This window comes from Nocardia sp. NPDC060255, assembly GCF_042727395.1.
Lineage (GTDB): Bacteria > Actinomycetota > Actinomycetes > Mycobacteriales > Mycobacteriaceae > Nocardia.
The window spans coordinates 137,964-193,890 of sequence record NZ_JBHXAU010000009.1 but is presented as its reverse complement, the minus strand read 5'-3'; the positions used below and the strand labels follow the sequence as shown (position 1 = coordinate 193,890).

Annotated in this window: 54 protein-coding genes and 1 pseudogene (2 of these 55 only partly in view); 21 read left to right on the top strand and 34 right to left on the bottom strand. The window is 67.1% G+C overall.

The features are described from left to right. The 6 genes from ACFWF1_RS19170 to mftA form a co-directional block, all read right to left on the bottom strand. Nucleotides 1–8,122, bottom strand: the 5' portion of a protein-coding gene (locus tag ACFWF1_RS19170) for a non-ribosomal peptide synthase/polyketide synthase (protein WP_379281190.1). Its footprint begins 9,632 nt before the window's first position; only the first 8,122 of its 17,754 coding nucleotides appear in the window; it begins with the start codon at nt 8,120–8,122; its stop codon lies off the left edge, out of view. Nucleotides 8,123–8,549: 427 nt separating this feature from the next. Continuing rightward, on the bottom strand, nt 8,550–9,911 hold the full coding sequence (locus ACFWF1_RS19165; protein ID WP_379281191.1) for a GAF domain-containing protein: 1,362 nt from the start codon (nt 9,909–9,911) through the stop codon (nt 8,550–8,552). Nucleotides 9,912–10,036: 125 nt separating this feature from the next. Then, nucleotides 10,037–11,491 carry a mycofactocin system GMC family oxidoreductase MftG gene (mftG, locus tag ACFWF1_RS19160; RefSeq protein WP_379281192.1) on the bottom strand — a complete coding sequence of 485 codons (1,455 nt, stop codon included), beginning with the start codon at nt 11,489–11,491 and terminating at the stop codon, nt 10,037–10,039. Nucleotides 11,492–11,524: 33 nt separating this feature from the next. Further along, nucleotides 11,525–12,925, bottom strand: a complete 1,401-nt coding sequence (mftF, locus tag ACFWF1_RS19155; protein ID WP_379281193.1) for a mycofactocin biosynthesis glycosyltransferase MftF — start codon at nt 12,923–12,925, stop codon at nt 11,525–11,527. A gap of 230 nt (nt 12,926–13,155) precedes the next feature. After that, entirely contained in the window at nt 13,156–14,709 is a 1,554-nt protein-coding gene (mftC, locus tag ACFWF1_RS19150; protein ID WP_379281194.1) for a mycofactocin radical SAM maturase, read from the bottom strand. 15 nt (nt 14,710–14,724) lie between these two features. Next, nucleotides 14,725–14,871, bottom strand: a complete 147-nt coding sequence (gene mftA, locus ACFWF1_RS19145; RefSeq protein ID WP_357385684.1) for a mycofactocin precursor MftA — start codon at nt 14,869–14,871, stop codon at nt 14,725–14,727. A 300-nt stretch (nt 14,872–15,171) separates the two neighbouring features. Between mftA and mftR2 the strand changes: the two genes are divergently transcribed. Further along, entirely contained in the window at nt 15,172–15,795 is a 624-nt protein-coding gene (mftR2, locus tag ACFWF1_RS19140; RefSeq protein WP_379281195.1) for a mycofactocin system transcriptional regulator MftR2, read from the top strand. Between the two features lie 61 nt (nt 15,796–15,856). Next, nucleotides 15,857–16,912 carry a 2Fe-2S iron-sulfur cluster-binding protein gene (locus ACFWF1_RS19135; protein WP_379281196.1) on the top strand — a complete coding sequence of 352 codons (1,056 nt, stop codon included), beginning with the start codon at nt 15,857–15,859 and terminating at the stop codon, nt 16,910–16,912. Nucleotides 16,913–16,974: 62 nt separating this feature from the next. Here the strand turns inward: ACFWF1_RS19135 and ACFWF1_RS19130 are convergent, their stop codons facing one another. The 3 genes from ACFWF1_RS19130 to ACFWF1_RS19120 form a co-directional block, all read right to left on the bottom strand. After that, on the bottom strand, nt 16,975–17,715 hold the full coding sequence (locus tag ACFWF1_RS19130; protein ID WP_379281197.1) for a DNA alkylation repair protein: 741 nt from the start codon (nt 17,713–17,715) through the stop codon (nt 16,975–16,977). Between the two features lie 28 nt (nt 17,716–17,743). Next, nucleotides 17,744–18,505 (bottom strand): glutamate racemase, encoded by a 762-nt coding sequence (locus tag ACFWF1_RS19125; protein WP_379322196.1) that lies wholly within the window; start codon nt 18,503–18,505, stop codon nt 17,744–17,746. A 107-nt stretch (nt 18,506–18,612) separates the two neighbouring features. Beyond that, nucleotides 18,613–19,824, bottom strand: a complete 1,212-nt coding sequence (locus tag ACFWF1_RS19120) for an NAD(P)/FAD-dependent oxidoreductase (RefSeq protein ID WP_379291855.1) — start codon at nt 19,822–19,824, stop codon at nt 18,613–18,615. Between the two features lie 154 nt (nt 19,825–19,978). Between ACFWF1_RS19120 and ACFWF1_RS19115 the strand changes: the two genes are divergently transcribed. The 3 genes from ACFWF1_RS19115 (at nt 19,979) to ACFWF1_RS19105 (ending at nt 22,035) form a co-directional block, all read left to right on the top strand. Next, complete coding sequence (locus ACFWF1_RS19115; protein WP_379291853.1) at nt 19,979–20,338, top strand: SPW repeat protein; 360 nt, start codon at nt 19,979–19,981, stop codon at nt 20,336–20,338. Next, nucleotides 20,338–21,003 (top strand): TetR/AcrR family transcriptional regulator, encoded by a 666-nt coding sequence (locus ACFWF1_RS19110; RefSeq protein WP_379291851.1) that lies wholly within the window; start codon nt 20,338–20,340, stop codon nt 21,001–21,003. Before ACFWF1_RS19115 ends, ACFWF1_RS19110 begins: the two co-directional genes overlap by 1 nt. An 87-nt stretch (nt 21,004–21,090) precedes the next feature. Then, the gene (locus tag ACFWF1_RS19105) at nt 21,091–22,035 is read left to right on the top strand and encodes a hypothetical protein (protein WP_379291850.1); all 945 of its coding nucleotides are present in this window, start codon (nt 21,091–21,093) and stop codon (nt 22,033–22,035) included. A 3-nt stretch (nt 22,036–22,038) separates the two neighbouring features. Here ACFWF1_RS19105 and ACFWF1_RS19100 read toward each other — a convergent pair whose 3' ends face one another. Next, nucleotides 22,039–22,869 carry an alpha/beta fold hydrolase gene (locus ACFWF1_RS19100; protein WP_379291849.1) on the bottom strand — a complete coding sequence of 277 codons (831 nt, stop codon included), beginning with the start codon at nt 22,867–22,869 and terminating at the stop codon, nt 22,039–22,041. A 147-nt stretch (nt 22,870–23,016) separates the two neighbouring features. On the opposite strand from ACFWF1_RS19100, the gene ACFWF1_RS19095 reads away from it, so the two are divergent. Beyond that, nucleotides 23,017–23,685: a hypothetical protein gene (locus ACFWF1_RS19095; protein ID WP_379291848.1), complete on the top strand. Its 669-nt coding sequence runs from the start codon at nt 23,017–23,019 to the stop codon at nt 23,683–23,685. 50 nt (nt 23,686–23,735) lie between these two features. Next, on the top strand, nt 23,736–24,338 hold the full coding sequence (locus ACFWF1_RS19090) for a DUF4232 domain-containing protein (protein WP_379291847.1): 603 nt from the start codon (nt 23,736–23,738) through the stop codon (nt 24,336–24,338). Here ACFWF1_RS19090 and tuf read toward each other — a convergent pair. The 8 genes from tuf to hppD form a co-directional block, all read right to left on the bottom strand. Next, nucleotides 24,316–25,518 (bottom strand): elongation factor Tu, encoded by a 1,203-nt coding sequence (gene tuf, locus ACFWF1_RS19085; RefSeq protein WP_379322195.1) that lies wholly within the window; start codon nt 25,516–25,518, stop codon nt 24,316–24,318. The genes ACFWF1_RS19090 and tuf overlap by 23 nt on opposite strands. A 116-nt stretch (nt 25,519–25,634) precedes the next feature. Beyond that, nucleotides 25,635–27,737, bottom strand: coding sequence for an elongation factor G (fusA, locus tag ACFWF1_RS19080; RefSeq protein WP_379291846.1), 2,103 nt, complete (start codon nt 27,735–27,737; stop codon nt 25,635–25,637). A gap of 136 nt (nt 27,738–27,873) precedes the next feature. Continuing rightward, a complete protein-coding gene (gene rpsG / locus ACFWF1_RS19075; protein WP_150399709.1) occupies nt 27,874–28,344 on the bottom strand; it encodes a 30S ribosomal protein S7 in 471 nt (156 codons plus the stop codon). Nucleotide 28,345: 1 nt separating this feature from the next. Next, entirely contained in the window at nt 28,346–28,720 is a 375-nt protein-coding gene (gene rpsL, locus ACFWF1_RS19070) for a 30S ribosomal protein S12 (RefSeq protein WP_019049359.1), read from the bottom strand. Nucleotides 28,721–28,989: 269 nt separating this feature from the next. After that, nucleotides 28,990–29,556 carry a DUF3558 domain-containing protein gene (locus ACFWF1_RS19065; protein ID WP_379291845.1) on the bottom strand — a complete coding sequence of 189 codons (567 nt, stop codon included), beginning with the start codon at nt 29,554–29,556 and terminating at the stop codon, nt 28,990–28,992. Nucleotides 29,557–29,567: 11 nt separating this feature from the next. Then, on the bottom strand, nt 29,568–30,095 hold the full coding sequence (locus tag ACFWF1_RS19060; protein ID WP_379291844.1) for a DUF3558 domain-containing protein: 528 nt from the start codon (nt 30,093–30,095) through the stop codon (nt 29,568–29,570). Between the two features lie 174 nt (nt 30,096–30,269). After that, nucleotides 30,270–30,476: a hypothetical protein gene (locus ACFWF1_RS19055; RefSeq protein WP_379291843.1), complete on the bottom strand. Its 207-nt coding sequence runs from the start codon at nt 30,474–30,476 to the stop codon at nt 30,270–30,272. Between the two features lie 69 nt (nt 30,477–30,545). Beyond that, nucleotides 30,546–31,745, bottom strand: a complete 1,200-nt coding sequence (hppD, locus tag ACFWF1_RS19050; protein ID WP_379291862.1) for a 4-hydroxyphenylpyruvate dioxygenase — start codon at nt 31,743–31,745, stop codon at nt 30,546–30,548. Nucleotides 31,746–31,932: 187 nt separating this feature from the next. Between hppD and ACFWF1_RS19045 the strand changes: the two genes are divergently transcribed. Next, nucleotides 31,933–32,457 (top strand): Lrp/AsnC ligand binding domain-containing protein, encoded by a 525-nt coding sequence (locus ACFWF1_RS19045; protein WP_357385651.1) that lies wholly within the window; start codon nt 31,933–31,935, stop codon nt 32,455–32,457. 69 nt (nt 32,458–32,526) lie between these two features. After that, entirely contained in the window at nt 32,527–33,687 is a 1,161-nt protein-coding gene (locus ACFWF1_RS19040; protein WP_379291842.1) for a low temperature requirement protein A, read from the top strand. 45 nt (nt 33,688–33,732) lie between these two features. On the opposite strand, the gene ACFWF1_RS19035 is transcribed toward ACFWF1_RS19040, so the two are convergent. The 8 genes from ACFWF1_RS19035 to ACFWF1_RS19000 all read right to left on the bottom strand — a co-directional run bounded on the left by ACFWF1_RS19035 (nt 33,733) and on the right by ACFWF1_RS19000 (nt 41,934). Continuing rightward, nucleotides 33,733–34,386 carry a GntR family transcriptional regulator gene (locus ACFWF1_RS19035; RefSeq protein ID WP_379291841.1) on the bottom strand — a complete coding sequence of 218 codons (654 nt, stop codon included), beginning with the start codon at nt 34,384–34,386 and terminating at the stop codon, nt 33,733–33,735. Nucleotides 34,387–34,417: 31 nt separating this feature from the next. Next, on the bottom strand, nt 34,418–35,407 hold the full coding sequence (locus tag ACFWF1_RS19030) for an isopenicillin N synthase family dioxygenase (protein ID WP_379291840.1): 990 nt from the start codon (nt 35,405–35,407) through the stop codon (nt 34,418–34,420). Nucleotides 35,408–35,435: 28 nt separating this feature from the next. Then, nucleotides 35,436–36,602: a nitrate ABC transporter substrate-binding protein gene (locus tag ACFWF1_RS19025; protein ID WP_379291839.1), complete on the bottom strand. Its 1,167-nt coding sequence runs from the start codon at nt 36,600–36,602 to the stop codon at nt 35,436–35,438. A gap of 21 nt (nt 36,603–36,623) precedes the next feature. Then, a complete protein-coding gene (locus tag ACFWF1_RS19020) occupies nt 36,624–37,475 on the bottom strand; it encodes an ABC transporter permease (protein ID WP_379291838.1) in 852 nt (283 codons plus the stop codon). Then, complete coding sequence (locus tag ACFWF1_RS19015) at nt 37,475–38,275, bottom strand: ABC transporter ATP-binding protein (protein ID WP_379291837.1); 801 nt, start codon at nt 38,273–38,275, stop codon at nt 37,475–37,477. Before ACFWF1_RS19015 ends, ACFWF1_RS19020 begins: the two co-directional genes overlap by 1 nt. Nucleotides 38,276–38,376: 101 nt before the next feature. Then, the gene (locus ACFWF1_RS19010; protein ID WP_379291836.1) at nt 38,377–39,708 is read right to left on the bottom strand and encodes an amidohydrolase family protein; all 1,332 of its coding nucleotides are present in this window, start codon (nt 39,706–39,708) and stop codon (nt 38,377–38,379) included. 130 nt (nt 39,709–39,838) lie between these two features. Further along, nucleotides 39,839–40,951, bottom strand: coding sequence for a winged helix DNA-binding domain-containing protein (locus ACFWF1_RS19005; RefSeq protein WP_379291835.1), 1,113 nt, complete (start codon nt 40,949–40,951; stop codon nt 39,839–39,841). A gap of 8 nt (nt 40,952–40,959) precedes the next feature. Further along, on the bottom strand, nt 40,960–41,934 hold the full coding sequence (locus ACFWF1_RS19000) for an NADPH:quinone oxidoreductase family protein (RefSeq protein ID WP_379291834.1): 975 nt from the start codon (nt 41,932–41,934) through the stop codon (nt 40,960–40,962). 192 nt (nt 41,935–42,126) lie between these two features. Here ACFWF1_RS19000 and ACFWF1_RS18995 point away from each other — a divergent pair, with 192 nt between their 5' ends. After that, nucleotides 42,127–42,453, top strand: coding sequence for a type VII secretion target (locus ACFWF1_RS18995; protein ID WP_379291833.1), 327 nt, complete (start codon nt 42,127–42,129; stop codon nt 42,451–42,453). Continuing rightward, nucleotides 42,450–43,577 carry a transglycosylase SLT domain-containing protein gene (locus ACFWF1_RS18990; protein WP_379291832.1) on the top strand — a complete coding sequence of 376 codons (1,128 nt, stop codon included), beginning with the start codon at nt 42,450–42,452 and terminating at the stop codon, nt 43,575–43,577. Before ACFWF1_RS18995 ends, ACFWF1_RS18990 begins: the two co-directional genes overlap by 4 nt. A gap of 3 nt (nt 43,578–43,580) precedes the next feature. Here the strand turns inward: ACFWF1_RS18990 and ACFWF1_RS18985 are convergent, their stop codons facing one another. The 3 genes from ACFWF1_RS18985 to ACFWF1_RS18975 all read right to left on the bottom strand — a co-directional run bounded on the left by ACFWF1_RS18985 (nt 43,581) and on the right by ACFWF1_RS18975 (nt 46,291). Further along, complete coding sequence (locus ACFWF1_RS18985) at nt 43,581–44,789, bottom strand: hypothetical protein (protein WP_379291830.1); 1,209 nt, start codon at nt 44,787–44,789, stop codon at nt 43,581–43,583. Further along, nucleotides 44,789–45,877 (bottom strand): hypothetical protein, encoded by a 1,089-nt coding sequence (locus ACFWF1_RS18980; protein ID WP_379291828.1) that lies wholly within the window; start codon nt 45,875–45,877, stop codon nt 44,789–44,791. Before ACFWF1_RS18980 ends, ACFWF1_RS18985 begins: the two co-directional genes overlap by 1 nt. Before the next feature lie 222 nt (nt 45,878–46,099). Continuing rightward, on the bottom strand, nt 46,100–46,291 hold the full coding sequence (locus ACFWF1_RS18975) for a hypothetical protein (protein WP_379291826.1): 192 nt from the start codon (nt 46,289–46,291) through the stop codon (nt 46,100–46,102). A gap of 152 nt (nt 46,292–46,443) precedes the next feature. On the opposite strand from ACFWF1_RS18975, the gene ACFWF1_RS18970 reads away from it, so the two are divergent. After that, on the top strand, nt 46,444–47,220 hold the full coding sequence (locus ACFWF1_RS18970) for an acyl-[acyl-carrier-protein] thioesterase (RefSeq protein WP_379291825.1): 777 nt from the start codon (nt 46,444–46,446) through the stop codon (nt 47,218–47,220). Between the two features lie 78 nt (nt 47,221–47,298). On the opposite strand, the gene ACFWF1_RS18965 is transcribed toward ACFWF1_RS18970, so the two are convergent. Then, nucleotides 47,299–48,969: an FAD-dependent oxidoreductase gene (locus ACFWF1_RS18965; protein ID WP_379291823.1), complete on the bottom strand. Its 1,671-nt coding sequence runs from the start codon at nt 48,967–48,969 to the stop codon at nt 47,299–47,301. Between the two features lie 158 nt (nt 48,970–49,127). Here ACFWF1_RS18965 and ACFWF1_RS18960 point away from each other — a divergent pair, with 158 nt between their 5' ends. After that, nucleotides 49,128–49,619: a SixA phosphatase family protein gene (locus ACFWF1_RS18960; RefSeq protein WP_379291822.1), complete on the top strand. Its 492-nt coding sequence runs from the start codon at nt 49,128–49,130 to the stop codon at nt 49,617–49,619. A gap of 8 nt (nt 49,620–49,627) precedes the next feature. Here the strand turns inward: ACFWF1_RS18960 and ACFWF1_RS18955 are convergent, their stop codons facing one another. Beyond that, on the bottom strand, nt 49,628–49,831 hold the full coding sequence (locus ACFWF1_RS18955; protein ID WP_150399729.1) for a hypothetical protein: 204 nt from the start codon (nt 49,829–49,831) through the stop codon (nt 49,628–49,630). A 58-nt stretch (nt 49,832–49,889) separates the two neighbouring features. Here ACFWF1_RS18955 and ACFWF1_RS18950 point away from each other — a divergent pair, with 58 nt between their 5' ends. Continuing rightward, complete coding sequence (locus ACFWF1_RS18950) at nt 49,890–50,258, top strand: glyoxalase superfamily protein (protein WP_379291821.1); 369 nt, start codon at nt 49,890–49,892, stop codon at nt 50,256–50,258. Between the two features lie 13 nt (nt 50,259–50,271). Here ACFWF1_RS18950 and ACFWF1_RS18945 read toward each other — a convergent pair whose 3' ends face one another. Then, entirely contained in the window at nt 50,272–50,913 is a 642-nt protein-coding gene (locus tag ACFWF1_RS18945; protein ID WP_379291819.1) for a Uma2 family endonuclease, read from the bottom strand. A 160-nt stretch (nt 50,914–51,073) separates the two neighbouring features. On the opposite strand from ACFWF1_RS18945, the gene ACFWF1_RS18940 reads away from it, so the two are divergent. Genes ACFWF1_RS18940 through ACFWF1_RS18930 form a run of 3 tightly spaced genes read left to right on the top strand, consistent with a single transcriptional unit; the run spans nt 51,074 to nt 52,853 of the window. Then, complete coding sequence (locus tag ACFWF1_RS18940; RefSeq protein ID WP_379291817.1) at nt 51,074–51,529, top strand: MerR family transcriptional regulator; 456 nt, start codon at nt 51,074–51,076, stop codon at nt 51,527–51,529. Continuing rightward, nucleotides 51,526–52,533, top strand: coding sequence for an aldo/keto reductase (locus tag ACFWF1_RS18935; RefSeq protein WP_379291815.1), 1,008 nt, complete (start codon nt 51,526–51,528; stop codon nt 52,531–52,533). Before ACFWF1_RS18940 ends, ACFWF1_RS18935 begins: the two co-directional genes overlap by 4 nt. 29 nt (nt 52,534–52,562) lie before the next feature. After that, nucleotides 52,563–52,853, top strand: a complete 291-nt coding sequence (locus tag ACFWF1_RS18930; protein ID WP_379291813.1) for a putative quinol monooxygenase — start codon at nt 52,563–52,565, stop codon at nt 52,851–52,853. A 90-nt stretch (nt 52,854–52,943) separates the two neighbouring features. Here the strand turns inward: ACFWF1_RS18930 and ACFWF1_RS18925 are convergent, their stop codons facing one another. Beyond that, nucleotides 52,944–53,114, bottom strand: coding sequence for a hypothetical protein (locus ACFWF1_RS18925; RefSeq protein ID WP_357385924.1), 171 nt, complete (start codon nt 53,112–53,114; stop codon nt 52,944–52,946). A 172-nt stretch (nt 53,115–53,286) separates the two neighbouring features. On the opposite strand from ACFWF1_RS18925, the pseudogene ACFWF1_RS18920 reads away from it, so the two are divergent. The 3 genes and pseudogenes from ACFWF1_RS18920 to ACFWF1_RS18910 form a co-directional block, all read left to right on the top strand. After that, nucleotides 53,287–53,748 (top strand): annotated as a pseudogene (locus ACFWF1_RS18920) (carboxymuconolactone decarboxylase family protein); the annotation flags it as partial. 21 nt (nt 53,749–53,769) lie between these two features. Continuing rightward, complete coding sequence (locus ACFWF1_RS18915; RefSeq protein WP_379291861.1) at nt 53,770–54,081, top strand: GNAT family N-acetyltransferase; 312 nt, start codon at nt 53,770–53,772, stop codon at nt 54,079–54,081. Then, a complete protein-coding gene (locus ACFWF1_RS18910; RefSeq protein ID WP_379291810.1) occupies nt 54,078–55,073 on the top strand; it encodes a pirin family protein in 996 nt (331 codons plus the stop codon). The genes ACFWF1_RS18915 and ACFWF1_RS18910 overlap by 4 nt, the downstream gene beginning before the upstream one ends. On the opposite strand, the gene ACFWF1_RS18905 is transcribed toward ACFWF1_RS18910, so the two are convergent. Then, a complete protein-coding gene (locus ACFWF1_RS18905) occupies nt 55,070–55,441 on the bottom strand; it encodes a VOC family protein (RefSeq protein WP_379291808.1) in 372 nt (123 codons plus the stop codon). The two genes, ACFWF1_RS18910 and ACFWF1_RS18905, sit on opposite strands and share 4 nt — an antisense overlap. Before the next feature lie 83 nt (nt 55,442–55,524). Between ACFWF1_RS18905 and ACFWF1_RS18900 the strand changes: the two genes are divergently transcribed. Beyond that, nucleotides 55,525–55,927, top strand: the 5' portion of a protein-coding gene (locus tag ACFWF1_RS18900; protein WP_379291807.1) for a MarR family winged helix-turn-helix transcriptional regulator. Its footprint extends 68 nt past the window's final position; only the first 403 of its 471 coding nucleotides appear in the window; its start codon is at nt 55,525–55,527; its stop codon lies off the right edge, out of view.

Below are 55,927 nucleotides of genomic sequence, written 5' to 3'. Positions count from 1 at the left end.
GCTCGGCCGGGTGATCAGGATCCAGCGGCACGTAAGCACCACCAGCCACGCTGACCGCGTACATCCCGGCAACCAGATCGACCGACCGGCGCATACCGAGCGCGACCATCGAGTCAGGGCCTACGCCCAGCGAGATCAGGTGCCGGGCAAGACGATTAACCCTCGCCGAGAACTCGGCGTAAGACAGACTCGTCCCTTCGAACGTCACCGCGATCGCGTCAGGCGTCCGAGCGGCTTGCGCCTCGAACATCGACACCAACGTCGCCGAACCATCCACCGCATGCGCAGTGTCATTCCAGGTGCGCAGCAAGTCCCGCTCATCACCGGTCATCAGCTCGATATCACCGACCACCACTGACGGGTCTTCGACGATCGCGGCCAGCACCAATTGCAGCCGGGTCGCGAACATCTCGATCGTCGCCGCGTCGAACAGATCGGTCGCGTATTCGAAGACCGCACTGAGACCGCCCGTACCAGTGGGCACTTCCGCCAAGGTCAACTGCAGGTCGAATTTCGCGGTGTTCGTGTTGATCTCGACTCGCGACGCCTCGAGTCCGGCCAGCTCGATGCTGGCCTGCGCGGTGTTCTGATAGTCGAGCATGACCTGGAACAGCGGAGGTCGCGCCGCGGATCGCTGCGGCCGCAATACCTCCACCAGCCGCTCGAACGGAACATCGGCATGAGCGAAGGCCGCGAGGTCGCCGTCGCGAACAGCCGCAAGTAGCGCGGTGAACGGCAGTTCCGGCGGCACCTGAGCACGCAGCACGAGAGTGTTGACGAACATGCCGACCAACTCGTCCAGTGCCCGCGCGCCACGACCGGCGACCGGTGTACCGATCGCAATGTCTTGCTGCCCAGAGAGTTTCGTCAACAGAGTGACGAAGGCCGCGTGCATCACCATGAACAACGAGGCGCCGGCGGTGTCGGCGATCTCCCGCAGTCTCCGGTGCGTGACGGCGTCGACGGTGCAGGCACAGCGGGCACCGCGCCCAGAGGCGACCGGCGGCCGTGGGCGGTCGGTGGGCAGAGTGAGCACGTCAGGCAAGCCGTCGAGCTCGTTCGACCAGTACCAGATCTGCGCGGCCAGCAACGACTCCGGATCATCCTCGGCACCCAATGTCTCGCGCTGCCACAGGGTGTAGTCGGCGTACTGGACCGGCAACGGTGCCCAGCCAGGTTCGATTCCGGCACGACGAGCTGCGTAGGCCCGCATGAGGTCCCTGGTCAATACCGCGATGGACCAACCGTCGGCACTGAGGTGATGCATCGCGACAACCAGCACATGATCGCCGGAATCCGTGCACAGCAACGTAAGCCGAACAGGTGGCTCCCGATCCACCTGGAACGGCTCGACCGCAGCGGCAACGAGCCGTTCATCGAGCCGGGTCTCGTCGATCCGCTCGGGCGCCAAGCCGACCCGCACCTGATCGATCGCCAGCACCTCTTGGCGCGGAATCCCCTCAGCCGCTGGATAACTGGTCCGCAGAGCTTCGTGCCTCGCGAACACATCCGTGACCGCAGCCGCCAGCACCGCGTAGTCGAGCCCGCCACGCAGTCGCACCGCGGCGACCAGGTTGTTCGCTACTGAGTCAGCGTCGAACTGATGCAGAAACCACATCCGTTGCTGGGCATACGACAGCGGAATCTGCTGCGGCCGCGCCGACGCCGTCAGCTCTCGCCGCACCCTCCCCGTGCTCGAAACAGCGAGGTGCTCCGCGAGCGGTCCGACGGACGGGTATTCGAACAGGATCCGCACCGGCACATCGACATTCAGCTTCGCCGAGATCCGCGCCGCGATCTGGGTGGCCACCAGCGAATTCCCGCCGAGAGCGAAGAAGTCGTCGTCCAGCCCGACCCGATCGACACCGAGCACCTGCCCGAAGGTCTCCGCGACCACCCACTCGGCAGCCGTGACCGGCGCGCGAAATGCCTTGGCGGCGATCACCGGATCCGGCAGCGCGTTGCGGTCCAATTTGCCGGAACCGCTCAGCGGCATCGCCGCGAGCGACACGTAGGTAGTCGGCACCATGTACGACGGCAATACCGCCCGCAACCGGGCTTCGAGCGTGTCGTCCTCGGGCCGCCGATCCGTCACCACGTAGGCAACGAGCAATTCGCCTGCCGGGTGGCCGAATACGCGAACCGCCGCGGCGCGCACCTCGGTCAAGGCGAGCAGCGCTGCCTCGACCTCACCGAGCTCGATCCGCTGCCCGCGCAGCTTCACCTGGAAATCACTGCGCCCCAGATACTCCAGCACTCCGGCCCGAGTGCGCCGGACAAGGTCCCCGGTGCGGTACATGCGCGCCCCGGATGGCCCGTACGGATTCGCCACGAACCGTTCAGCACTCAGGTCGGCCCGCCCGTGGTAGCCGCGCGCAACCTGAACACCGGACAGATACAGCTCACCGATCACGTTGTCCGGCACGGGGCGTAACCGGCCGTCGAGGACGAGTACATGACTGCCGAGCACCGGGCCACCGATCGGCACCGGTCCGCGCACGGCCGGATCCACGGGCGCGTGGGTGGCATGGACCGTGAACTCCGTCGGCCCGTACAGGTTGTACAGCTTTGCCCGGCTGACCGCAGCGAACGCCGCCGCAGCCTCACCCGTCATCGCTTCACCGGCAACGAACACAGTGCGCAGCGAGGAAAGGGCCGCCGCGGGGGCCGCATCGGCGAACACGGTCAGCATCGACGGCACGAAGGACGTCATCGTTACCCCGTGGGTGGCAATGATGTCCGCGAGATATGCGCTGTCCCGGTGCCCGTCATGCTCGGCAACCACCACGCGAGCGCCCCGCGCCAACGGCGCGAACAGCTCCCACACCGACACATCGAAAGTCGCCGGTGTCTTGAACAACACGACGTCGCGCGCTCCGATGCCGTACTCGCCCGCGATCCAGCTGATCTGGTTTACCGCCGAAGAGTGCTGAACCGCCACACCTTTCGGCCGCCCAGTCGACCCGGACGTGAATATGACGTAGACGGTGTTCGCCGACCGCAGCGGTGCCCGCCGATCTGTATCAGTAACCGGCGCGCTCGAGAACGCGGAATGTACGGGGGCATCGACTGCGATGACCGTGACATCGCTTCCGCTCGCCCACTCATCAGCGGCGCGGGTCAGCACACAGACTGGCCGGGCTGCGGCGACAACGTGTTCGAGCCGAGCGCTCGGCTGATCCGGGTCGACCGGCACATACCCGCCACCTGCGGTCAGCACCGCGTACGCGCCGATTACCAACTCGGCAGAGCGGCGCATACCGAGCACCACCAGCGTTTCCGGGCCGACGCCCGCGGCAATCAACGCCCGCGCAACCCGATTGACAGCTGCCGCCAACTCCGCGTACGTCAGCGCACGATCACCCTCGATGACGGCGATCGCATTCGGCGTCCGGCGCACCTGCGCCTCGAAATCCCTGAGCAACGTGCCGTCAGTTGTGCCCCGCGGATCGCGACCGCATTCGATGGCCCGGCGCGTGCCCGCAGCATCGAGCAGCGGCAGATCGCCCACTGTGGTGTCGGCGTCATCGATGATCGCCCGCAGCACACGAACGAAGAATCGCGCGTAATCGGCGATGGTGGATTCGTCGAATAGATCCGTGGCGTAGGTGAATTCCGCCCGGATCCCCGCCGGTGCCGAACCTTCCCTGAGTCCGGCACCGGCGAAGCCTTCCGTGACCGCCGAGCTAGCGGCAACCCCCGAGCGTTCGGTCACCGTTGCGCTCTCGGTCACCGTCAGCTGGAGGTCGAACTTGGTCACTCCGATGTCCAGGGTACTGGTCAGCACCGACATGTCGGGCAGTTCGAACGCGATTGGTTCGGCATTGTCGAAGGCGAGCATGACCTGAAACAGCGGATGCCGTGCTTGCGAGCGTGCCGGGTTGATGGCATCGACTAGCTGCTCGAACGGGAGTTCGGCGTGTCCGAGGGCGGCGAGGTCGACGTCGCGCACCCGGGCGAGCAGCGTTGTGAAGGGCGCATTCTCATCGATCCGGGTACGCAGCACCAGCGTGTTGACAAACATTCCGACGAGTTCGTCGAGCGCTCGGTCGCCCCGACCGGCGACCGGGGTGCCGATCACGATGTCGGTGCTGCCGGACAGCCGCGCCAGCAACGCCGCGAGGGCGGCATGCACCACCATGAACGGCGAAACGCCGTGGGCGCGTGCGAGGTCTGCGATGCCCGCGGGCAGCTCGAAGCCGAACGCGGCGCCACGCCCGGAGCTGGCCGGCGGCCGCGGCCGGTCGGTGGGCAGGTCGAGTTGCTCGGGCGCACCGGCCAGCGCCTCGGTCCAGAACGCCAGTTGTCCGGGGGTGGCCGATGATTCGAGCAGCTCGCGCTGCCAGAGGCTGTAGTCGGCGTACTGCACCGGCAGCGGTGCCCAGTCCGGCGCGGCACCGTGCCTGCGCGCCGTGTAGGCGCTCATCACGTCGCGGGCCAGCACCCGCAGCGAAAGACCATCGGCGGCAATGTGATGCAGCACCAGCGCGAGCGCGCAGCTGCCGTCGTCGAGCGCGAATATCCGGGCCCTGATCGGGATCTCGCGGACCAGGTCGAATCCGCGGGCCGCGAATTCGGCCAGCTCAGTGCCGAGTTCGTCCACGCCGAGCGATTCGGGCGCACCGCTCACCGCGGCGACCGACAGCACCACCTGCCTGGCCGCCGCGCCGATGCCGTCGCCGGGCAGCGGCGCGGGGAAGATCGTGCGCAGCACCTCGTGCCTGGCCACCACGTCGTCGAGCGCGCGCCGCAGCGCGGCGATATCGACCGCGCCGCGCAACCGGACCACGAACGGCATGTTGTACGCGCCCGTCTGCTCGAATCGGTTCAGGAACCAGATCCGCTGCTGTGCGGGCGAAAGCGGAACCAGCGGCGGCCGTGGCCGCGCCCGCAGCCGCGCGACCACGGGCGCGCCGCCGGATCCACCCGCCCGCTCGATGAGTTCGGCGAGTTCGGCCACCGTGGTTGCGGTGAACACCTCCCGAACCCCGAGCAGGCAGCCCAGGTCGGTGCCGAGCCGGGCGGCGACCTGCGTCGCCACCAGGCTGTTGCCACCGAGGGTGAAGAAGTCGTCGTCCCGGCCGACCCGCTCGCGACCGAGTACCTCGCCGAACACGCGGGCTACCGCCTGCTCGGTGGGCGTCGCCGGCGCGTGGTACTCCGTGTTCGGCCGCACGGGTGCGGGCAGCGCGGACCGGTCCAGCTTGCCGGAGGCATTGACCGGCAGCGCGTCGAGCACCACGTACGCCGCGGGCACCATGTAGCCGGGCAGCGCGCGCACCGCGGCGGCGCGTAGCTGTCCCGGAGGCACAGTCCCCGGTTCGGATTCGACCACGTAGGCAACGAGCTGCTCGCCGACCCCGGCGTCGTCGCGCACCGCGACCACGGCGCGGACCACCGAATCGACTGTGCCGAGCACGGATTCGATTTCGCCGAGTTCGATGCGCAACCCGCGCAGCTTCACCTGGAAGTCGGTGCGGCCCAGGTATTCGAGCTGCCCGCGGGTGGTCCAGCGGACCAGATCGCCGGTGCGGTACATGCGGTCGCCGGTCGCCGACGGACCGCCGGGCCCGCCGAACGGATCGGCCACGAATCGCGCCGCGGTGAGCCCCGGCTGCGCCACGTAACCCCGGGCGAGCTGTACCCCCGACAGATACAGCTCACCCGGCGTCCCGACCGGAACCGGCCGCAGCCGCGAATCGAGGACGAAGAGCCGGGTATTGAACACCGGCGCGCCGATCGGCACCGAGAGGGTATCGGTGTCGATCACTTCGTGAAAGGTGACATCGACCGCGGCCTCGGTCGGGCCGTACAGATTGTGCAGCCGGACGCCGGTCGACACCCGCAGCCGCTGGGCGAGCGAGGCGGGCAGCGCCTCACCGGAGGCGAACACCGAGCGCAGCGTTGTCCGGCGCGCGAAGTCGTGATTCGCCAGGAAGGCTTCGAGCATGGACGGCACGAAATGCGCTGTGGTGACGCCGTACTCGGCGATCGCCTCACGCAGATAGGCGGGGTCGCGATGCCCGTCGGGGTGGGCGAGCACCAGCGTCGCGCCGATCTGCAACGGCCAGAAGAACTCCCACACCGAGACGTCGAAGGTGGCCGGAGTCTTCTGCAGCACAACATCTTCGGTGCTGAGCCGGTAGGTGGTCTGCATCCATACGAGCCGGTTCACGATCGCCCGGTGGGTGATCGTGACGCCCTTGGGCAAGCCGGTGGAGCCCGAGGTGAAGATCACATACGCGGGATGCTCCGGTCGCAGTGCGGCGGTTCGCTCGCAATCCTGCACCGGGCCCGTGGCGTAGGTCTCGTCGATTCGATCGACGTAGCGAACCGGCGTCCGGAAATCCGCCGAGGCCCCGTCGTGTTCGGTGGTCAGCACACAGGCTGGGCGCGCGATATTCAGGATGTGCGCGGTCCGCTCGGCCGGATGGTCCGGGTCCAGCGGCACGTAGGCGGCACCCGCCGCGAGGATCGCGTATATCGCGACAACGAGGTCGGGCGAGCGCCGGATGTGTACCGCGACCAGCGACTCCGGTCCGACACCACGCGAGATCAGCTGCCGCGCCAGCCGATTGCTGCGCGCGGACAATTCGGCGTAGGTCAGATCCGCCGCGCCCGCGTACCGCACCGCCACCGCGTCCGGCGTGCGCGCCGCCTGTGCCTCGAACATCGCGACCAGCGTGGCCCGATCCGACAGCACCGCGCCCACGTCGAAGGCGGTGGCATTCCAGATCCGGGTACTGACCGCAAGCTCCAGCTCGGTCGCCACCGGCACCGCACTCATCGGCGTATCGACGCCCGTGGCGAGCAACCGGTCCAGGTACCGGAGGAAGCGCGCGTGATGCCTGGCGATGTCGTCGGCGGTGTAGAGATTCGGATTCGCCTCGAAATCCACGTGCACGCTGTCGCGTTCGCCGTAGTAGACGTTCAGGCTGAGATCTTCCACCGGCCCGGTCGACAGCACACGGTAGTAGCCGACCGTGTCGCCGAGGGCGAGATCGTTGCGGAACAGCATGATGTTGGCCAGCGGCCCGAACAGCGCCCGCCGCGCGGGCCGACCGTCCTGCTCGGCGTCGCGCCGGATGTCCTCGTGCCGGTACCGCTGATGCCGCAGCGCGCCCGTCACCTCGACCCTGGCCGCCCGCAGCAGCGCACCCCAGGTGCTCGCGCCGACCGGCAACCGCAGCGGCACGATGTTCGACAGCATGCCCGCCGACCGGCGCAGCGCGGCCGTGGTGCGCGCGGTAACCGGGAGGCTGAGCACCGCTTCGTCGCGGTCGGTCAGCCGGGCGAGATATCCGGCGAACGCGGCGAGCAGCACCACCGCCGGCGTCGAATCCTGGCTGGTCGCAAGCATATTCAGCCGCGCGACGACGGCGGCGGACAGCGGCCGCCCGACGATGAGGTTGCTCGCCGCCCGCGCCGCGGTGCGTCCGTCGAGACTGGTGGCGCCGTCCAGCCCGGCCACTCGTTCGGCCCAGTGCGCCCGATCGGTGGTGTGGCGGGCGCTGTTTCGGTAGCCGAGTTCGTCGTCCACCAGGGCCGCCGGCGTGCTCGGCCGCACCGCTTCGGGTTCGGTGCCGTGTAGCCGCGCGGTGTAGCGCTCGGCGATCCGCATCATGTTGGTGAGCGCCCCGTAGCCATCGAGCACGATGTGATGGACCCGCAAATACCAGAAGTACCGGTGCTCGGCGATGCGCAGCACCGCGCCCGCGAACAGGCGATCGGTGAGCAGGTCGATCGGTGCGCTCGCGTCGGTGCGCATCCATTCGTGCGCCGCGGCCACCGGGTCGGGCTGAGTGCGCAGGTCGATCAGCGGGGTGTCGATCGTCAGCGCCGGATCGACGCATTGGTAAGGCACGCCGCCGGATTCGCCGAGCCGCACCAGCACCGATTCGTACTCGCGGCCCGCCTCGACCGAGACCTGTTGCAGCAGATCGGGATCCAGCTCGCCCCGGACATCGACGTACTGCGCGATCGTGATCGGCACGTCCGGATCGAGCAGCTGCGCGTACCAGATGCCGAGCTGCGCGGGGGTCAGCGGAAACGATTCGGGGGCCGCGGCCGCGGCGGCATTCGGCGGCGGCGCGCTGAATCCACCCAACTCCGTACCGTGCACCAGAGCCTCCTAGATTGGCGAAACAACAGCTGGCCGATGGGTTTTGGGCAGCGCGAATAAGCCGCTGCGTCAGCGGGACGATCCGGACGCATGGCGTCGACCACCACAGGCGATTCGGTGAAAGCGCGTAACGCGAAGGCGTCACCGCGCGCGATCCGACAGCTGCCCGCCGTCGGCTTGACTCTCGCTCGTTCCTCCAACTTCACTGCCGCTCGGCGGGCGTCGCGGCTATGTCAGTTACGTCACACGGGAGTGATCCGTGCATTGCGAACACTAGGCGCTCGGTTAATAAAAAGGAACTTTTTCCCTTAAAAACTTCTGGACGCTTGACCAGGGCGACTACCAGGGCCGGAGCCGCTAGGCAGAAGTGTGCGCGCGACCACAGAGACGTCGCGTTTGTGAGCTACCACACGTTCGGAAGTGCAGACTATGAGCGGGAACGTTGCATCCACGTTGCATCGGCGCCGAGCCGCCGATCGAGCACCCGGATCTTGGCCTCGATCTGCGCATACAGGGGCGAATCACGATCGACTGTCGCCCGGTAGGCGGCCCACGCGGCGGCGTCGTCGCGCCCCTCCGCGCCCGCGGTCCAGCGGCGCAGCACGGCGGAATCCGCCGAACTCAGGACCGCGGTGCGCAGTCGCACCCGCAGTTCGTCGCGAATATCGATAATCCCCGGCGCGGTCGAGCGCGGCAGCACCGGTCCGGCGTAGAGCCGCAATGCCGCATCGACATCACCGGAGTCGAGCGCGGCGCGCAACGCCTCCACATCGGTTGCGACATGGACGCGCAAACGGTAAGGGCGCGAACCGAATACGGTCGGGCCGACCACGGTTCGCAGGCGGGACACGGCGGCCCGGATGGTGCCGTTGTCCAGATCCGTGTCGTCGAGCAGCAGCGCGAGATGATCGGCGCCGAGCCCCTCCGGATGTTCGGTGAGCAGCAGCAGGATCTCGGCATGCCGCTGCGACAACGAAACCCGATCGCCCGCGACGCTCAATTGCGGCTGCCCGAGGCCGAGCACCTCCAGACCCAACCGGCCCGACGACGGCGCGTCCAGCGCGTGCCCGCCCGACGGGCCGTGCCTGGTCGAGCGCAGCGCGGCCAGCAGCAGATCCATCTCGGCGGCGGTCGCGGTGGCCTTGACCAAGGCGAGAATCTCGGGTTGGGCGACCCGGACGCCACCGGCGATCATCAGCACGCCGACCAGCCTGCCGTCCGGATCATGCACCGGCGCAGCGGCTCCGGTGAGCCGATGCATCCGGTGCAGGAAGTGTTCGGGGCCGTGGATCCAGGCGGCCCGGCCGGTGCGCACCACCAAGCCGACCGCGTTCGTGCCGATCCGGCGCTCGCTCAGATCGTCGCCGGCCCGCAGCCCGATCTCGGCGGCGGCGCCGACCTGGTCCGGATTGCCGTGCACGGAGAGCACGCGGCCGAACTGATCGGCCACCACGACGATCAAACCTGTTCTGGCGGTGTCCTGTACGAGGAGTTTGTCGATCAGCGGCATCAGCGTGGCGATCGGATGCGCCTCGCGGTAGCGCTGCAGATCGGCGCCGCGCAGACCGCGCCCGTCCAGCGGATCCAGCGGATCGACGCCGCCGCGCACGCTGCGCAGCCAGGATTCGAGCACGGCAGGGCGCAACAAACCGGCAAGCCGGGTGAGCCGATCGCCGCCCGCGCTAAGGTACCCGTGGGCCTGCGCGGCATAGGCCTCGAGCGCGCCGAGTTGCGTGCCGGGCTCGACGCCGTGCTGTGGGGGCCGCCCACCTGCAATGTTGCTGACCATTTGCCTTTCTTTCCGAACCAAACTGTACCGGCGGCTACACCTCGGTACCGGCGGATGTCTGGGTTTGTCCGCCAGGTCACACCGGGTTTGTACCCCTTACAAATGTGACCTACCCGTCTTCCACTTCACCGCCCCAGATGGTCCGCGACGTTTTCCGCGATCATCACCGTGGTCGCCTGCGGACCGCGGCTCAACGGCACCGGGACGACGGAGAGATCTATCACCGACAAACCGGTCAGGCCGTGCACTCGGCACAACTCGTCCACCACCGCCCGATCGTCGTCCGCCCAGCCCATCCGGCAGGTTCCGGAGAGATGTTGCGAGGTAGCCAGATTCGCGTGCAGCCAGGCATCGGCGGTTTTCGACGGCTGCGGCATCGGGTCGGTGCGCAGCTGTGCGGACATCCGGTGCAGCACCTCCGCTGCCGTCGCGACCACGCCGCGCAGCCGGGTCCGATCGTGCTCTGCCGAGAGATACCGGTGCTCGATCACCGGTGGCGTCGCCGGGTCGGCCGAGCGCAGCCGCAACACGCCCGCGGACTGGGGCCGCATCAGGGCGATGCCGAGGCGCTGCACGCCGGGTGTGAAAGCGACCGTGTACGGCCGGATTTCGATGTCGTCCAGTTCCAGCACGTATTCCAGTGGGACGGTTGCCCGTTCGGGTGCATCGAGCCAGTATTCGAGACCGATCTCGGGGTGGTCGGTGAACCAGGCCCCGACCGGTGCGGGCCGCACGACCGGGATATCGAGTGCCCGAAGATGTTCGGCGTTGCCGACGCCGGAACGCAGCAGCAGCGCGGCGGATTCGATCGCGCCCGCACTGAGCACGATGTGGTCTGCCCAGATGGTTTCGGTCCGGTCGTCGTGGATGACATCGACACCGACCGCGTGGGTACCGCGAAAACGGATGCGTACCACCGTCGTTGCCTCCTGAACCGTGAGGTTCGGCCTGGACAACGCGGGCAACAGGTAGCCGGCTGCGGTGCTGACCCGTCGACCGTCCTCGATGTTGCAAGGCACCACGCCGACACCGTCGGCGTCCGAACTCGCGTTCAGATCGGATATGGCCGGAAAGCCAACTGCCGCACAGGCAGTGGCGAACTGCTCGCTCAGCGGTACAGGATTCGTGCTGCGGCGCACTGGAATCGGGCCGGACCGTCCGTGCCAGGGATGGTCGCCGAAGTCGACGTCGCGTTCCGAACGGCAATACGCCGGTAGCACCGAATCGAACGACCACGTCTTCGACGAATCCAGCTCACGGCTCCACGCTTCGAAGTCCGCAGCGGTGGCCCGCACGAAGTAGCTGCCGTTGACCGCGCTGGACCCGCCGATCACCTTGCCGCGCACTATGTTTCCCGCAACCCCGGGGTGAGCGAGGGTGACCGGATAGCGCCACAGCCATGACGCGTCCGCGCCGACCGGCAGGCTGGTGGCGTCGAGCAGCTCGGCGGGAAATCCGTCCAGCGCGCGCCACAGCCTTCCGGCTTCCAGCAATCGGACAGTGTGGTCCGGATTCTCACTCAGCCGCGCCGCGAGCACACAGCCCGCGGTACCGCCCCCGACGATGAGCGTGTCGGTCATCCGAACCCTGTCCGATCAGTGTGACCGCGCCGATCAGTGTGACGGCGCAGTAGGTTTCAGCGATTCCGGGCTGCGCGCGCGGAACGCGCCGACCCAGAGACCGGTGCCGTAGGCGATGTCGTCGAGCCGCTTGTACGCCACATAGCGCACCGGATCGAGACCACCGGCATCGCGATGGGTGAACCAGTCGGCCAAGCCGTCCGCGACCGCCATGGTGATCGCGATGCGCCGAATCCGCCGCGATACCAGCATCGCCAGCAGCGTCACCGGCCAGTAGTGCCTGCACATCGCCGAGGCCAGCCGCCACAGCCCGGCGAAGAAACCGCGGGACAGGTAGATCGCCGCGATCCGCGTCGGGTTGTCCAGCTCCGCGAAGACCCGGCGTAGTCGGACCAGCGCGGTGACCAAGGTGATCACCCCGCCGATCAGTCCCCACTTCGACAGCGTGGCGAACAGGAACGCGGCCAGCATGGTCCAGGAGGGCAGCGACAGCGGCGAGACCATGCCGGGATGGCGCTCGCCGAGCGGCGCTGCGCCCGTGCCGTAGAACATCTTTCGGCCGAACCAGGCCCGGAAGGAGACCCGGTGATCGTGCGCGACATGGGCGGCGGGCTCGTAGCGCAGCCGCCAGCCCGCCTGCTCGAGCCGCCAGCACAGATCGACATCCTCGGCGACCAGCATCGACTCGTCGAAGCCGTCCTGGGCCAGCAGTGCCCGGCGGCGCACCAGCAGCGCGGCGCTGGGCACGTAGGAGACCAGTCCGTGCGACTGCACGGCGGCCTCCCGCCTGCCCAGGTCCAACGAGGAGCGGGTGTGCTCGTAGCGGGCCAGGGCATTGGACTCCGGGTCGAGCGCGACGATCCGCGGGGCGACCAGCGCCACCTCCGGATCGCTGAAGTGGCCGAGCATCACCTCGAGCCAGCCGCTGCGCGGGACCACGTCGGAATCGAGGAACGCGACGAAGTCGGTTGTCGCGGCCTTCAATCCGGCGTTGCGCGCGGCGGCGGGGCCCTGCTTCTCGTCGTGCCGCAGCACGGTCACCCGGCAGCGGGTGCCGCGGTCGCGCGGGATCTGCACCGGCTGGTCCGAGCCGTCGTCGACCACGATGACGTTGTGCCCGCGCAGTGCCGCGAGCAACCGGGCCAGGCCGTCGGCGTTGTTGTGCAGCGGCACGATGACGGTGACGTCCTCGGGCGACGGGAGCAGCCGGGGACGCGGGTTGGCAACTCCGGAGTCGAGCAGCCGTCTGGCAACGGTCGCGGACTTCGGGCCGGTCACCTCGAGGTACCCGTCGCCGATCATCTCGGCGGCCTCCGGGGCAAGTCGCAGCAACCGGGCGGGCGAGCCGCCGATCAGCACGCGCCCTCCGGAGTATGCGCGTACCCGTGGATCAATCCGCACCCCGAATCCGTCGGGCAGGCGATCATGGCGCATTCCTGGCATGCTAGGCGGAGATTCGCGCGTAAGCATCATCAGCTCGGTTAAAAGGACAGAATTCCGCACGAAACCGCGTCGCTCGACCCACTGACACGTGTTGCGGCAGACGATGAAGCGCCGAGTTTCGCTCGAAACCAGCATCCGGCAACGCGACGGCAACCGGCCGGTCGGAACCGGGAGGCGACCGCCGCGCGACTAGCAGCATCCGACTGGCTACTCCCATGACATCAGGCGAGCGGGTTCTCGTCACAGGCCCGAGCCGGCGGACGAACAGGCGGAAATACGCTCGGGCGCGTCACGGACAGTGTCAGTGGCACCGGCGCGGGTTTGCGCGCACCCGCCCGCGGCGTCACCCGCCGGGAGTGGTCGACCGACGAGCGCGGGATCAACCGCGCGGTGTCGGCCAGCGCCGCCTCGCCGTAGCCCTGGACGCATTCCGGGTCGGGCCCGTCGGCGGGCAGGCCGGTGAAGAACTTGGCCGCCATGCAGCCGCCGCGGCAGGAGTCGTAGTGGCTGCACGACGCGCACGCGCCGCCGCCGCTCGGCTCACGCAGTTCCGCGAACAGCGCCGAGTCGTGCCAGACCGCGCGAAAACCGCCGTCCGACACCACATTTCCGGCGTGGAACCGGTCATGGATGGCGAACGGGCAGGCGTACACATCGCCGAGCGGATCGACCAGGCAGACCACCCGGCCCGCCCCGCACATGTTCAAACCGGGCAGCGCCTGGCCGAACGCGGACAGGTGGAAGAACGAGTCACCGGTGAGTACGCCGTCGCCGTTGCGCACCAGCCAGTCGTAGAGCACCCGCTGCTGCTCCTGGGTCGGATGCAGGTCGTCCCACACGTCCGCGCCGCGGCCGGACGGGCGCAGCCTGGTCAATCGCAAGGTGGCGCCGTACTTTTCGGCGATGGCCCGGAACTCGTCGAGCTGGCCGATATTGTGCCTGGTCGCCACGACGGATACCTTCGCGTCGCGGAAGCCCGCTGCCGCAAGGTTTTCCAGCGCGCGGATGGCCATGTCGTAGGAGCCGGGACCGCGCACCGCGTCGTTCACCGCGGCGTCGGCGCCGTCCAGCGAAATCTGTACGTCGACATAGTCACTCGCGGCCAGCCGCGCGGCCACCTCCGGGGTGATCCGAACTCCGTTGGTGGAGAACTTCACTCCGACGTGGTGTGCCGTCGCGTAGTCGACCAGCTCCCAGAAGTCCGGGCGCACCGTCGGTTCGCCGCCGCCGATGTTCACGTAGAAGATCTGCATGCGCTCGAACTCGTCGATCAGCGCCTTGCACTGCTCGGTGCTCAGCTCCCGCGGATCGCGGCGACCGGACGAGGACAGGCAGTGCACGCACGACAGGTTGCAGGCGTAGGTGAGTTCCCAGGTGAGGCAAATCGGTGCGGCCAAACCGCTTTCGAACCGATCGACCAGACGCACCGCCGCGTCGGACGGCGGGACCACCCCCGCCGTCGACGGCGCGGGCGCGGTGCGCACGGCGGCGGGCGCCAGCGGAGCATCGGCGGGCGCACCGACGATCATGTCGGAATCGACAAGCTGGGTCAGCGCTTTCACGTACTGCGCGACGTTGGCGCCGGAGACGCCCGCCGCCTGTATCGCCGTGCGGGCCGAGGTGTGCGCAGGCAACGACCGCACGATCTCGACGATCCGCGGGCTCTTCAGGAAGGAGAGCTTGCGGGTGCCGAAGTGGTAGAGCAGCGCACCGAACGGTTCCGGCCGCAGGGCCACCCTCGGATGCAGCTGCCATCGGGTATCGAGATCGAGCATGGTCTCCACCGCCTGTCAGTAAACGCCGCACATGCCGTCGATGGACACCTCTTCGATGAGGGTCTCCTCGATCAGCGGTGTGGCGTCCTCGTGTGCCTCGACTGTGCCGACCGTTCCCGAGTGGTCGGTGTCGGCGTGTCCGTTGGATCCGTATTCCGGCATCTCTACCTCCGAGCGAGCGATCCGTGACCGCGACCACCCGATCGTGGCCGCGATCACACGATAACGTCATTCGCTGACAAAATGGAACCTGTTCCTCCGCGTTTATTCGATCAAGGCCTACAAAGACGGCCCTCCAGCACTCGACCAGATCGAATATTGCAGGTCCGTGGTTCCGCCCAGTCGAACGCACAGCGAACCAGCCAGAGCCACGCCCTCTAGACTTCGGATGGAAAGCAGCTGAACAGGACGTGACGGGCGACACGCGCCCGCGGTGGTAGAGGTGGCATGGGAGTCGGACGAATGCAGGCGAGCGGAGGCGGCAACACCCTGTCGGAGTCCGAGATCGTCGAGGCCGCGCTGCGGGTGGTCCGCGAGGACGGCGTGGAGAAGCTGTCGATGCGACGGCTCTCCCGGGAACTCGGGGTCTCGCCGATGGCGCCGTACTACTACGTCGCGGACAAGCGCGAGCTGCTCGACCTCGTCGCCACCGCCGCGCTGACCGGAGTACGCACGCCACCAGCGGAATCCGGCCCGTGGCAGCGCAGGCTGCGCGACCTGATCGACCAGATCGACGACAAGCTGCGCAAGCACCCCGGCCTCGGCGATGTGCTGATCGAGCAGATGCTCGGCAAGCAACTCGACCTGATCGCTGCCATCATGGAGATCCTGTTCGAGGCGGGCTTCAACGATCGCAACGTGCTCGCCGCGTACGCCACCATCCACACCTACCTGTTCGGCCGCAGCCGGGTGAATCCGCGCGATCGCGCGCCGCTGTCCGACGTCGCGCTGCCCGAAGCCGTCGAGCGCGCCACCAAGCACATGGCCGACCTGCGCGGTAAGTACGCCTACGACTTCGGCATGGAGGTGCTGATCTCCGGTCTGGAGGCTCAGCTTGTCCGGCAGCCGGAGTCCGACGTACGATAAAACTGAAACACGTTCTAGTTTTGGCGCGGTGCGGCGGCCCGGCCTGGTTCGAGAGGACGACATGACCACAGTCGAGGTTCCACACGGCTCGCGTTCCGTGGTGCTGCGGGTTGCCGCGGTCATCACCGAAACGGCCGATACCTGCTCGCTGGTCTTCGATGTCCCCGACGAGATGTCCGAGCGGTTTCGCTACCACCCCGGCCAGTTTCTCACCCTGCGCATCCCCAGCGAGCGGACCGGCTCGGTGGCGCGCTGCTATTCGCTGGCCAGCTCGCCGTTCACCGATGATCAGCCGAAGGTCACCGTCAAGCGGACCGCCGAAGGCTACGGCTCGAACTGGTTGTGCGACAACCTGAAAGCGGGCGACTCGCTCGAAGTCCTGCCGCCCTCAGGCGTTTTCACGCCCAAGGACCTGGACGCGGATCTGCTGCTGTTCGGCGCGGGCAGCGGCATCACGCCGGTGATGTCGATCCTGAAGTCAGCGCTCGCGCGCGGCAACGGCCGAATCGTGTTGGTGTACGCCAATCGGGACCACGAATCGGTGATCTTCGCCGCCGAACTGCGCGAGCTGGCGGACAAGCATCCGCAGCGGCTGACCGTGATCCACTGGCTGGAATACCTGCAGGGTCTGCCGACCGCCGACGCGCTGGCCACCCTGGTCGCCCCGTACCAGGGCTACGAGGCGTTCATGTGCGGGCCGAAGCCGTTCATGGATCGGGTGCACGACGCGCTCGGTCAGCTCGGCGTGCCGCGCTCGCGCACGCACGCCGAGGTGTTCAATTCCCTTGCCGGAGACCCGTTCGCGGATCAGACGCCGGTCGAAGTGTCCGACGAGGAGGCGGCCGGCGCGGCGACGGTCGAGGTGGAACTCGACGGCGAGGTGCACGAGCTGAAGTGGCCGCGCAAGCAGACGCTGGTGGACATCATGCTGGCCAAGGGACTCGACGTGCCGTACTCCTGCCAGGAGGGCGAATGCGGTTCGTGCGCGTGCACGGTGCTCGAGGGCAAGGTCGAAATGGACAATGCCGAGATCCTCGACCCGGAGGACATCGAGAACGGCTACATCCTCGGCTGCCAGGCACATCCGGTGACAGATCACCTCAAGATCCAATTCTGAGCCGCGCGCCGGTTCGCTTGCCGCGCACGGAATTGCTGGATGGATCGTGCGCGGGAAGCGAGTTACTGCGCGCGGTAGTGCGCCCGGACAGCGGCGTCGAGGTGCTCGGTGGCGTAGCTGAGGGCGGTACGGCCGAGGTCGGCGGCGTGCTTGTCGAGGAAGGTGGTGAGCAACCGCTGATCGATGCGTTTGCCGACCTCGCGCAGCATCCAGCCGAGCGCCTTCTGGATGAGGTCGCGGCGGTCGTCGAGCAGGCGCTCGGACAGTTCGAAAGTGGTTGTGGCGTCGCCGGATTTGATGAACGCGAAGGTGGACAGCAGCGCAACGCGGCGCTCCCACAACGATTCCGCGGCGGCCAGGTCGAAGAGCAGGTCGCGCGGCTTGTCCAATAGCCATGGGCCGACGATGTTTTCGGCGGACGCGTCGACCAGGTCCCAGTTGTTCACCCGACCTCGGCGCACGGCGGCCAAATAGCGCTCGACCATCTCCGCGCGGGCCGCGTCGTCGAAGGTCTTCGGCTTGGACGCCTTGGCGAACCTGGCGTTGAGGATGATCAGTCCGGCGAACCGGTCTTCGTGCACGGGACTGTCCAGCAGTGCGTCGATCTCGTCGAGCGACAGCGCCGCAAAGCGTTTCGCGATACCTCGGCTCGTCGGTACCCGCACGCCGATGAAGACGTCGCCCGCGCCGTACTCCCCCGGCCTGGTCTTGAAGAACCGCTGTAGATGGATCGCGTCCGCGGGATTCGCGACCGCGCGCAAGGCCGCCCGCACGTCCGCGGCGGTGAGCGCGGCCTCGGTCATCGAGCGAACTCCCTTCGGACGCGGCACTTCACGCCTGGGCGCCCAGGATTCGGCCGGATTCGAAGCTGGCGGCGCTGGCGGGCAGCACGCCCGGGCGTCCGCTGTTGCGCACGATCACCGCACCATTGCCGGGAGTGGGCCGGCCGAGCGCGTCCATCCGCCGGATGGTCTGTGCGGCAACGGCTTGCGCGCTGTCGAAGAGGCGGACACCGTCGGGCAGCGCGGCGACGATCGAGTCGATCACCAGCGGATAGTGGGTACAGCCGAGCACTACGCCTTCGACATCGTCGGGGGTCTGCTCGACGGCGCGGGCGATGGATTCACGGGCCGCGACCAGGTCGCCGCGATCGATCGAGTCCGCCAGGCCGTGGCAGGCCACGCCGACCACGTCCGCGTCGCCGCCGAACTTGGCGATCAGATCCGCCTGGTACCGGCTGGCGGTGGTCGCCGCGGTCGCCCAGACGGCCACCGAGCGACAGACGGCGGCCGCGGGTTTGATCGCCGGCACGGTACCGATAACCGGCACGTCGGGACCGACTTCCACCCGCACATGTTCCAAGGCGGTGACGCTTGCCGTGTTGCACGGAATCACGATCACCTCCGCGCCCAGCTCGATCGATGTGCGGGCGGTTTCGACCACGCGGTTGATCGTCCACCGGTCCGGCTTGGGTCCCCACGGTGCGCCGTCGGGGTCCAATTGCAGCAGCAGATCCACGTCCGGCCGCAGCTTGCGCAGCCAAGCGGAAGTGGGCAGCAGCCCGAGCCCCGAATCGATGAGCGCGACGATCACAGAGACAACCGTATTACAGTGCCTCGACGCGATTTGCGCGGCAGCGGTTCGACGGGCCACGACGGCCGCCGCGGCACCGGCCGACGGGGCCGGAGCGCGTGGCGAACTCAGCTCGGGGTGAGCAGTTCCGACACCGGAGCGCCCGCGGCGATCTTGGCCCTGGTCTTCATCACCCCGGCCGTCATGCCCGCGCCGACGACGCCGGTGAGCTTGCCGTCCTTGGCGTAATAGGCGAGGAATTTGCGGCCCTCGTCGACGACGAGGTGCACGTCGTCGGTGGCGGTCGGCGTGCCGAGGGCTTGGATCTTCACCTCGTACTGGTCGCTCCAGAAGTACGGCACCCTGGCCGCGGTCGGCGCAGCGGCGCCGAGCAATGCGCAAGCAACCAGGCGAGCCTGCTCGCCCGCGTTGGTCCAGTGTTCGATCCGCTTGCGGTGGCCGGCCTGGTGCAGCCAGGCGGCCACGTCGCCGACCGCCCAGACCCGTTCGGCCGAGGTGCGACCCACCTCGTCGGCCACGATCCCGCCGCCCGCCGCCGGGTCGGCGAGGGCGATGCCGGAATCGGCGAGCCATTCGGTGACGGGGCGCGAGCCGACGCCGATCACCACCAGGTCGGCCGCGACCTCGGTGCCGTCGGAGAGCACGGCGCCGCGCACCCGGTCGCCGTCGGCCAGCAGGGTGTGCAGGCCGGTGCCGCAGCGCAGATCGACGCCTTCTTCGCGGTGCATCCTGGCGACCAGCGCGCCGACTTGCTCGCCGAGCACCGAGGCGAGCGGGGTCGGCTGTGGCTCGACCAGTACTACCGGGACGCCGCGGGTGCGGAAGCTGGCCGCCAGTTCACAGCCGATGAAACCGGCGCCGACCACGAGTGCCGTTGTGGCCTCGGCCAATTCGGCGCGCAGTGCGGCGGCGTCGGCGTGGCCGCGCAGCACGTGCACGCCCTTCAGGTCGGGCAGGCCCGGCAAGCGGCGTGGGCGCAGGCCCGTCGCGATGATCAGTTGGTCGTAGTCGAGGGTCGACCCGTCGGCGAGGCGTACCCGGCGCGCGGCGGTGTCGACGCCGGTCGCCGCGGTGTCGAGGCGCAGGTCGATCTGCTTCTCGGCGAAGAACTCCGCGGGGCGCAGGGTGGTGTCGTCGGTTTCGCCGCGGACGAACTGCTTGGACAGCGGCGGCCGGTCGTACGGCAGGCGGGACTCGTCGCCGAGCAGAATCAGCGCTCCCTCGTATCCGGCGCGGCGCAGTTCCTCGGCGGTGCGCAGACCGGCGAGCCCGGCGCCGACGATCACGATCGGCGCGGAATCTGTTGCTGAAGGTGCCACGCAGCTCACCCTAACGTCTGCTTGGTTCAGTGCCGGAGTGAGCCCGCTCACTCGGCAATCGCTGTGCAATCGTAGCCGTTCCGATATTGATCGGGCGGTCAATCAGGTCTATACCGAGAGACAGGACATATTCCTGAGCCCAAGGAGGCACACCATGTTCACCGAAAGCCGCGCACAGGATTTCCTGGCAGTAGTGCTCGGAATCTTCGCCGCGCTGTCACCCCTGTGGTTGGAGACCACCGACAAAGCGATGTGGTCACTGGTCGTGCTCGGCGTGCTGATCGCGCTCACCGGCCTCGCGCAGATGTACCGGCCCGCACTCGGCGCGAACGCCGACTACGCGATGGGTCTGTTCGGCGTACTGCTGTTCATTTCCCCCTGGGCGATGGACTTCACCGATTACCGCGGCGCATCCTGGACCGCATGGGTAGTCGGGATAGTGACGGCGGTGGTCGCGGTAGCGGCGCTGCCGACGGTGTCGGGACGTCTGCACGGCGCGGCGACACACCACTGATGCAGATGCCGAAACCCGGTCGCCGGGCAGCAGCCCAGCGGCCGGGGAAGGAACCGAGGGCCGGGCGGCGGCGCAGCGCGAAGGTGGACGGCGACGCCCGGCAACTCATCCTCGACGCCGCCGAAAAACTCTTCGCGGCACAGGGATTCGACGCCACCGCGACGGCCGCCATCGCGGGTGCCGCCGGGGTGCCGAAAGGTCTTGTCTTCTACTATTTCCCGACCAAGGATTCGATCCTGTCGGCGCTGATGGACGAACGGGTGCCGGCGCATCCGATCGACGACATCGACACCGTGGTCGCGCCGGGCGATCCGGCCGCCAGCCTGGTGGCCCTCGATGCCGCGCTCAATCTGCGCGACCATCACTCCTCGGTGCTGCGGGTGATCATGTGGCGCGAGGCCGACACCCATCCCGCCGTGCGTCGCCAATTGCGCCAGCTGCGTGATCAATTACTGGATGTCACCGCGCGCGTATTGCAGGCGAGCGCGACCGTGCCGGTCCGCCCCGGTACGTTGCGCGCGTGCGCCGCCGCCTGGGTTTCGGCCATGTTCGCCATTGCCAGCACCGACCGGCTGCATGCCCTGGACGGCGTGCCCATTCCCACCGCTGAAGACCTGCTCAACGTCGCCCAGGTGGTTGCCGCGGGGATGACGCAGCTCGGCTGATATCCGAGTTATCCACAGGGTGCGTGTTATCCACATTCGGCGAGTGGTGGGTGTTTTCCGGCCGCGGCTTCGGTCAGGATCGCGGGTATGGATGCACCGCAACTGATCTCGCGTCGCCAGGCACTGGCCTCGGGGATATCCGATAGCGAATTGCAGCGGCTCTGTCGTTCCGGGCAGTGGCGGCGAGTACGCGCCGGGCATTACCTGAACGCACCGGAGCCAGAGCTCACCCCGGCGGGCCGCCATCTGATACTCGCTCTCGCCACCTGCGCGGCGATGTCGGATGATGCTGTCGCGAGCCATTGTTCGGCACTGGTCATTCACGGGCTGCCCACCTGGTCGTTGCCGCTGGAGCGGGTGCACGTGACGCGCAATCGAAGCAACGGCGGGCGGATCAGGAGACAGCTGATCCTGCATGCGGCGCTACTGGCGCCGGACGAGATCACCCTCGTCAACGGGCTGCGCGTCACGACCGTGCCGAGGACTGTCATCGATATCGCGCGCTCGGCGAGTTTCGAACAAGCCGTCGCGATCGGCGACAGCGCGCTGCGGCAGGGCCTCACCACCGCGGACGAACTGCGCGAACAGGTCTCGCATCGGCGACGACGCGGATCGATAAAGGCTGCGCGGGTGATCGACTTCCTCGACGGCCGCAGCGAGAGTGTCGGCGAATCCCGCAGCCGCGTGGCAATTCAGCAGGGCTTGTTACCGGCGCCCGAATTGCAGGCCCGGATCTTTACCGATGACGAAGTATGCGTCGGGCGGGTCGATTTCCTGTTTGCCGATCTGGGCGTCATCGGTGAATTCGACGAAAAGATCGAGCAACACAATGAGTTTCACCTGCCTACGCAATGGGCGACCACGGAACAGAACCGCGACGATCGGTTGCGCGCCCTCGGCTGGATTGTGGTCCGTTGGACCTGGGCCGACCTGGCCGATCCCGCACATCTGATCAGACGCCTCCGCGCTGCCGCCGACGCCGCGGCAGGTGTCCGACGCACCGGGCATTGGACTTCGACACCGAAGGTCTGAGATCTAGTTCAGTGGGGAATCGGCCGTGAGGAATTCGGTGACGTCGGCGGCGAAGCGCGGGTGCTTCAGGACGCCGACGTGGCTGGTGCCGGGGTAGATGAGCAGGCGGGAGTTGGGGATGCCGTCGGCGGTGTAGCGGAAGTTCTCGGTGCTGTAGGCCACGTCGCGTTCGCCGCCGATGACCAGGGTGGGTGCGGTGATCTCGCCCAGGCGGCCGGACAGGTCGAAGGCGTCTTCGGCGCGGAGGAAGGCGAGGGTGTCCGCGGGGTTCTTCGGGCGAGCGAGCGGGTCGATCAACCACAGGGCGGCACCGGCGACGCGGGCCAGCAGCGGCGACGAGATGGTGGTCGATGCCATGAGATGGAGTGCGCGGCGACCTGCGAATGCCGCTTCGCCGTAGCGGATCTGGCTCTCCTTGGCGAGGGGATCCAGCCGGTAGCCGGACGAGGCGATGATCAAGCGGCGGACCGCGGACGGGTGGTCGGCCGCGAGTTGCAGGGCAATCGATCCGCCCGACGAGACGCCGAGCACATCCACCGCTGCACCGAACTCGGCGCGCAACGCGTCCGCGTGCTCGGTCGCGATATCGGCCATCGTGGTGCCCATGGCCATGCCCGGCGCCCGGCCGACCGCGTACACCCGGAAGTGCCGGGCCAACGGCGCCAGCATGGCGATCTCCGAGTCGCGCATCCACCCGCGCGGATTCGCGTGGTCCGGCGTGAACCAGCGCAGGAACACCAGCGGTCGTCCGGCACCCATCGCGAGGTAGGGCATCCCGTGGCGCAGCGCGCCCGAAGTGACGGCGAGCTCGGTGGCGAGGCTGGACTTACGCATGCGTTCTCCGAATCGTCTGGTCTTGTTCTCGTTTCCGACGCTAACGGAGTGGATGGCCGCTCCGCGATGACCTCTGCGGTCATCGAATCACCTCGCGGCCGAACCACCACCGGATTCTGTTGCGACACAACGACTAGTGTGGTGGCCATGCGAATCGCGGCACTCGCTGCCTTAATCCTGATGCTGAGCGCCTGCTCCCAATCCACCTCGGGTCGGCCACAGCCCTCCCCGGACCAACCGCCGGTCACGTCGATCTCGACGCCTGCCTCGTCGACCCCGCAGAGCCCGGAAAGCCAGCTCAAGGACCGGATCAGCTGGGCGCAGGCGGGCAGCGCCGCCGATGCGAGCCATTACCATTCCGCGAGCACCGGCTCCGGCGCCGCCGCCGACTTGAAGAGCGACATCGCCTTCATCAGTCCCTCCGGAAAGATCAGCTGCATCACCGGAACCGAGTATCAGATCGACGGACTCGTCTGTGTAGTAAAACTGAAGAACCCGATCCCGAAGCCCGGCGACGGTTTCGGAAACTGGGACGGCGGCTACGTCAACTACGCGGGCCAGCGCCTGTCGGTCGGCCAATTCCGCGGCGACCCAGGCCTTTTCATCCACGGCGACGGACAGACCCTGCCGTACGACAGCAAGCTCACCATCGGCAACTACGTCTGCCGCATCGCGACCAGCGGCCTCACCTGCGTCAACCCGTCCACCAGGACCGGCGTGCAGATGAGCGACGACGGCATCGTCCCCTTCGGCTGCCTCAAGGAAGTGCCGGCTGCGGAGCGAGAGGTATCCGTCGGCCGATCCTTCAGCTGCTGACACTGGAACGAACCCATTGGAAACCCGGCGAACAGGACTAGGGTGACCACATGCGCGGCACTGCATTGGTCATCCTCGCTGCGGCCCTCCCCCTGACCGCATGCGGATCCTCCTCGCCGGACTCATCGACCACGGCCACCACCCCACCCGCGGCGGCGTCCAGCCACCGGACGCCGACCGTCGCCACCACACCGACTACCTCGGTCGTTGCCGCACCCGACGGCGTACCCCTTTGCGCCTCAGGTGATCTCACCGTCTCCCTCGGCCAACAGGGCGGAGCCGCAGGCTCCATCTACGTCCCCATCATCTTCACCAACACCGGCCCCACCCCCTGCGCCCTATCCGGCTACCCCGCCGTCTCCCTCGCCGCAGGCAACCCTCCGGCCCCACTCGGCCCGGAAGCCGAACCGGACAACACCGCCCCCGCCACACCCGCACCGGTCACCGTCGCCCCCACCGAGTCGGCCCACGCCATCCTCCGCTACTCCCAAGCCGGCAACTACGACTGCGAACGAGCCCCAGCCCAATACCTACTCATCCACCCCCCGAACCAACCAACCGCAGTAACCAAGCCCTTCACCGCGGAAGCCTGCATAAAACCCGCCTACCTCCTCCTCCACATCGACCCCATCAAGCCCGGCAAAGAAAACTAGGCCCGAAACGCCGAACGGCGCCGACGGTGCGGCCACCTTCACGGATCGCGAAACGCAGGCCCTCTTCCATGGCGATCGGCTGGATCAGCACGACCGACATTTCGGTGTTGTCGCCCGGCATGACCATCTCGGTGCCCTCGGGGAGGGTCACAACGCCCGTCACGTCAGTCGTACGGAAGTAGAACTGGGGACGGTAGTTGTTGAAGAACGGCGTGTGCCGGCCGCCCTCGTCCTTGGACAGGATGTAGGCCTGGCCCTCGAACTCGGTGTGCGGGGTGGTGGTGCCCGGCTTCACGATGACCTGGCCGCGCTCGACATCTTCGCGCTTGATGCCACGAACCAGCAGACCGACGTTGTCGCCGGCCTGGCCCTGGTCGAGCAGCTTGCGGAACATCTCGATACCGGTGACCGTGGTCTTGGTCGAGGTCGGCTTGATGCCGACGATCTCGACTTCCTCGTTCACGTTGACGATGCCGCGCTCGACGCGACCGGTGACGACGGTGCCACGACCGGTGATCGTGAACACGTCCTCGACCGGCATCAGGAACGGCTTCTCGGTGTCGCGGACCGGGTCCGGGATCGACTCGTCGACAGCGTTCATCAGCTCAACGATCGACTCGGTCCACTTCGGGTCGCCCTCGAGCGCCTTCAGACCGGAGACACGCACGACCGGCGCGTCCTCGTCGAACTCCTGGGCGGCCAGCAGTTCGCGGACCTCCATCTCGACGAGCTCGAGGATTTCCTCGTCGTCGACCATGTCCGACTTGTTCAGCGCGACCAGGATGTAGGGCACGCCGACCTGACGGGCGAGCAGCACGTGCTCGCGGGTCTGCGGCATCGGGCCGTCGGTCGCGGCGACCACGAGGATGGCACCGTCCATCTGCGCCGCACCGGTGATCATGTTCTTGATGTAGTCGGCGTGACCCGGAGCGTCTACGTGCGCGTAGTGGCGCTTCTCCGTCTGGTACTCGACGTGGGAGATGTTGATCGTGATACCACGAGCCTTCTCCTCCGGCGCCTTGTCGATCTGATCGAACGCGAACGCGGCGTTCAGATCCGGGTACTTGTCAGCCAGCACCTTGGTGATCGCTGCAGTCAGCGTGGTCTTGCCGTGGTCGACGTGACCGATGGTGCCGATGTTGACGTGCGGCTTCGTCCGCTCGAACTTCGCCTTCGCCACTGTGGTGTCCTCCTGGACTTGTTGGTGCGTGCAGTTGCAGCAGTGCGGTTATTACTGGGGTCGTGCTGACTCCCGGCAGATGTGGGGCAAGTCTTACACCTGCCCCGACATCGGTATTACTCGCCGGTCGCCTTGGCGATGATCTCCTTCGACACGTTGGCCGGAACCTCCGCGTACGAGTTGAACACCATGGAGTAGTTCGCCCGGCCCTGGGTCTTCGACCGCAGGTCACCGATGTAGCCGAACATCTCCGAGAGCGGAACCAGCGCCTTGACGACACGGGCACCACTGCGTTCCTCCATGGCCTGAATCTGGCCACGGCGGGAGTTCAGGTCGCCGATCACTTCGCCCATGTAGTCCTCGGGCGTGATGACCTCGACCGCCATCAGCGGCTCGAGGATCACCGGACCGGCCTTACGAGCCGCTTCCTTCAGTGCCTGGGAGCCGGCGATCTTGAACGCCATTTCCGACGAGTCGACGTCGTGGTAGGCGCCGTCGAGCAGGATCATCTTCAGGTTCACCAGCGGGTAGCCCGCGAGCACACCGTACTGCATGGCATCCTGCGCACCGGCGTCCACCGAAGGGATGTACTCGCGCGGAACGCGACCACCCGAGACCTTGTTCTCGAACTCGTAGGTCGCGCCGTCTTCGCCGACGAACGGCTCGATGGCGATGATGACCTTCGCGAACTGGCCGGAGCCACCCGTCTGCTTCTTGTGGGTGAACTCGAGCTTCTCGACCTTCTTGGTGATCGTCTCGCGGTAGGCCACCTGCGGCTTGCCGACGTTCGCCTCGACCTTGAACTCGCGCCGCATGCGGTCGACGAGGATGTCGAGGTGGAGCTCGCCCATGCCGCCGATGACGGTCTGGCCGGTCTCCTGGTCGAGCTTGACCGAGAACGTCGGGTCTTCGCGCGCCAGCTTCTGGATCGCGGTGCCGAGCTTCTCCTGGTCGGACTTGGTCTTGGGCTCGATCGAGACCTCGATGACCGGGTCCGGGAAGGTCATGGACTCGAGCACGACCTGGTTCTGCGCGTCACTGAGGGTGTCACCGGTGGTGGTGTCCTTCAGACCGATCACGGCGTAGATGTGACCGGCAGACGCGGTCGTGACCGGCATCTCCTTGTTGGAGTGCATCTGGAACAGCTTGCCCAGACGCTCCTTCTTGCCCTTGGTCGAGTTGACGACCTGGGCACCGGAGGCGACCTGACCCGAGTACACGCGCACGTAGGTGAGCTCACCGAAGAACGGGTGCACCGCGATCTTGAACGCCAGCGCCGAGAACGGCTCGTCGACGCTCGGCTTGCGGGTCAGCAGCTCGTCTTCCTTGCCGGGCACGTGGCCGGTGGTGGCCTCCACGTCCAGCGGCGAGGGCAGGTAGTCGATGACCGCGTCGAGCATGGGCTGCACGCCCTTGTTCTTGAACGCGGAACCACACAGCACCGGGTAGAGCTCGGAGCTGACCGTCATCTTGCGGATGGCGGCCTTGATCTCGTCGATCGTCAGCTCTTCGCCGCTGAAGTGCTTCTCCAGCAGGGCCTCGTCGGACTCCGCGACCGTCTCCAGCAGCTCCTGGCGGTAGATCTCCGCCTGGTCGGCCAGGTCGGCCGGGATCTCGACGATCTCGTACTCTTCGCCGAGCTTCGTCTCGCCCTTCCAGACCTTCGCGTTCATCTCGACCAGGTCGACGATGCCCTCGAAGTCGTTCTCGGCGCCGATCGGCAGCTGAATGACCAGCGGCTTGGCACCGAGACGGTCCTTGATGGTCTGCACGGTGAAGTAGAAGTCCGCGCCGAGCTTGTCCATCTTGTTGACGAAGCAGATTCGCGGCACGTCGTACTTGTCGGCCTGACGCCACACCTGCTCGGACTGCGGCTCGACGCCTTCCTTGCCGTCGAACACCGCAACGGCGCCGTCGAGCACGCGCAGCGACCGCTCCACCTCAACGGTGAAGTCGACGTGCCCGGGGGTGTCGATGATGTTGATCTGGTTGTCTTTCCAGAAGCACGTGGTAGCCGCGGAGGTGATGGTGATACCACGCTCCTGCTCCTGCTCCATCCAGTCCATGGTGGCTGCGCCATCGTGGACTTCACCGATCTTGTAGGTGATGCCGGTGTAGAAGAGGATGCGTTCAGTTGTGGTCGTCTTGCCCGCATCAATGTGGGCCATGATGCCGATGTTGCGGACCTTGTTCAGGTCGGTGAGCACGTCCTGTGCCACGGAAATCTTCCCCGCTCGTAGCTAGATGGGATTTTCGGGGACGACCCTGTGGTCGTCTCTGTTCAACGCCGACTGCGGCATGTTGCCGCCGCGGCCGACTGTGCCTCCCGACCCGAAACAACGGGCCGGGCAGACGTCACCAGCGGTAGTGCGCGAAGGCCCGGTTCGACTCGGCCATCTTGTGGGTGTCCTCACGACGCTTCACCGAGGCACCGAGACCATTGCTGGCATCGAGCAGCTCGTTGGCGAGACGCTCGACCATGGTCTTCTCGCGGCGGGCGCGGGAGTAGTTGACCAGCCAGCGCAGGGCCAGCGTGTTGGAACGGCCGGGCCGGACCTCGACGGGCACCTGGTAGGTGGCGCCACCGACGCGGCGGGGCTTCACCTCGAGGGCGGGCTTGACGTTGTCCAGCGCGCGCTTGAGGGTGACGACCGGATCGGTGCCGGTCTTGTCGCGCGCCTGCTCCAGCGCGCCGTAGACGATGCGCTCGGCGGTGGACTTCTTGCCGTCCAGCAGGATCTTGTTGACCAGCTGAGTGACCAGCGGGGACCCGTAGACCGGGTCGTTGATCAGCGGACGCTTGGGTGCGGGGCCCTTGCGTGGCATATCAGCTCTTCTCCTTCTTGGCGCCGTAACGGCTGCGGGCCTGCTTGCGGTTCTTCACACCCTGGGTGTCGAGCGAGCCACGGATGATCTTGTAGCGGACACCGGGAAGGTCCTTCACACGGCCGCCACGAACGAGCACCATCGAGTGCTCCTGCAGGTTGTGGCCCTCGCCGGGGATGTACGCCGTGACCTCGACCGCGCTGGTCAGGCGAACGCGCGCGACCTTACGCAGCGCGGAGTTCGGCTTCTTCGGGGTCGTGGTGTACACGCGAGTGCACACGCCACGACGCTGCGGGCTGCCCTTGAGCGCCGCGGTCTTCGTCTTGGAGACCTTGTCGCGGCGACCCTTGCGGACCAGCTGGTTGATGGTTGGCATAGACCGGCTTTCCTTATTAGTTACGCGGTGTCTGGAACTTCATGTCTGTGTCATCGAGCTTTCACTCGCACGTCCGGCCACGTTTTACGTGCCCCGAGGTCGGGCGTGTCGCGCGCGGTGTAGGGCCCGAATTGCGGGCACGCTTGAGGTGTCAGCCGCTTTCGCTGGCCTACGGTCACGCACGAACTTGCCCGTATGCTTCCGGGCACAGCGATCCACGATACTCGTGGTCGCGACACAGGGTCAAAGCGGGGTGGCTCGAGACCCCGCTACCTGGCCAGGTTCAACGTCAACTCTACGAGTTTCTTCGCGCCCGCGCACGGATCCGGATGCGCGGACCCCGCACGATAGTTGATCCAGAACCCGATCACGCCTTGGTCCGCCGCGCCCGCGCTGACGCCGCAAGAGTCCGGATCGTTCGGCCGCCGTATCTCCAACCCGCGCCGGCCCTGCACGGTGATGTTGTTGGTGGTGTAGCCGAGCTTGTCGTTGTTGGCCTTCTCGTTGTTCAGTGAGCCGATCTCGTACCAGTTCAGCGTGACCATGGCACCGCCGCCGGGTGCGCCGAGCGCGTACCACATGCAGACCGCGCCGTAGAACGACGGCTCCGGAGTGGTCCCCTTGGCACCGACCGCATCCGCGATCTGGTCGAGCGAGACGATTTCGCACTCGCGCAACAGCTTGTCGAAGTTGGTATTGACCGTGTCGCCGGTCCCCGAACCCGCGGGGTGCGCCGACCCGCTGACGGTCTGACCACAGCCGGAAGAAGTGACCGCAATTGTCAACAACGCGATGGTGGACAGTATTCCGCGCATCGAGCCACGACGTAGTTTCATCCCGCGCCCTCCTACTGCAGCCGTTGCACGGTCAACTCGGCCATTTTGCGAACTCTGCCACACGGGTTGTCATGAGACGAGTAAGGCGGAAAGGACATCGACCACTCGAAGAAGTCATCACCCAGCTGCACCGCGAGGTCACAGATGTCGCCGCTCGGGTCGAGCGCCTGCCACCCTGCGCGCCCGCCGACGTCGATCGTCTCCGGATTGCGCCCCTGGGTGGACACCCAGGCCTTCTCCCGAGCGATCGGACTGCCCCGATAGGACGCGAAGGTGACGCCGATCGAACCGACCCCGGCGGAGAGCCAATTGCACCCGACCGAATTCCGCAGCACCTGCGATACCTGACCGAGACCGCCCAGGTCGCGCACCTCATCGTCGGTGACGTGTCCGCACTCGCCCGCGAACGGGCCGAGCGTGGCCACCTTCGGCGGCGGCCGCAACGGAGTACTGGTGTTGTCCGAGTCGCCGCCGGAACCGCACGCGGAGAGCAGCAGCGTGAAGACCGTGCCCGTGACGATCGCCCACTTGGTCCGCATGCCCGAGACTCTACCGGCGCGCGGACCCCCGCGACCTGCACGGGCGATCACGTCGACGGGGTCAGATATCGGGGTGGCAAAGGCTGTGCGCCACAACACGGGTCGGCCGCTCGGGTCGTCGCCGAGAGAGCAGTCAACGCCTGTGCGGCGGCGACAGTGTTGCGGTTGTCAGCACTACCCGTTGGGGACGCGTAGTTCGTAGCCCTCGATCGCGTCGATATAGGTGCACTGGGCCGGGCCTGTCTTGTACTTCGACATGGCGCTCAGGCAGGCGTCGAGGGTGGGGTAATAGGTCGGGGCCGGATCGGCGTGGGCCGCCGCGCTCGCTATGAGGGCGAGCGCGACGGCCAGTGCGAAGGTGGCGGCAGATCTCTCGAGCACTGCGGCAGTCCCCTAAGCATCCGGCGAATGTCAAGGAGCGTACTGCCGGATACTCAGGGCCACAACCGATCACAGGTTGCCGCGGGCGTCCTGTTCGCGTTCGATCGCCTCGAAGAGGGCCTTGAAGTTGCCCTTGCCGAAGCCGAGGGAGCCGTGCCGCTCGATCAGTTCGAAGAAAACGGTCGGGCGGTCGGTGATCGGCTTGGTGAAAATCTGCAGCAGGTAGCCGTCTTCGTCGCGGTCGACCAGGATGCCGCGGCGCTGCAGTTCTTCGACCGGGACGCGCACGTGGCCGATCCTGGCGCGCAGTTCCGGGTCCTCATAGTAGGAGTCGGGGGCGTCGAGGAATTCGATGCCTTCGCGGCGCAGTGCGTCGACACACGTCAGGATGTCGCCGGTGGCCAGCGCGATGTGCTGGACGCCGGGGCCGCGATAGAACTCGAGGTACTCGTCGATCTGCGACTTCTTCTTGCTGACCGCGGGCTCGTTGAGCGGGAACTTGACCCGGTGGTTGCCGTTGGCGACGACCTTGCTCATCAGCGCGGAGTATTCGGTGGCGATATCGTCGCCGACGAATTCGGCCATATTCGTGAAACCCATGACGCGGCGGTAGAACTCGACCCACTCGTCCATCTGGCCGAGCTCGACGTTGCCGACCACATGGTCGATCGCCTGGAACAACCGGTTGGGCGCGCCCTCCCTCGGCTGGTAACCCGCGCGCCGGGTGATGTAGCCGGGCAGGTAGGGGCCGTTGTAGCCGGAACGATCGACCAGGGTGTGCCTGGTCTCGCCGTAGGTGGCGATGGCGGCGGACCGGACGGTGCCGAATTCGTCTGTCTCGTCATGTGGTTCGACGACGACGGTGGCGCCGTGCGTGCGCGCCCACTCGACGCAGCGATCCACATCGGGCACCTCGAGCGCGATGTCGATGACGCCGTCACCGTGCCGGTCGTGGTGCGCGACGAAGGGGCTGTCCGGGTCGACCGCGCCCTTGACCACGAAACGAGCGCCACCACTGCGCAATACGTACGCCTTGTGATCGCGATTGCCGGTCTCCGGACCGGAATAGGCCTCGAGGCGCATGCCGAAGGCGGATTCCAGGAAATGGGCGGTCTGTGTCGCGTTGCCGACGACCCAGACGAGGGCGTCCCAGCCGATCACCGGGAAGTTGTCGACGCTGGTGTCGTGGTCCACGAGACCGACGAGCTTGCGCAGCTCAGTGTCGGTGGGGTCGGTACTCGGCGCCGTGCTGGACCGGGCATTCGGCATCTGCTCGATGGTCATGCACCAAAGTAACCGTCAGGGTCGGCCGATAGGCAATAGCGGCGATTTTCGATAGACACTCTGGCGAATTCGGCTAGGAAGCACCCCGAAATGCTGGACAATTTGAATAGCATCAGCTGGCTGGTGCTATCCATGGCTGGAAGCCCAGCCTGTGCTCGGAACGGAGGCCGCCATGTCACGAACGCCGGCGAAACTTGACGAACTCGATCTCGCGATCCTGACCGCGATGCATGAATACCAGAAAGCGGGCATCCTCGAGCTGTCTCGGCGGACGCGGGTGGCCAGAGCGACCGTGCAGTCCAGGATCGGGCGGATGGAGGAATCCGGCGTCATCGCCTCCTACGACCCGCAGATCGACGTTACCGCGGCGGGTTTCGACGTACAGGCGTTCGTCACGCTGGAGATCGCGCAGGGCGCGCTGGACGCGGTAGCGGCCGAACTGGAAACGATCCCAGGGGTTTTGGAGGCCTACGCGACCACCGGCACCGGCGACGTGTGGTGCCGGATCGGCGCGGATTCGCACGCAGGCCTGCAGTCGGTCCTGCTGAGCATCGACCGGACCTCGTCGGTGGTGCGCTCGCACAGTGTCATCGTCTTGTCGACCGTGGTGCCGTTTCGCACGCTGCCGCTGTTGCGGACGCTCGATCCGGCGGGCAACACGAAGGCGCCCGCCTATCGCGCGGCGCACGAAAGGTAGCCGGGCCGTTTACGCTCGCTGAGCGGCGGTGCGGATGTCCGTCGCGGGAGATCGACTGCGAGACCGGTGATGAGCGAGACGACAACCGAATCCAGCCCGCACGCCCGGACCACCTGGGCCGAGCTGTTCTTCGACCTGGTGCTCGTCTTCGCGGTGACCCAGACCGCGCACGTGCTCGCCCACCACCCGTCGATCGGCTCGCTCGGGCACGCGCTGGTGCTGCTCGCGCCGCTGTGGTGGGGCTGGGTCGGGGTGACCGTGCTGGTCAACAATGTCGAGGAGACGCACGCGCAGCGGCTGGTGCTGTTCACCAGCGGCCTGTGCATCTTCCTAATGGCAGTGGCCGCGCCGGCGGCGCTCGATCAACCACGCGGCGCGGCAATGGTATTCGCGTCGGCGCACCTGGTGCTGCGGATCGTGCTGCTCATCGCGGCTATGCGGGCGCGCACGTTCGAGACGTCGATCAATCCGTTCAGCATCGGTCTGGTTACCGGAGTCGCGATCTTCGCGAGTGCGCCGCTGCCCGAACACCTTCGGCTGTGGGTATGGACGGGAGCGCTCGTCGTGCAACTGGGCGCGCCGCTGTTCTACAGCCGTGCGCTGCGTGGGAGAACTCTTGGCGTCTCGCATATTTCGGAGCGGTTCGGGCTGGTCGTCATCATCGCGCTCGGTGAGACGGTGATTGATGCCGGTGCGCAGGCCGCGTCGACAGGGTTGACGCTGCCGGTGGTGACCGCGCTGGTGCTCGGTTTCGTGGTCGGCGCCGGATTGTGGTGGCTGTACTTCCAATTCACGTCGAAGGTGATCGAGCACGCGCTCGCGACGCGGTCGTCGCCGGGGTTGATCATGCGAGACGTGTTGAGCTATGGGCATTTCGCGCTGGTGGCGGCGCTGGTGGCGGTCGCGGTCGGGCTCGGGCACGCGGCGGCGGATCCGGGGCACATCGCGCACGGGGTGGCGGCGGTGCTGGCGCCGGGTGGCGCGGCGCTGTTCGTCGGGACGTTCGTGTTCACCCGCTGGCGGACGGTGGGGGCGCCCGCGCTGGGGCGGGTATTCACCGCCGCCGCGCTCATCGCGGTCGCAGCGGTGTCGTCGTTGCTGCCTGCGATTGTCGTGGTCGGGCTGACCGCGGGCGTGCTCGTCGCGATCAATGTGTACGAGCATCTGCTCATCGGTTCGGGACGTCCGGTGCCCGAGTTACGGTTTCACCGCAAGGCAGCGGCGCAGTAGCGAAACAACCTGTTGCACTGCGGCTTACGGTTCACTCGAAGCTATTCACTGCCGGTGCAGGCGGGTCGCCAGTCCGTGCACGTGCGCCTCGGCGGCGGCGCGCGCGGCATCGGCATGACCGGATTCGAGGGCCTCGACGATCCGGCGGTGCTCGCGGAGAGCGACCCGGCGGTTGAGGTCGGAACGCCAGAGATCACCACGGTAGAGATGGGTCTGAGCTTCGAGCCGGGACAGCTCGTCGGCGAGCGGACGGTTGCCTGCCCGCTCCCGGATGAAGGCGTGAAATTCGACATCGAGCTGGGTGTCGCGGGCGGTATCCGGCCCGGCCCGCAGGTTCTCCTCCTGGGTGGTCAGGATGGTCGCGAGCTTGCCGAGGTCGGCCTCGGACAGCCGCGTCGCCGCCGTAGCGGCGGCCAGGCCGTCCAGCACGGCACGGACCGCGAGCACGTCGCGCACCTGGTCGTCGTCGATCGCGGCGACCCTGGCCCCCGCGTGCGGGACATTGACGGCCAATCCCTCGTAGATGAGCTGCTGGACGGCCTCGCGCACCGGGCTGCGGCTGACACCGAGCCGCGCCGCCAGCGCGGGCACGCTGAGCGGGCGGCCCGGCTCGAGCTCGCCGGTGAGGACCAGCTGCCTGACCTGCCGGTGCACCGAGGCGCCGAGCAGCGCGGAGCTCGTCGCGTCGTCGTCGGTCATCGCGTGGTCCTTTCCGTGGTCGGAGGTGAAGTTACCCCTGCGGGCGATAGTTGGCCCGCACCCGCTGGTCCAGGAAGTCGGCGGCGGTCACCGGTGGGTAGGTGCCCCGCGGTCCCTGGATGACGGCGTCGCGGTCGGCCTGCGCGAAGTAGGCGATGCTGTAGCGGTCGCCCTGATCCTCGCCCGCGCCGGGGCTGCGGACGCGATGGAAGTTCGACGGCAGCAGGTCGTCGCTCCAGCGGGTGAGCATGTCACCGATATTGCAGGTGATCAGGCTGGACGACGGCGTGATCGAGGTCCATTCCTGTTCGGCCATCTCCTTGCCGGGGCACACCTGCAGCCCGCCCTGCCCGTCGCGCTGGAAAAGCAGTGTCAGACAGTCGAAGTCGGTGTGCGCGCCGGCCCGCCAGCGGCCGGGGACGCCGCGCAGTTCCGCGGGCACCGCGAAGTAGTGCAGCAGCCGCAATGTGCTCTGGTACTGCGGGGAGCTAGGGTCGTGCGCCTTGGTGAAGTGGTCGCGCTCCAGGGCAAGCCGATCGGCGAAGCAGGACAGCACGAGCATCGCGACCGACCACGCTTGGTGCTCGAAATCCAGGATGGTGGCACGGAATCCGGCGAGTTCCTGTTCACTCGGCCATTGCCCGGCCATGTGCGGGCGGGTGATCTGGTACGACTCCTTCTGGTCCGGGACACCGATGGACGGACGCACCTGGCTCAGACTCTCCCAGCCCGCATTGTTCGCTTTGACCAGTGGATATTTGGCCTTCACCGCCTCTGGGAGCGCGAAAAACCTTGCCGTGAGCTCGAATACGGTGTCGATCTGGTCCTGTGGGATGCCGTGGCCGGACAGCTGGAAGAAGCCGATCTCCGTTGCGGCCGACCACAGTTCGCCGGTGATCTGCTCGCGGCGGTCGGCGAAATCGGTCAGGTCGATCACCCGGATCTCGCGGTCGGTCTCCCGGCCGAGGCCGCCCATCTGCTGCTCGCGGGAAACCTCGGACAGGTCGTAGCGTGCGGTCATCATGTCCGTCCTTGTCTGCGTGGGTATCTCACCCGGCGACGCTGATCGCCGGGTCCAGGAACTCTTTGGTGACGAGGTCGCGCGCGGTGAGGTTCGCGGGCACGGTGGCACCGCCGCGGCGCAGGATGGGCGCGAACTCGTCGATCACCCGCTGCACCCTGGCCTCGTCGAAACTGCCGAGCACGCCGTCGGTGTCGTTGCCGATCAGGCCGCCGTCGATGAGCGACTTGGATCCGTAGGCGGCCAGCTCGGCGCTGTACGGGCTGAAGTTGGCGCTCTTCGAGACGACATCGACGACCACCTCATCGACATGACCGGGATCGGCGCGGAATTGCGCTGTCGCCCTTTGGATCATCGGTACCAGTCGCTGCAGGCACGGGCGCAGCTCGGTCACTTTGTCGGCGCGGACGTTGACGGTGCGCGCGTACCCCTCATAGCCGACGTCACGCAGCAGTTGGTAGGCGACCGGCTTACCCCAGGCGCGGACCTCGTGCTGGTAGACGTACGGCTCGGAGTTCAGGAAGCCCTGCTGCGCGAAGGACGGTCCGGCGACGAAGCGCGACGGCGCGTTGTCGTAGGAGGTATCGATCTGCTTCGCGTCGACCAGGCCGCGCGACACCAGCCAGTCCGGATACAGCTGACCCTGCGAAACAACGATCGGCGCACCGGATTTCCCGATATCGGCGATGCCGTGCCAGTCCGGATGCGTCTTCGGATCCCACATGAGCAGCTGGGGGCTGTTGCGCAGCAACGTGGTCACGGCGACGATCGGCTGCTGGCCCGCGGCGGCGATCGCGTGCTCGGAGTGCGCCAGTCCGAGGGTGATGCTCTGGTCGACATACATCTGCGACGGCACGGTCTGGAAGCCGATGGCGGGCCCGCCCGCCCTGATCTCCAGCTTGACGCCGGTGTCCGTGCCGTCGGTCACCAGCGGACCGGTGACCTTGTTGTGGTCGGAATCGACCCGGTAACCCGGACCGAGCAGGCCGAAGATCGGACCGGAATCGGTCTCCGGCTCCCACTGCAGCTGCACCACCACGGTGCCTGGACAGCGACCGGACAGCTGCTGTTCGGCGGGCGCGGCGGGCAGATCGACTGCTGCGGTGTCGGATTCGCTGTCGGAGCAGGCCGCGCCGGACGCGACGACGAGGGTCGCGACGGCCGCGATACCGAAGCGGCGTAAGGATGTTCGCATGATGGTCTCCCAAGCAGGGGGCTAGCGGGCGGACTCGTGCCAGCGGCCGACGGTGAGTTTCTGGGCGGCGGTGAAGATCGCGAAGACGAGCACACCGAACAGCGCGGCCAGTAGCAGCGCGGCGATCAGATCCTCGGATTGCAGTCGCGCGCGGTAGTTGTCGAGCAGGGTGCCGATGCCCGGCCGGCCCTGCGCGAAGAACATGTCGCCGATGATCGCGCCGGTCACCGACAGCCCGGCGGCGGTGCGCAGGCCGGTCATGATCGACGGGAGCGCGGCGGGCAGTTGCAAGGCCCACAGCCTGCGCAGGCGACTCGCGCGGCCCAGGGTGAACAGCTCTTGCAGGTTCCGGTCGACGGACTGGATACCGAACAGCGTCATCGCGATGATCGGATGGATGGCGATGAGCACGCAGACGATGGTCCGCGCTGCGGTGCCGTAACCGAACCACAGTCCGATCAGCGGAACCACCGCCAGTACCGGAATAGCCTGCAAAACAACGGCATACGGGTACACCACCCGCTCGATCGGCTTGGCCTGGCTCATCAGGACGGCGACCGCCACACCGAGCACCGCCGACACCGCGAGGCCGCTCACCGCCACCTTCGCGGTGACCGCGAGCGCACGCAACATCAGCTCGAGCTTCGCCGGATGCGCCAGCGATTCGGTGAACACCGCGTGCGGCGGCGGCAGCAGGAAACGCCGGCTCGCGCCGAGCAGCACCATCGAGACCAGGTACCACACGGCGATCGCCAACCCGAAAGACACTGCGGGCGCGAGTAATTTGGCGAACATCGCCCTTGGGCGGACCCGGCGAACGACCCGGCGCGACGACTCGGCGGCGGTGGCGGTCGGTACCGCGAGACTGACCATCAGCAGGCCTCTTTCAGCGAACGGGAAGCGCGCGAGACCAATTCGGTGAACGCCGGATCGAAACGCAGCTCCCGGTCGCGCGGATAGGGCAGGTCGACGTCGATCACCTCGTGCACCCGGCCTGGTCGCGCGGACATGACCACGACGCGGGAGGCGAGGAACACCGCTTCGGACACCGAGTGCGTGATGAACAGCGCGGTGAACGCGTTGTCCCGGTACAGCCGGAGCAACTCCTCCTGCATGTTGAGCCGGGTCAGCTCGTCGAGCGCGCCGAACGGTTCGTCGAGCAGCAGCAGCCGCGGCCGCAGCGAGAGCGATCTGGCCAGCGATACCCGCATCCGCATGCCGCCGGACAGCTGCCGGGGCAGGCTGTTCGCGACATCCGCCAGACCTACCGCCGCCAGCGCGCGAAGTGCGCGCTGCCGCCTGGTCTTTCGGTCGATGCCATGCAGTTCGGCGGACAGTTCCACGTTGCGCAGCACCGTGCGCCACGGCAGCAGGGTGGCCTCCTGGAAGATGAACCCGATCGAATCGGACTGCACCGCAACGGCTCCCGAGCTGGGCCGGTCCAGTCCGGCGGCGAGCCGAAGCAGGGTGGATTTGCCGCAGCCGGAGGGTCCGACGACCGCGACGAATTCACCTTCGCGCAGGTCGAGGCTGATGTCGGCCAGCGCCAAGGTTCCCTCGGCGCCGCCGAATCGCTTGTGCACGTTGGCGAACGAGACCGCCAGGCCCGCGAGCAACGTCCTCGCGTCGGCCTCCTGCACCACGTCCTGCAGTGTCTCTGCGTAGCGCGTCATTGTTCGCACCTTCTTTCAGCATTGCGTGCAACTCGTGCACAACATCAGTCTTCATCAAACTGATTACATGCAATGTGCGGCTGATTGCGTGCCGGTTAACTTCAGCGCATGCCGCTCAGGCGCCGCGCGAGCAGCTCGGCATCGACCCGGGTGCTGCGACCGTCGCGGATGACGGCCTCACCGTCCACCCACACCGTGTCCACCACCCGGAGCGAGCCCGTGGTCAGCAGCGTCGCACCCGGGTCGAGTACCGGCAGGCAGGCGAAGTCACGATCGAAACGAATGAGCGTGAGGTCGCCACGATCGCCGATGGCGACACCCGGCTCGGCGACCGGACGCCCGAGAACCCGATCGGCGCCCCTGGTCGCCATCCGCAGCATCTCGTCGAAACCCAAGAGGTCAGCGCGTTTTCGCGTGGCCCGCTGCAGATAGGAGCCCATCCGCAGGGTCAGCAGCATGTCCTGGGTGTCATTGCTGGCAGCGCCGTCCACCCCGAGACCGACATCGATGCCCGCCGCCAGCATTTCCAGCACCGGCGCCACGCCGCTACCCAAACGCATATTGCTCAGCGGGTTATAGGAGACGGAGACGCGGCGCTCGGCGAAGACCTGGCGGCCGTGCCCGTCGAGGTGACAGCAGTGCACTGCCAGCGTGCGATCCCAGAGGAATCCGGCCGCGTCGAGATAGTCGACCGCGCCGCGTCCTGCATGCAATCGGCACATGTCCTCATCTGTTGAGGTCTCCAGTACATGTATCGACACCGTTTTGCCGGTGCGTTCGGCGTACTCGCGCGCGGCGGCCATGCCGTCCGGGGTGAGGCAGCGCGGATTCGGCACGGCCAGCGCGGTGCTGATCCGCGAACCGGTCAGCCGTGCGTCGAGGTCATCGATGTGCGCGAACGCTTCCGGCAGCGGCTGCATCAGCCGCGGATCGAGACCCCAGCGCCGGGTCGGATCGGCCCGGTCCGCGATCCCGCGGCCGAGCACGACGCGGATGCCGAGCTCGTCCAGTGCACGAATCATGGCGTCGTGCACCGCTTCCGAGCGATTCGGCCACATGTGCTCGATCACGGTGGTAACGCCGCTGCGCAACAGTTCCAGTCCACCGGCGAGGGCGGACAGATAAGTCTGCTCCGGAGTCGCGGCGACGGTGCGCTCCCCTACGCAGCGCAACCACTCCAGCAGCGGCAGGCCCTCGCCGATACCGCGCAGCACCGCCTGCTGCAGGTGAGTATGGGTATTGACGAAACCGGGGATCAGATAGCCGCCGCTACCGTCGACGAACGGCAGATCCGCATACTCGGCGCGCACGGCCGGACCGAGCGCGGTGACGGTGCCGTCTCGCACGACCACGTCATGGCCGGACCGCCACGCGCCTCGGGTGTAGACGGTGACATCGCCGATCACGGTGGAGTGGGGTCGATTCTGGAACACGCGGCATTCCTCCTGGGAAATGCGGCTGGTTCGCCCGCTCGATCCGGCGGTTCGCGTCGCCCGTTGCAGCCATGAGCGACGTGCCGGGCAGCCTACTGAGCCCGTATTTCGATGCGGTTAAACATGTCCCTCATGGACGCAGGTCGGCGCCGACGTCCAGGATTTCCACCTGCGGTTCCTTGTCGGCCTCCAGGAAGCCGAGCAAAGCGTGCGATTCGGCTGCCACCGCCGCGCGTTCGGCCTTCGTCCACTTGCGGGTCGGACTGATGCGCAGGCGGGCCGGGCCGGCTTCCGGGAAGATCTTGTACAGACCGGCGAGATAGCCGTCGACCAGTACCGGGGCGACCGCGGCGGCGAAAGCGCGCAGGGGTGGCGCGCCGCCCTCGGGCACGATCCTGGTCCGATCCTGGTGGGAGAGCAGGGCATTGTCGTACCAACCCAGCAGGCGCACCGGCGCGGGGAGTTCCGGATCGGCCAGCTCGCTGTCGGCGGCGTCGTAAAGGGTGCGGCCGCGCTCGTCGGTGTAGGTGCGCACTCGGTCGCCGAGCTGTTCGATCGCCTGTTTCATGCCGAGCAGCTTCGACCAGGTCTGCATGTCCATAGTCGACGCCGGGCCGAAGGCGCGCAGGTAGCGAAGGAGCAACTCCGCCAACGGATAGGTCGGGTCCAGCGGTGCGCCGAGCCATGGCTCGATCCTGGACCAGACCGGTCTGCTGCTGTCCTTCCATGTGCCGCGCGGCGGGGTCTGCAGCACCGGCAGTTGCAGGAGCCAGGTCTGCACGACCATGCTCGGGTTGCGATCCGGGTAGCGCTCGGCCGCGTGCCGCCGCAGCTCGGCGGCCGGCATCGGCTCGTCGCCGAGGACCTGCTCGCCGTGCGCGCGCACCTCGTCGGGGTCGAGGCCGACCATCGCGCCGTAGTTGAAACCCTTTCGGAAGGGGATCTTTTCGAGCTCCGGCTGGATGTGTGGCGCGATCCGGAGTGCGTCGGCCGGGGTTACCAGGTGAATGGTGCCGCGCATCAAGGTGATTCGGACCAGTGAGCGGTCCTCGAGTGCGTCCGACACCACCGCCGGGTCGAAATCCGTTATGCGACTCCACAATGCGACGAACGGCGGCGGGGAGTCCTGCGCTTGCAGGCCGACGAGATGGTCACACATTTCGTGCGCCGTCAGCGGCGAGCGCGCCAGCAGGTGCTGGCGCACTAGCAGCGTGCGGTTAAGTATTCGGTTGCTGACCTTCATGATTCGTGTCAGCGGAGGGTGACGACGACCTTGCCGGTCGCGGTGCGGTTGTCCAGCGAGGCGATCGCCTCGGCGGCGCGCTCCAGCGGGTACAGCACCGGCTTCGGCGCCTCGATCTTGCCCGCGGCCAGCAGCGGCGCCACCTCGGCCCACTGCTCGGTCAGGTAGCCGGGGTGCGTCATCACCCATTCGCCCCAGGCCGCGCCGATCACCTCGACGTTCTTCAGCAGCAGCCGATTCACCTTCACGGTGGGGATCTCGCCGGCGGTGAAGCCGACCACCAGCAGCCGGCCCGCCGACGCGAGCGAACGGACGCTGTCGGTGAACCGGTCGCCGCCCACCGGGTCGAGCACGATGTCCACGCCACGACCGCCGGTCAGTTCCTTGACCGCCGCGAGCCAACCGTCGGCGAGCACCACATCGGTGGCGCCGTTGGCGCGGGCCACCTCGGCCTTGGCCTCGGTGCTGACCACCGCGATCACCCGGCCCGCGCCGAGCGCGGCCGCCATCCGCAGCGTCGAGGTGCCGATGCCGCCCGCGGCGCCGTGCACGAGCACCGTCTCGCCTGCGGCGAGCCTGCCGCGCTTGCGCAGGCAGAACTGCACGGTCAGGTCGTTGAACAGGATGCCTGCCCCGGCCTCGAGGGACACGTTGTCCGGCAGCTTGAACACCATCTGGGTCGGCGCGACTGCCACCTCTGCCATGGCGTTGCCGAGCAGCGTCAGCGCGACGACCCGGTCGCCCGCCTTGACGTGCGCGTCTTCCGGCGCTTCGCGCACGATGCCCGCGACCTCGCCGCCGACGACGAATGGCAGTTCCGGCTTCATCTGATAGAGCCCGCGGGTCATCAGCACATCCGGGAACGCGACACCGGCCGCGTGCACGTCGATCACCACGCCCCCCGGGTACGACTTGGGCTCCGGGATGTCGACGATCTCGACCGACTCCGGTCCCTCCAGCTTGCTGACCTGGGCTGCGCGCATCTGCCGACCTCTCTGTCGTGGCACCGGCCTTTCTTCTCGCCGGGTGCCGCCGTGATCAACGTAACGCGCATCGATTCGGCGTGCGCACCCTGTCCGCGGTGCGCATCCTCGTTGGCAGTCCGAGGGCCCTGTTCAGCCGATCCCATTTTGCTATGCTGACCGCGACCTATGGTCGGGCGTGAAGGGGGACTCATGGTCGAGCGCAATCAACCACCGTCGACAAGTGTGCAGGTAGATCCGGGCGCACTGCGATCGTTCGCGCAAACACTCGGCACCGAGGCCGGGGAGGTGACCGGGCTGAACGCGGGGGGCGCGTTATCGGCCGCGGCGACCGCGCTACCCGGCACCGAATTCGGCGCCGCGGCAAATCAAGCGAACGATGTGGTCAACCGCTGCCTGCAGCGGATCGGTGGCCGGCTCACCACGATCGCCGACAACCTGCACAATGCCGCGGGGAAATACGAACTGGCCGAGGACGATTTCGCCGCCAAACTCCGCGCGATCGGACTGTCGTCATGACCCTCAGCATCCCGGACGTAGAAAACTGGAAGCCCGAACAGCTCACCGCCGCAGGCGAACAGGCCGGGACGATGTCGCAAGGCCTCGACACCGCCGTCGGCAAGGGCGCCACCCAGACGAAGTCGCTGGAAGACGGCAACAAGTGGTCCGGAACGGCCGGTGCCGCCGCGAACGCGCGGATGGATACCGAGAAGACCAGGGCCTCCGCGGTCAGCGCGGCACTGCTGGAACTGAAGACGGCTTTCACCTCCCAGACGCAGAACCTGGTCGAGGCGAAGAACAAGGTGATCCAGCTGCGCGACGACGCGATCAACCAGGCGCCGCCGTTCGACGTGCAGCCCAACGGCACCGTCAACGCCACCACCCGGATCGCGGCGCTGCGTGAACATTCGGACAAGGCGAATGTGGAGGGGCTCGTTTTCCAGGAGTCGCTGCTGGCTGCATCGCGCACGTGGGAACTGACGAACGCGCTGAAGACCGCGGAAACCGTTGCCGGTCAAGCGAAGACACAGGTCGACACGGCGGTGACGAAGCTGGAGCAGGCGTTCAGCGGGCTCGGTGAGCCGAGCGCGAACGTCGCGCCGCCGGCGAGTACGGTACCGGCCGGCGTCAGCTCGCCCGCTCCGGTGAGCAACAACTCGTCGTCGCATTCATCCAACAAGCCCAATTACGCGATGGGGAATCACAACAACTCCGGATCGTATAGCGGGAGCTATAGCGGTTCGGGAAGTCCGACCTCGAGCGCCCCGACCGGCCCGATGCCGAGCGGCGATATGGCGAAGTGGATCGCGGAGGCCAAACAAAAGCTCATCGAAATGGGTTACGACCCCAAGGATATCGATGAGCGTGCCATCGCCATGATCATCGAGCATGAATCGGCGGGCAACCCGTACGCGGAAAACCGGTGGGACAGCAACTGGGAGGCGGGGCATCCGTCGAAGGGCCTGATGCAGACGATCGACGGCACCTTCAACGCCTACAAGGCACCCGGCCACGACGACATTTGGAACCCGGTAGACAACATCATTGCGGGCGTTCGCTATTCGATCGACACCTACGGATCGGTCAACAATGTTCCCGGCGTGGTCGCTGTCAATTCCGGTGGAGCGTACCGGGGCTACTGACGTTTACCGCTGGTCATTGGCCAGCAACGCGTACTGCGCGGCCGCGCGCTGCTGTGTCTCCCACAATCGGCTACCGAGCACCAGTGCCGCGTACCTCCGGTAGGAAACAAAGCATCTGAACTGCGCGTCCTTCGGCGCGACATAGTCCTGCACGCACGCCGCGCCGGGCACGTCCGTCGGCGGATCCACCGCACGGCGGTCCGCCGCGTTGCCGAGCTCGGCGGACTCGGTGACGAACCGTGCCGCGGCGGCGTCATCCGCCGCTCGGAACCCGAAAGCACTGGGCGCCACCGCGACCAGATCGACGCCCGCTCGCCGCAGCACGGGAAAGCGGCCCGATTGATCCTGCACATAGTTCAGGTATCCACGCAACGTCAGGACCACCTCGCCCTGCCCGTCGGGCGGCGGGACGACACCCTTGTCATGAATGACCCGGACCAGCACACCATCCGGGTCCTGGCGCAACGTGCTGAACTTTCCGATCGGTGTCGCGGTGAACTTGTCCAGTTCGGCCACTTCCGCGTCGAGATATTTCTGGGTCGCGTCGACCAGCCGAGTGATATCCGCGGTCCGCGTCTCCGCCAGCACACTGATCACATAGTTCCCATGTGGGGTCGTGCTGCCCAGCGTCGGAAAAGCCGGACGCCAATGTGCGTGCGAGTCAGGGTATTTGGGCAGACTTACGGCGGCATTCTCCGGGTTGAGGCCGAGATCGACGGCGTCGAGTTCGGCTGCCGCCGCCTTCGCGGCCGTCGCGTCCGGGAAACGTGACACCGTCACGGTCAGGCCGTCGCGCTGGCGGCTGTCGGCGGCGTCGGCAGGCGGCGGTACATCCTCGGCCGAGCCGGTCGAGAACCCCAGCACGAAACCGTGATTCAGCAACACCGCGATGGCAGGCTCCGCGAGATACTGCCCCACCGACTGGGCGTCGGTATGCACGCGAGCCGAGGCGCCGATGGCATATTTCGGGTCCACCTCATGCGGGCTCAACACCGCGTCGGCCAACCGCGCAGCCTCCAGTCGCGCGTATCCGAGATCGTCCAGATGGGCCGCGATCTTGGGCGGCGCGGTGGGAAACTTGCCGGTGTCCAACGCCCGCACATCGGGCTCGCCGGAAACTCCGGTCCCCGGCACCGACGATGCGCAACCGCCCGCGCCAACGGTGGCGAGGACGACGAGGAGTGCCGTGGCGACTCGTGGATTCCAGTTCATCAACTCACCTGTGGGAGGTTGTCCAGGACGTTCTGCAGCACCGTTTGCGCTGCCAGACACCTGAATTCGGGATGTTCGGCCAGGGTGGGATTGTCGACCTGCACCGTCACCACCTCGGCGTCGCCGCCGTCGATGCTCCGGTACTGCCAGCGCCGGACACAGGTCGGCGAGCCCAATTCGGCCTCGTCCAAGAAGACGACATTGCCATCGCCGAGATCGAACGGTATCGGCTTTTCGACCGGTACCAGGGCTTTCGAGCGCTCGAGCGCGAGGGTGACCGTGCCGGTCGAGGTCCACTTGCAGGTGTGCAGCAGATCCGGCGCACCGCGAACTCGATCGCCGATATTCAGTTTCACCACGATCGAATCGACCAGGGCACACGGATCTTGCCGGGCGAGTGAGTTGCGAAAGTTCGGAAGTTGCGGTGGCGCTTCGGATATCCGATGCGCGAGTTCCGTGGCCGCCTCGTCCGCGACGCCGCACAACTTCTCGGACTGCGGGCCACGCACCCGGACCGCGATGCCGAATTGCGGATCCGTTCGCGCGGGGAACAAGGCTCGTCCACAGCTGTCGTTTCCGCTGGTCACGTCCTCCAGAATCGGGACTCCCGCGGCACTCTTACCATTGTCTCGGTAGCCATCGATGCGCTTGATATCGAAGTCGAGCTGATATCCACCCGATTCACCCGCGCAGTTGCCCCATTGCGTCGAGCTCGGCGCCTTGGACCACTCCCCCAGCGACGACACCGGCGGATCTTTGACCGCGGCGCACAGATCGATCGACCTGAGCTTCGTAAGATTCAGCGCGGCAAGCGGATTCGCCGACGGCGCGGCCGGCCCATCGTCGTCGCCACCGAACACGGCCGCGCCCACGAGCACACAGACGAGCAGGACTGCCACCGCCGAGGTCACGATCAGCGCACGCTTGCGCCGCCTGCGCAGCGAACTCTCCCGCTGGATCTCGACGAGCGCCTGCAATCGCTGCTCGAAGGCGTCGACGCTCGCGGCATCCGCATAGCGTGCCGGGTCCGCCCCGGCGATCTGCGTGGCGCGGGCGTCGGGCGGTCCTGCGGGCCCTTGCTCAGTCACGGCGATCTGTTCTCCTCGATCTTCGATGGTCGGCCGGACCAGATGGTAGGTCGCACCCGTGCCGTCGGAATCTATACGGCGAGCGGACAATAAGTCACCCGGCGGCCGTGCATGGGTGGTGACGGCCGACCGCCTGCACCCCCTGTCGTGCCTGTTGCGGATCGTACCGGTGCGGACGGGACACGTCCCGATGTCGCCGGACGACCGAGGTCCGGTTCCGCGTCAGGCGAAGGTTTGGTTGCGGGCGGCGAGGGCGGTGCGGAGTTTGGTGACGGCGGTCGGGCCTACGCCGTGTAGTGCGGCGAGGTCGCGCTCGGTCCAGGCAGTGAGGTCGTCGAGGGTGCGGATGCCGGCCGCGGCCAGCGCTCGTTCAGCGGGTTTGCCGAGTTTCCCGGGCAGTTCCGTATCGCTCATGGCGTCCATGATGCCTGGTAGCGGCGTTGTTCGCGGGCTTACCGGCGGCTACCTACGCACTCGGCGCGATGGTGTGACGTACGCCCCGTAAAGTCGTCTCACAACAGCACCACACGAAGAACGCGGCACACCGTGCAGCGCGAGGAGCACCAGTGTCACTCGATCAGCCACTCGCCCCGCTTCCCCAGGAGGGCATGGGCTTTGCTTCGGCGTGGCCCATCCGGGCGGGTGATGTGGACCCTTACGGTCGGCTGCGATTCGATGCGGTCGCCCGTTATCTGCAGGACATTCAGTGGGAAAATCTGCATAAGACGTTCTTGAGCCGCAGCGATCCGAATTGGATTGTGCGCCGCACGGTGATCGACGTGATCCGGCCGATCGTATGGCCGGACGAGGTGCAGCTGCTGCGCTGGTGCTCGGCGATGTCGACCCGCTGGACGAACATGCGGGTGCGGGTCACCAGCGCGAACGGTGGGCTTATCGAGACCGAGGGTTTCTGGATCAATATCAGCGAGTCGACCGGGATGCCCGCGCGGATCAGCGACGAGGGCCTGGCCTATCTCGCGCAGACCACGCAGGAGCACCGGCTGCGCTGGCGTCCGTATCTGACCGACACCGCGCCCTCGGAGTCGGACACCGACATGCCATTTCCGGTGCGCGCGACCGACATCGACCAGTACAACCACGTCAACAACGCCTGTTACTGGCAGGCGGTGGAACAGTTCATGGTCGAGTACCCCAAGCTGCTCGCCGGTCCGCATCGCGCGGTCATCGAGTATGTGGCGCCGGTGCTGGCCCGCCAGCACGTGACCGTCCGCAGCCGTTTCGAGCCGGGCGATCGCACCGGGCGTCCGGTGCTCCGGCTGTGGTTCGTGGTCGGCGGCAGCACCACGACCGTCGTCCGCATCATGCCGCTGCCGCCCGAATAAGCTGCGCCCGAACAAGCTGCGCCCGAACAAGAAGTGGCCGACCGGAACCCAGCGGCTCCGGCCGGCGGCACCATGGCCTCAGCCGCGCGCGGCCTTCAGCAGATCCTCGCGCGTGGTGAACTTGACCCGCGGTCGTCCGGCGGACTTGCCCGCGGCCTTCTCGGCCTGATCGATCGCCCGCCAGCCCTCCCGATCCACCAGATCGGCCTGCCGCTCGCCGAGCAACGCCTTCAACGCCGCTCGATCCGCCTCGGGCGCACCGAGTTTGCCGCTGGTGAAGTCGGCGATCAGGTTTTCCACGGTCTCCTCGGCATCGGTCCGGTTCGAGCCGATGACACCGCGCGGGCCGCGCTTGATCCAGCCGCTGGCATACACGCCGGACAGCGGGGTGCCGTCGGTGCCGAGCACCCGGCCGTGCTCGTTCGGCATGACGCCGCGCCGCTCGTCGAACGGCACGTCGGCGACGGCCGCGCCGCGGTAGCCGATGGAGCGCAGCACCAGCGAGGCCTCGATCCGCTCGGTGCGGTCGGTCGAGCGGGCGACCAGTTGGCCGTTCTCCTCGAACAATTCGTTGTGCACGAACTCGATCGCCTCGACGTGCTCGGCGCCGGTGAGCGCGGTGGGCGAGGCCAGGTAGCGGAAGACGATCCGCTTGTGGCTCGGATCGCGCGGAGCGCCCGCGTACTCCTCGGCGAGGGTGTACTTGAGCTTCAGCGACGGCTCGACGTCCGGATCGTCCAGCAGGGCCTGGCTGGCGTGGTCGAGCGCCAGGTCGGACTCGTCGACGACCACGTCGATGCCCTTCAGGTGGGCCAGCGCGAGGAACTCCGACGAGGTGTACGCCGCCTGCAGTGGCCCGCGCCGGCCGAGCACGACCACCTCGCGAATATTGCTGCGCCGCAGGGCGTCCAGCGCGTGATCGGCGATATCGGTCTTCGCCAGCTCGTCCGGGTCGACGGTGAGCACGCGCGCGACATCGAGTGCGACGTTGCCGTTGCCGACGATCACCGCGCGCTCACCGGACAGGTCGAACTGCCGGTCCGCGAAGTCGGGGTGGCCGTTGTACCAGGCGACGAACTCGGTGGCCGAGTGGCTGCCCGGCAGGTCCTCGCCCGGCACGTCGAGGCGACGGTCGGTGGACGCGCCGACCGCGTAGATGACGGCGTGGTGGTGCTTCAGCAACTCCTCGTGCGAGATGTGCGTGCCTATCTCGACATTCAGGTAGTACTGCAGCGTCTCGCGCCGGAACGCGGACTCGAACAGACTCGACACCGTCTTGGTGCCCGGGTGATCGGGGGCCACGCCCGCCCGGACCAGACCCCACGGGGTCGGCACCCGGTCGAACATCTCGATCTCCACGTCCGCCCGGCGCAGCAGCTCGTCGGCGGCATAGCAGGCGGCAGGCCCCGCGCCGACGATCGCGACCCGCAGCGTGCCGAGTTCCTTCGGCGGCCGCGGCGGCGTGACGATCGGATCGAAGTTCGATTCGAGCGGATGCCGTTCGAAATAGGCGGCATTGATGTCGCGGTATCTGGCCAGCGATGCGGTCAGGTCGTCCTCGGAGAAGATCGCCTCCACCGGGCACGCATCGACGCACGCACCGCAGTCGATACAGGTGTCGGGGTCGATGTAGAGCATCTCGGTCGTCGCGAACTCCGGTTGGTCCGGGGTCGGACGGATGCAATCGACAGGGCACTCGGAAACGCAGCTGGCGTCGTTGCAACAACGCTGCGTGATTACGTAGGCCATATTGTGCAGATCCTCGAAGATGTACGTGGGCTGTAGGCCACCCGGTGGGCAGAGGTGGACAGAAACGACACGACGCGGAACCACCGCGATGTGACGCCGCTTTCAGTTTGCCTCGAGTGTGTTCGAGGCCATGCGACCGGAGGCCTTACGGTATGTCCATGGTGCGGACTCTGATCCTCATGCGGCACGGCAAGTCGGCGTATCCCGACGGTGTCGGCGACCACGAACGCCCGCTCGCGCCGCGCGGACAACGCGAGGCCGGGCTGGCGGGCGACTGGTTGCGCAAGACGCAACCGGCGATCGACGCGGTGCGGTGTTCCACCGCGACTCGCACGAGAGAAACGTTGGCGGCCACCGGAATCGACGCGCCGGTGGTCTACGAGGCGGGCATCTACGAGGCCTCCCCGCAAAGCCTCATCGAGCTGGTGCAGCTCAGCGACGACGACGTGTCGACGCTGCTGGTGATCGGGCATGCGCCCGGAATGCCGTGGACGGCATGGGAGTTGGCGAGCAATCGCAGTTCGACGCCCGCCATCGAGCTCAGTCGCAAGTTCCCCACCTCGGCGCTGGCCGTGCTCGAATTCGATCGGCCGTGGACGCAGGTCGATCCGGGAACCGGTGAGCTGGTGCGTTTCCACATCCCCCGCTGAACCGGCGCTCAGCGCAGCAACTTGCCGCCGACCACCACGACCGCGCCGAGCACGACCAGCAGCACGAACGCGGCGAAGCCGCCGAGCAGCCACCACACGACGGCGAGCGCGAGTACCACCGGCGCCACCGCGATGGCGGTGATCACCGGGCTTTCCTTGACCGTTGCCAGGGCCGAGCGGGCCCTGATCCGGTTGACGTCCTTACCAGGCATGTTCCCAGGGTAGGCCGGAAGCCCGGACTTTGTCGGTGAGCGGTGAGATGCTCGGGCGATGGATTGGAAAATCGAGCTCATCGCGATCCCCGTGACCGACGTGGATCGCGCGAAGGACTTCTACACCAAGATCGGATTCAACGCCGACCACGACCACCGGGTCAACGAGAACCTGCGGTTCGTGCAGCTCACGCCGCCCGGGTCCGGGTGCTCGATTTGCATCGGCGAGGGGATCACCGACGCGGCGCCGGGGAGCGTGCGCGGGATGCAGATCGTGGTTTCCAGTGCGGAGGACGCGTACAAGGAGCTGGTGGCCGCAGGCGTTGACGCGAAGCCGGTGGAAACCCTGGACTGGGGCAAGTTCACCTACTTCGCCGACCCGGATGGAAACCAGTGGGCGATACAGGAATTGCCGAAGTACAACTGAGCGTGGATTTGGGTCAAGCCTGCGGCCTGGGCGGGATTCCGGAGCTAGCTGTGGGCTCGACCGTCACTCGCTGGTGCCTGAGTAGCCGATCCAGCTGGATGGTAAGCGGACACGGCGAGGTGGTTGTGAAGACATCGGTAACCTCGCCCTCGTCGACATAGCCGAGTTCGTCGATAAGCCGGAAAGCCAGCAAGCTGAGCGGCGGACTCATGTCGATGATCCAGTAGTGCGGTATTCCGGCGTCGGCATATTCGCTGCGCTTCATGATGTAGTCCGTTCGCCGGGAGCCCGGCGAGACGATCTCAACGACAAGGTGAGCCGCGGACGCACGGAGGATCCCTCCTTCGGCATCGACTCGCTCATACTCGGCGTCGTCAACGATTGCCAGGTCAGGTCGGCGGACCGTGGCTGGCCCATCCTCCGGAACCAGCTGTAGATCGAGATCTACATCGGTCACAACCGCCAAATCTGCGGGGAGTTGCGCCTCCACCAGGGCGAAGAGCCGATTGCTGGCGACGCTGTGTCGCGGCGTCGGCGACGGCGAAATAGTGAGTACCCCCTCTTGCAGCTCCCTACGGCAACGCTCGTCGTCTTCTCCGAGCGCTATGTAGTCGGCAATCGTCAGCAGCTGTCCTGGATCCGGAAGTGCCGTCACCCTCGCTCCTCAGCTCGTCCCACCCCTGGTCAGCTCCCAGTGTCCCACGCAAAGTACACAGTCAAGGGGAACCCGACCACCGTTTTACGTACATTGGAGTTGCTTGGAGTGCACTCCAGGTGACTAGCGTCGATGGGGTTCTACGAGAAGGGCGAGTGTCGTGGGTAAAGCCGCAGTGCAGGAGCGAGGTAGCGACTGGGAACTTCCTCGATTTTCGATCGGGGAGGTGGCCGAGCGGTCGGGACTCAGCCGGGACACGCTGCGCTGGTACGAGCGGATCGGGCTGATGGATTACATCGGCCGGGATCATGCCGGTAAGCGGCGGTTCAGCAATCGCGACCTGGAGTGGCTCGCGTTGATCGGCCGGTTGCGGACCACGGGGATGTCGGTGGCGGACATGGTCCGGTATGCCGAACTGGTACGCGAAGGGGAATCGACGTTCCCCGAGCGACTGGAGATGTTCCGCAAAACCCGCGCCGAGGTGCTCGCCAAGATCGATGAACTTCAGCAGACCGTGGCCGTACTCGACTACAAGATCGATATCTACGAGGGCAAGGCACAGCTCGCCCGGCCGGCCACGATCACGGTGCAAGACACTGAAGGGATCCGCGTATGACGACCGCCGAAACGTTGCCGACGACCACACTTGGGGCCAGCGGCATCGAAATAAGCGTGCAAGGCCTGGGCTGCATGGGGATCAGCGAGTTCTACGGGAGCTCCGACTTCACCGAATCGCGGGCGACGCTGGACCGGGCGCTGGAACTGGGCGTCACGCTGTTCGACACCGCCGACGTGTACGGCGCGGGGCACAACGAGGAATTCCTCAGCGAGTTCGTGCGAGCCAATCGAGACCAGGTCGTGCTGGCCACCAAGTTCGGCATCGTCCGCAAAGCCGACGACCCGTCCTACCGCGGCATCGATAATTCGCCGGGCTACATCCGCAATGCGGTGGAGGGCAGCCTGCGCAGGCTCGGCATCGACACCATCGATCTGTACTACATGCACCGGCGCAATCCGGAGGTGCCGATCGAGGGCACCGTCGGCGTACTGGCAGAGCTGTTGCAGCAGGGCAAGATTCGCGCGATCGGCCTGTCCGAGGTGACCGGGCCCGAGCTGCGCGCGGCGCAGGCGGTGCATCCGATCGCGGCCGTGCAGTCCGAATGGTCGATCTTCTCCCGCGATGTCGAGCGGACGGTGGCGCCCGCCGCCACCGAGCTCGGCGTGACCTTCGTGCCGTATTCGCCGCTCGGTCGCGGCTTTCTGACCGGCGCGGTCACCGAGCTCGCGGAAGGCGATGTGCGGCGGGTGTTTCCGCGCTTCGCCGAGCAGAACGCGGCCCGCAATGCCGAACTGCTCGCTCCGCTGGGGACCATCGCCGCGGCGCGCGGCGGTACCCTGGCGCAGGTCGCGCTGGCCTGGCTGCACGCACAGGCCCGGGTGCGCGGCCTGTCGGTGGCACCGATTCCCGGTACCCGCAGCAGGACTCGGCTCGCCGAGAATGTCGCGGCCGCGACCATCGAGCTGACCGCCGACGAACTGGCAACGCTGGAGCCGATCGCGGATCGGGTGGCCGGAAACCGCGCCGCCGACCTGTCTTTCGTCTCCGCGGGCCGGGAATAGCAAGCACCACAACAGATCAGGAGTTCACCGTGTCCACGCTGACGCTCAATGTCCGCTTCACCGCGAAGCAGGGCCACGAGGCCGAACTGCGCGAAGTGTTGCAGAACATGATCGAGCCGACCCTCGCCGAGGACGGCTGCCTCGGTTACGAGCTGTACCTGCATCCCACCGATGCGAGCCGGATCGTGCTGCTGGAGGAGTGGGTCGACGCCGAAGCGTTGGCGGCACACTTCGAGACGCCGCATCTGAAGCAGTGCGCGGCCGCCCTGGATCAGATCCTGGTCGAGCCGTTCCAGCTGCGGCGCTTCGCCGAGATCTAGGAAAACAGGCGGCCCCGGCGACCCGAATTCGGATCGCCGGGGCCGCGCTGTCTCTACTGAGGACGCTGTCTCTGCCGGAGGGGCGCTGCCTCAGTGGAAGGATCGGCCGCCGAGCGACGCGCTGATGATCGCCGGCGGGGTCCACCCGACCATGAGGTTCGCTCGCTCCTGCGGCGTGAGATCCTGCCTGGCCCAGATTCGGTGCGCGCTGCGGCGGCAGGCGGCGACCAAGGTGGGGGCGGTGCGGTTGCGGAACCTCATGACGTTTCTCCTTCGATGAACTGTCAATGTTCGTCCGGTGCACCGCCCCGCGCGAGGGGCGGCGAACGATCTCTACGAGTTCTGTATGCCGGTGTAAATACGCCGGACCTTGGTCCGTTTGAACGCGCCCCGGCCGGGCGCCCGGTCCCGCGGGCCACTAATATCCAATGGAGTGAAGCCCGATGTACCGCATGACCGCGTCTGGATCGACAAGCAGACGCCCACCGCATTCCGCGCACTGACCGCGGTCGCGAGCGAAGTACGTGCCGCAGGCGCCGCAGTCGGCTTGGACCGCAAGCTCATCGAGCTGATCAACGTGCGGGTTTCCCAGATCAACGGCTGCGCCTTCTGCCTGGACACGCATCAGCGCGCGGCGCTCGCCGCCGGGAACACCGACCAGCGGCTCGCTGTGCTGCCCGCGTGGCGGCGCACCGAGCTGTACACACCGATGGAGCAGGCCGCGCTCGCGCTGGCCGAAATCACCGCCACGCTGCCGGACGAGCACACGATGGAGCGTGAGTACGCTTTCGCGCGCAAAGTTCTGACGGACGATCAGCTGTCCGTCGTCGTCTGGGTCGCCACCACGATCGGCGCGTTCAATCGCGTGTCGATCCTCAGCAGACATCCGGTCCGCGCATCGAAGGAGAAGTCGACCATGACCGCAGCCGCCTCGGAATCCAAGGTTGTCCGCAACGACGAGAAGAACCGCTACGAGGTGTTCTACGGCGGTGAGCTCGCCGGGTTCGCCGAATACGAGGAGCGCGACGACGAGACGGTGTTCATTCACACCGAGATCGACGGCGCGTTCTCCGGCAAAGGGCTCGGCAGCACGCTGGCCAAGCACGCCGTCGAGGATGTGATCGAGCGGGGACGGGTGATCCGGCCGCTGTGCCCGTTCATCAAGGCCTACTTGGAGAAGCACCCGCAGTACGACGCGCATGTCATCGGTAAGGGAATCAAGCGGTGAGCGACCTCGATCCGCATCCGGCGGAGGCGCTGTGCGAGCCCGCAGACGGCCCTGGCCCGGTGACCGAGCTGTACCCCTCGCGCGAAGTGCCGCTCGGCGGCGTGCGTGGCGTTTTCGTGGAACGGGTGCTGCCGCAACGGGATCTGCCGACCGTCGGCGCCTGGTGCTTCCTCGATCACTTCGGCTCGCCGACGGTGACCGATACCGGGGCGTCGCCGGATATCGATCCGCATCCGCATATCGGCCTGCAGACGGTGACCTGGCCGTTCGACGGCCGGATCCGCCATCGCGACTCGGTCGGCTCGGACGTGCGGATCGAGCCGGGACAGCTGAACCTGATGACCTCGGGGCGCGGCATCGCGCATTCCGAATACAAAGTCGCGGGTGCGCACGCCGGACACGGCCTGCAGCTGTGGATCGCCTTGCCCGGCAACAAGACCGGGATCGACCCGCACTTCGAGCAGCACCGCGAGCTGCCGGTCTACGAGGCTCCGGGAATCCGTGCCATCGTGCTGATCGGTTCGCTGGCCGGAGTCACCTCCCCCGCCACCGCCTACACGCCGATCGTCGGCGCGGATGTGCGGCTGGAACCGGGCGAAGTCACCGTCCCGCTGGAGCGCGGGTTCGAGCACGCGCTGATGGTGATCGAGGGCGAGGTGACCGTCGACGGCACACCGCTGGCCGCGGGCCCGCTGCTGTACCTCGGCACCGATCGCGACGAGGTCACGCTGACCAGTACGGCCGGTGCGCATTTCGCGCTGATCGGTGGCGAGCCGTTCGGCGAGGAACTGGTGATGTGGTGGAACTTCGTGGGGCGCAGCCACGAAGAGATCGTGACGGCCCGAAATGATTGGGAGAACCGCAATCTCGGCCGTTTCGCCGATATCGCGGGCCACCCACCCGAGCAGCGCATCCCGGCCCCGCCGCTGCCCGGCCTGCACCTCAAGCCCCGTAAGCGCCGGATCGGTCCGGCCAGAACACCCAATGGCTAAGGGACGGCAGTGAACAGCTCGTAGCTGTGACCGTCGGGGGCGTGCACGTAGACACCACGGCCGCCGCCGAGATGATTGACAGCTCGGTCCCACCCATGCTGTGGGCCCGAGCCGTAATCGACGCCAGGCCACTGTGCCAGTCGCGCCAGCACCGCGTCGAGAGTCTCGTCGTCGACGAGAAATCCGTAGTGGCCCGGTTGGAACGGCCCGCGGTCGTCGAAGTCGAAGGTGAGATCGGCGTTGATCTGCACCGGCGCGAACGGACCGCTCGGCGCGCCTACCGGCAGGCCGAGCAATTCGGCGAAAAACGTTGCGGCGGCGTGCCGATCCGCCGCGGGCACGATCGTGTGATTCAAGACGATGGTCACGACTACCTCCAGAAGCATGCGATACGCATATAAATATACATGCGAATCGCATATTACTGTCGAAGTCGGTCTAGGCTGACAGGATGAGCAGACGGGCGACCGCCAGGCCAGGAACCGCCGCCGACGGTGGGCCCGCACTGTTTCGGCTGGTCCGATTCTGGTCCCGGCGCTGGATCAACCGGACGTCGGCAGACCTGCCCGACGAGCTGCGGCACGCCCAGCACGTCCAGGTCGTCGAGGCGGTGGCCGCCACCGTCGAGCAGGGCGCCGAGGCCACCATCACCTCGGTGTCGCATCAACTCGGACTCGACCATTCGGGGGCGAGCCGGATGGTGCGCGACGCCACGGCGGCGGGCCACCTCTCCCGCGCCGAGTCCGAGCACGACCGGCGCCGAACAGCATTGGCGCTGACCGCCAGCGGTGAGCGCCTGCTCACGGACGCCCGCGACTGGCAACGGCACGTCTTCAGCGAACTCACCGCCGACT

What these genes read in the sequence shown, in the direction of transcription:
- ACFWF1_RS19165 (WP_379281191.1), bottom strand. Translation starts at nt 9,911, where the DNA reads ATGGTCAGCAACATTGCAGGTGGGCGGCCCCCACAGCACGGCGTCGAG.
- mftG (WP_379281192.1), bottom strand. Translation starts at nt 11,491, where the DNA reads ATGACCGACACGCTCATCGTCGGGGGCGGTACCGCGGGCTGTGTGCTC.
- mftF (WP_379281193.1), bottom strand. Translation starts at nt 12,925, where the DNA reads ATGCGCCATGATCGCCTGCCCGACGGATTCGGGGTGCGGATTGATCCA.
- mftC (WP_379281194.1), bottom strand. Translation starts at nt 14,709, where the DNA reads ATGCTCGATCTCGATACCCGATGGCAGCTGCATCCGAGGGTGGCCCTG.
- mftA (WP_357385684.1), bottom strand. Translation starts at nt 14,871, where the DNA reads ATGCCGGAATACGGATCCAACGGACACGCCGACACCGACCACTCGGGA.
- mftR2 (WP_379281195.1), top strand. Translation starts at nt 15,172, where the DNA reads ATGCAGGCGAGCGGAGGCGGCAACACCCTGTCGGAGTCCGAGATCGTC.
- ACFWF1_RS19135 (WP_379281196.1), top strand. Translation starts at nt 15,857, where the DNA reads ATGACCACAGTCGAGGTTCCACACGGCTCGCGTTCCGTGGTGCTGCGG.
- ACFWF1_RS19130 (WP_379281197.1), bottom strand. Translation starts at nt 17,715, where the DNA reads ATGACCGAGGCCGCGCTCACCGCCGCGGACGTGCGGGCGGCCTTGCGC.
- ACFWF1_RS19115 (WP_379291853.1), top strand. Translation starts at nt 19,979, where the DNA reads ATGTTCACCGAAAGCCGCGCACAGGATTTCCTGGCAGTAGTGCTCGGA.
- ACFWF1_RS19110 (WP_379291851.1), top strand. Translation starts at nt 20,338, where the DNA reads ATGCAGATGCCGAAACCCGGTCGCCGGGCAGCAGCCCAGCGGCCGGGG.
- ACFWF1_RS19105 (WP_379291850.1), top strand. Translation starts at nt 21,091, where the DNA reads ATGGATGCACCGCAACTGATCTCGCGTCGCCAGGCACTGGCCTCGGGG.
- ACFWF1_RS19100 (WP_379291849.1), bottom strand. Translation starts at nt 22,869, where the DNA reads ATGCGTAAGTCCAGCCTCGCCACCGAGCTCGCCGTCACTTCGGGCGCG.
- ACFWF1_RS19095 (WP_379291848.1), top strand. Translation starts at nt 23,017, where the DNA reads ATGCGAATCGCGGCACTCGCTGCCTTAATCCTGATGCTGAGCGCCTGC.
- ACFWF1_RS19090 (WP_379291847.1), top strand. Translation starts at nt 23,736, where the DNA reads ATGCGCGGCACTGCATTGGTCATCCTCGCTGCGGCCCTCCCCCTGACC.
- rpsG (WP_150399709.1), bottom strand. Translation starts at nt 28,344, where the DNA reads ATGCCACGCAAGGGCCCCGCACCCAAGCGTCCGCTGATCAACGACCCG.
- rpsL (WP_019049359.1), bottom strand. Translation starts at nt 28,720, where the DNA reads ATGCCAACCATCAACCAGCTGGTCCGCAAGGGTCGCCGCGACAAGGTC.
- ACFWF1_RS19065 (WP_379291845.1), bottom strand. Translation starts at nt 29,556, where the DNA reads ATGAAACTACGTCGTGGCTCGATGCGCGGAATACTGTCCACCATCGCG.
- ACFWF1_RS19060 (WP_379291844.1), bottom strand. Translation starts at nt 30,095, where the DNA reads ATGCGGACCAAGTGGGCGATCGTCACGGGCACGGTCTTCACGCTGCTG.
- hppD (WP_379291862.1), bottom strand. Translation starts at nt 31,745, where the DNA reads ATGCCGAATGCCCGGTCCAGCACGGCGCCGAGTACCGACCCCACCGAC.
- ACFWF1_RS19045 (WP_357385651.1), top strand. Translation starts at nt 31,933, where the DNA reads ATGTCACGAACGCCGGCGAAACTTGACGAACTCGATCTCGCGATCCTG.
- ACFWF1_RS19040 (WP_379291842.1), top strand. Translation starts at nt 32,527, where the DNA reads ATGAGCGAGACGACAACCGAATCCAGCCCGCACGCCCGGACCACCTGG.
- ACFWF1_RS19035 (WP_379291841.1), bottom strand. Translation starts at nt 34,386, where the DNA reads ATGACCGACGACGACGCGACGAGCTCCGCGCTGCTCGGCGCCTCGGTG.
- ACFWF1_RS19030 (WP_379291840.1), bottom strand. Translation starts at nt 35,407, where the DNA reads ATGACCGCACGCTACGACCTGTCCGAGGTTTCCCGCGAGCAGCAGATG.
- ACFWF1_RS19025 (WP_379291839.1), bottom strand. Translation starts at nt 36,602, where the DNA reads ATGCGAACATCCTTACGCCGCTTCGGTATCGCGGCCGTCGCGACCCTC.
- ACFWF1_RS19020 (WP_379291838.1), bottom strand. Translation starts at nt 37,475, where the DNA reads ATGGTCAGTCTCGCGGTACCGACCGCCACCGCCGCCGAGTCGTCGCGC.
- ACFWF1_RS19015 (WP_379291837.1), bottom strand. Translation starts at nt 38,275, where the DNA reads ATGACGCGCTACGCAGAGACACTGCAGGACGTGGTGCAGGAGGCCGAC.
- ACFWF1_RS19005 (WP_379291835.1), bottom strand. Translation starts at nt 40,951, where the DNA reads ATGAAGGTCAGCAACCGAATACTTAACCGCACGCTGCTAGTGCGCCAG.
- ACFWF1_RS19000 (WP_379291834.1), bottom strand. Translation starts at nt 41,934, where the DNA reads ATGCGCGCAGCCCAGGTCAGCAAGCTGGAGGGACCGGAGTCGGTCGAG.
- ACFWF1_RS18995 (WP_379291833.1), top strand. Translation starts at nt 42,127, where the DNA reads ATGGTCGAGCGCAATCAACCACCGTCGACAAGTGTGCAGGTAGATCCG.
- ACFWF1_RS18990 (WP_379291832.1), top strand. Translation starts at nt 42,450, where the DNA reads ATGACCCTCAGCATCCCGGACGTAGAAAACTGGAAGCCCGAACAGCTC.
- ACFWF1_RS18985 (WP_379291830.1), bottom strand. Translation starts at nt 44,789, where the DNA reads ATGAACTGGAATCCACGAGTCGCCACGGCACTCCTCGTCGTCCTCGCC.
- ACFWF1_RS18975 (WP_379291826.1), bottom strand. Translation starts at nt 46,291, where the DNA reads ATGAGCGATACGGAACTGCCCGGGAAACTCGGCAAACCCGCTGAACGA.
- ACFWF1_RS18965 (WP_379291823.1), bottom strand. Translation starts at nt 48,969, where the DNA reads ATGGCCTACGTAATCACGCAGCGTTGTTGCAACGACGCCAGCTGCGTT.
- ACFWF1_RS18960 (WP_379291822.1), top strand. Translation starts at nt 49,128, where the DNA reads ATGGTGCGGACTCTGATCCTCATGCGGCACGGCAAGTCGGCGTATCCC.
- ACFWF1_RS18955 (WP_150399729.1), bottom strand. Translation starts at nt 49,831, where the DNA reads ATGCCTGGTAAGGACGTCAACCGGATCAGGGCCCGCTCGGCCCTGGCA.
- ACFWF1_RS18950 (WP_379291821.1), top strand. Translation starts at nt 49,890, where the DNA reads ATGGATTGGAAAATCGAGCTCATCGCGATCCCCGTGACCGACGTGGAT.
- ACFWF1_RS18935 (WP_379291815.1), top strand. Translation starts at nt 51,526, where the DNA reads ATGACGACCGCCGAAACGTTGCCGACGACCACACTTGGGGCCAGCGGC.
- ACFWF1_RS18925 (WP_357385924.1), bottom strand. Translation starts at nt 53,114, where the DNA reads ATGAGGTTCCGCAACCGCACCGCCCCCACCTTGGTCGCCGCCTGCCGC.
- ACFWF1_RS18915 (WP_379291861.1), top strand. Translation starts at nt 53,770, where the DNA reads ATGACCGCAGCCGCCTCGGAATCCAAGGTTGTCCGCAACGACGAGAAG.